We start from the raw sequence: 55394 nt of genomic DNA, 5'->3' as shown, positions 1-55394 counted from the left end.
GCGCGCGCGGCGGGCGTCGAGCCGGCGGGCCTCCCAGCGGGCGGCCTCCGCCGTCCGGTCCGGCAGGTCGGCGAGCGCGGGCCCGCGCCACAGGCCGAGCGCCTCGTCGAGCAGTTCCGCCGCCCGGGCCGGCTCGCCCGCGCCGAACGCCCGTACCCCCTCGCCCGCCAGCCGCTCGAAGCGGTGCGCGTCCACGTCCTCGGGCCCGGCAGCCAGCCGGTAGCCACCGGGGGACGACTCCACGGCCTCCCGCCCGAGCGCCCGCCGCAACCGCCCCACCAGCGCCTGGAGCGCCGCGGCGCCGTCGGCCGGCGGGGCGCCGTCCCACACCTCGTCGACGAGGACGCCGACCGGCACCGTCCGCCCGGCGCGCAGGGCCAGCACGGTCAGCAGCGCCCGCAGCCGGGCACCGCCGAGAGCGACGGCCGTGCCGTGGACGGTGTGGACCTGGGTGGGGCCGAGGACGGAATAGCGCACAGGCCCTATTCTCCGTGAGCCGGGGATCTTCGCAGGAACTCACCCCCGCCCCGGCACGTTTCCCGCACACACCCCGCCACGCCCCAGGGAGTCCCACCGATGACCACGGCCACCACCCGCAGCCACGAGCGCAGGATCAGCCCGGTCTTCCTGGCGATCCTCGCCGTCATGGCGGTCACCGGCTGGGCCGTGTGGACCGACTTCGCGGCCTCGACCGGTCTGGCGGTCTTCCTCTTCGTCACCTCCGCGTGGATCGTCTCGCTCTGCCTCCACGAGTACGCGCACGCCCGCACCGCGCTGCACGGCGGTGACATCACGGTCGGGGCGAAGGGGTACTTGACGCTCAACCCCCTCGCGTACACCCATGCGGTGCTGAGCATCATCCTGCCGGTGCTCTTCGTGATCATGGGCGGCATCGGTCTGCCGGGCGGCGCGGTCTTCATCGAGCAGGGCCGGATCCGGGGCCGCTGGAAGCACAGCCTGATCTCGGCGGCGGGCCCGCTGGCGAACGTCCTCTTCGCGATCGTCTGCACGGCGCCGTTCTGGCTGGACGCGCTGGACGGCGTCCCGCTCGCGTTCCAGTACGCGCTGGCCTTCCTGGCGTTCCTCCAGGTGACGGCCGCGCTGCTGAACTTCCTGCCGGTGCCGGGCCTCGACGGCTACGGGGTGGTCGAGCCCTGGCTGTCGTACCGGATCAAGCGGCAGATCGAGCCGTACGCGCCGTACGGCTTCTTCGTCGTGATCGCGCTGCTGTTCGTCCCGGCGATCAACGGCGCGTTCTTCGACGCGATCGACGCGCTGATGCGGGCGCTCGGCGTCCCGGAGATCTCCCGCTACTGCGGCTCGAACCTCTACCGCTTCTGGCAGGAGACGCCGGAACTCTGCGAGGTCTGAAAGGCGTCCTAGGACGCCTCGGTCCTGGCGCGGCGGATGTAGTACCAGGCCATGTTGGAGGAGAGGCCGGCCAGGAGCACCCACACGACGCCGAGCCAGCTGCCCGAGACGAAGGAGACGACGGCCGCGACGACGGCGAGGGCGCAGACGGCGAGGGCGTAGAGAGCGAGGCGGGGCATGGGGGTCGGCTCCTGTCCGGGTACGGCTGATGGTGCCCGTCCAGTGTCCCCCATGCCCCCGACCGCTCGGGCGCCGGTCAGACGTCGGTGACGCGCAGGCCCGCGTGGGCCTTGTAACGGCGGTTGACCGAGATCAGGTTGGCGACCAGCGACTCGACCTGGTGCGCGTTGCGCAGCCGGCCGGCGAAGACGCCGCGCATCCCGGGGATGCGGCCGGCGAGCGCCTGGACGATCTCGACGTCGGCCCGCTCCTCGCCGAGCACCATCACGTCCGTGTCGATCTCGTCGATCGAGGCGTCCTGGAGCAGGACGGCGGAGAGGTGGTGGAAGGCTGCGGCGACCCGGGACTCGGGCAGCAGGGCGGCGGCCTGCTCGGCCGCGGAGCCCTCCTCGGGCTTGAGCGCGTAGGCGCCCTTCTTGTCGAAGCCGAGCGGGTTGACGCAGTCGACGACGAGCTTGCCGGCGAGTTCCGCGCGCAGCGACTCCAGCGTCCTGGCGTGCCCGTCCCACGGAACGGCGACGATCACGATGTCGCTGCGGCGGGCGCACTCGGCGTTGTCGGCGCCCTCGACGCCGAGGCCCAGCTCGTCGGCGGCGGTCCGCGCGCGCTCGGCGGCGCGGGAGCCGATGATCACCTTCTGGCCGGCCTTCGCGAGCCGGTAGGCGAGACCGCGGCCCTGGTCGCCGGTGCCGCCGAGCACGCCGACGACGAGGCCGGAGACGTCGGGGAGGTCCCAGGGGTCCTTGGGAGCGAGGGCAGGAGTGGAGGAAGTCATGGCCTCGACATTACTGGCCGGTCGTGAGGCTGTGTCTCCCGTACGGGTGGTTCCTCGGCGACCGGCCGCCGCGCGGGCCACGGCTGCGGCAGGATGCGGCGCCATGGATGCCGTACGGGTCGCGTTGCTGCGGGAAGTGCTGGCCGGGACCGAGTGGCCGGCGGCGGCCCGGGGCTTCGCCGGTTCGCTCCGGTCCTCCGTCGTGCCCCGTGGGGGCGGGCTGCTCCTGGTGGGGACGGCGGACCACGAGCCCTGGCACCTGGCGGCGCACCTCGTGGACGAGGCGACCTGGTCGGGGCAGCCGGAGCTGGCGCCGACGCTGGTGCGCCACCGGGTACGGCCGGGTGACCCCGCGCACCTGGCGGTGGGTCTCGGCCGTCTGGAGGCGGCGCGGCGCGGGGCGACGCTGCTCGTGGTGGCGCCGGAGCGGCCGGACGCGGAGGTGTTGGAGCGGGTCCACGACGCCCGCAGGGCGGGGGCGACGGTGCTCTCCCTGGACGCCGGCGATCCGGAGGTCCGCGGCCTGGCGCACGAGACGCTGACGGTGGCCCCGGACGCGGAGGTCGATCTGGACACGGTGCAGCATCTGGTGAGCGCGGCGGCCGGCGAGAACAGCCTGCCGGCCCCTCGCGGTCGCCGCCGCTTCCGTGACCGGCTGTCCCGCCTGGCCGACCACTTGACGTCGCCTCCGCCACCGGGCTGGTAGCGGTCGCGCAGCCCCCGCCCGGCTCAGCCCCGAGGCTCCCCGTCCCGCCCGCCCCCGGGCCGCCGACGGCGGCGGAGATCCGGCGACCGCACGGCGCGGCGACGGCGCGGGCCGCCCGTGTGTCCCTCCGGGCCGCCCGATCCGCCACGGGCGGGCGTGTCGCGCACCGAGGTCCCGCACGATCCGCGCGCGGCCGCCCCGGCCGCCGTAATTCGGTTGCCGTGCGAAAGGCCGGCGACGGAGCATGGCGCCTCGTGACCTCGAAGCTCTCCGCCGTGCTGCCCGATCTGACGCCGTGGCGGTCCTCCCGCGACTTCCGGCTGCTCTGGGTCCAGGGGCTCGTCGCCTTCTTCTCCAGCGCCGTGGCGATGATCGCCCTGCCGCTGCAGATCAAGGACCTGACCGGGTCGCCGCTCGCCGTCGGCGCGATGGGAGCGGTCGAGCTCGTCCCGCTGGTCGTCTTCGGGCTCTACGGCGGCGCGCTCGCCGACGCCGTCGACCGGCGCAAGGTGCTCGTCGCCACGGAGGCCGGGCTCGGGCTGCTGGCCCTGCTCCTGCTGCTCAACTCGCTCCTGCCCGAGCCGATGCTCTGGCCGCTGTACGTCGTCGCCGCCGGCGTCTCCGCGCTCGCCGGGCTGCAGCGCCCCGCGCTGGACTCGCTGCTCGCCCGGATCGTGCCGCACGACCAGCAGACCGCCGCCGCCGCGCTCAACTCGCTGCGCTGGCAGATGGGCACCATCGCCGGTCCCGCCCTCGCGGGCCTCCTCGTGGCGTACGCCGGTCACGCCCCCGCGTACGGCGTGACGATCGTCGGCTTCCTCGTCTCCGTGCTCCTGTGCCTGCGGCTCTCCCCCGCGCCGCCCGCGCACGACGCGGACAGACCGTCGCTCCGCGGGATCGTCGAGGGCGCGCGGTACGCCTGGTCACGGCCGGTGCTGCTGGGCACGTACGTGATCGACCTCGCCGCGATGTTCTTCGCCTTCCCGAACACGATCTTCCCGTTCCTCGCGGACGAGCTGGACGCGCAGTGGTCGCTGGGCCTGATGTACGCGGCGGGCTCGGTCGGCTCGCTCGTCCTCGGCGTGACCAGCGGCTGGACCTCGCGGATCCGCAGGCACGGACTTCTGGTGGTGTGCGGGGCGACGGCGTGGGGGCTGGCGATCGCGGCGGCGGGCTGGTTCTCGAACATCTGGCTCGTGCTGCTGTGCCTGGCGTTCGCGGGCGCCGGCGACATGGCGAGCGGCCTGGGCCGCGCCACGATCTGGAACCAGACGATCCCGGAGGAGCTGCGCGGCCGGCTCGCCGGGATCGAGGTCCTCTCCTACAGCGTCGGCCCGCAGCTGGGCCAGGTCCGGGCGGGCGCCATGGCCGGCTGGACGGGGACGCGGACGGCGGTCTGGTCCGGCGGCGTGGCCTGCGTGGCGTCGGTGGGCCTGCTCTGCCTGACGCTGCCGAAGCTCCTCACGTACGACTCCGACACGGACGAGGACGCGCTGCGCCACAAGGCGGCGCAGGAGGAGCGGGAGGCCCGGGAGGCGGGCGACGCGCGGGGCGCGCGCGAGGCCGGGACCGGGGCCCCGGCCTGACGGGCCCGGGCCGGCGGGGGCGGCTCCGCGGCCGGGCCCCTGCCCCGGCCGCGCGCCCTGAAGCGCCCGGCCGGACGGACACGCCCTAGCCCGGCGGCTCCTCCTGCTTCGGGGCGTCGTGCCACTTCGGGTCCGTCTCCCACTGCTCGTTGCGCTCCCGCGCGGTCTCCATCGCGTGGGACGCCTCCTCACGCGTGCCGTACGGTCCGAAGCGGTTCTTCGACGGGCACTCCGGGCCCTCCTCGACCTTCTTGTGCTCCAGGCAGTAGTACCACTCGCCCGGTTTGCCCACCGTGCGCTTCTTGAACAGGGCCATCGTCGGCTCCTTCCTCTGAGGCCATGCTGCCCCACACGCGGTCGTTAGACTCGCTGACATGTCTGGCCAGTCGCTGCTCGTACCGGGGGAGATCTCCCCCCACCGCTCCGTTCCGGGAGCCATCCGTCGTCCCGAGTACGTCGGGAAGCCCGCACCCACCCCGTACACGGGGCCCGAGGTGCAGGACTCCGACACCGTCGAGCGGATGCGGATCGCCGGCCGCATCGCCGCACAGGCGATGGAGGAGGCCGCCAAGCACATCGCGCCGGGAGTCACCACGGACGAGCTGGACCGGGTCGCGCACGAGTTCATGTGCGACCACGGGGCGTACCCCTCCACCCTCGGCTACCGCGGCTTCCCGAAGTCGCTCTGTTCCTCGGTCAACGAGGTCATCTGCCACGGCATCCCCGACTCCACCGTCCTCAACGACGGCGACATCGTGAACCTGGACGTCACGGCGTACATCAACGGGGTCCACGGCGACAACAACGCCACCTACCTCTGCGGTGACGTGGACGAGGAGTCGCGGCTGCTCGTCGAGCGCACCCGCGAGTCGCTCGACCGGGCCATCAAGGCGGTCAAGCCGGGCCGCCAGATCAACATCATCGGCCGGGTCATCGAGTCGTACGCCAAGCGCTTCGGCTACGGCGTCGTCCGGGACTTCACCGGGCACGGCATCAACTCGTCCTTCCACTCCGGGCTGATCGTCCCGCACTACGACTCCCCGCACGCCACCACGGTCATCCAGCCCGGCATGACGTTCACGATCGAGCCGATGCTGACGCTGGGCACGCACGAGTACGACATGTGGGAGGACGGCTGGACGGTCGTGACCAAGGACCGCAAGCGGACGGCCCAGTTCGAGCACACGCTGGTCGTCACGGAGACCGGGGCCGAAATCCTTACGTTGCCCTGAGCCCGCAGCGGGGTAGCTTTTTACCGACAGGTCGTCGGGAACCAGTTGACTTAGGTAAGCCTAAGTAGCAGTATCGCATCAGGTTCCCGTCCCCATCGGTCCCGGAGGCACGCCTTGGACACGCCCTTCTCGACGCTCATCCGTACGGCCTCGCACGAGCAGCACACCGAGGCCGAGACGTCGACCTTCATGAGCGACCTCCTCGGGGGACGGCTCGCCGTGGACGCGTACACGCGGTACACGGAGCAGCTCTGGTTCGTGTACCGCGCGCTGGAGGACGGTGCCGAGGCGCTGAGGAGCGACCCGGTCGCCGGGCCCTTCATACAGCCGGAGCTGTTCCGCACCACCGCGCTGGAGCAGGACCTCGCCCATCTCCGGGGCCCGGAGTGGCGCGCCGGGGTGGCGCCCCTGCCCGCGACCGTCGCGTACGCCGCCCGTGTGGCGGAGTGCGCGCGGGAGTGGCCGGCGGGATATGTGGCGCACCACTACACGCGCTACCTGGGCGACCTCTCCGGCGGCCAGATCATCCGCGACAAGGCGGAGCGCACATGGGGCTTCGCGCGCAAGGGTGACGGCGTCCGCTTCTACGTCTTCGACGAGATCACGAACCCGGCGGCCTTCAAGCGGGGCTACCGGGAGCTGCTCGACGCGGTGAACGCCGACGATCTGGAGAAGCAGCGGATCATCGACGAGTGCAAGCGCGCGTTCGACTTCAACGGCGCGGTGTTCCGGGAGCTGGGAAGCGAGTTCCCGCTCAGCGCGTGAGGACCGGGCGCGGACGCACGCGCGCGTCGGCGCCAGGGCGTCGGCGGGCGCGCGTGAGCGTCAGAGCGGGAGGGTGAGGGTCCGCTCCAGGCGGACCCGTCCGCCCAGCTCGATCACGCCGTCGGGGCCGGGGGCCGTCAGGATCTGCGACCCTCGGCCCTGAGTGATGTTCAGGGCCCGGCCCAGCTCTGCCGTGAGGAGCAGGGCGGCCGCGCCGGTCGCCTCGTCCTCGTCGATGCCGTCGCCCCGGCCGGGGAACCCCCGGGCCCGGACGCGCCCGGCGGCCTCGTCCTCCCAGGCCCAGGCGTAGACCCAGTCTCCCGGCTCGGGCACGTCCAGCGCGTCGACCTCCTCGGCGGACGCGTACCGCCGCAGGGTGCGCGGCGGGGCCCATTCCGCACGGGCCTCGATCCAGGTGAACTCGCCGTCCCCGCGCACCCACACCTCACCCGCGGGCGGACGGACGACCTCCACGTCGAGCAGCCAGGCCGTCCCCACCAGCGGATGGCCGGCGAACGGCAGCCGTACCCCCGGTGTGTAGATGTCGACGTTCCCGCGCTCCGGGTCGTCCACGAACACGGTCTCGCTGAAGCCCAGCTCCTTGGCGAGCGCCTGCCTGGACGCCTCGTCGGGATGCGTGCGTCCGTCGCGGACGACACCCAGGGCGTTGCCGTACCGGCCGTCGCCCGCGCAGAAGACGCGCAGGACGTCGATGTCGGTGGCGCTACTCGTCACGGTCGTGTGCATGGCGGAATTGAAGCATCCAGGCGTCCCCCTCCGCCGCTCCACCCGGAATCGGTGCCTCTCCCGGCACGGACGCGTACCTCGTGCGCGGGCTGGTGACGCGGCAGGGCCGCACCGCCGTTTCCGGGGGGTGCGGCCCTGCCTGTGGGGGGGTGGCGGTCCTTCGGGGGTGGGGCTCAGGACTCCGTCGTACGGCGACGGACCGCGAAGACGACGGCGGCGCCCGCGAGGGCCGTGGCGCCTGCCGTGCCGAGCAGGGCACCGGTCGGGACGCCCGCGCCCGTGGCCGCGAGGGAGCCGGAGCCGCCGACCGAGCCGCCGACCGTGCCGCCGCCGGTGGTGGTGGACGAGCCGCCCGTGGTGGAGCCACCGCCCGAGGTGCCCCCGCTCGTGGTGCTCGGCAGGGCGGTGTCCTTGTCGACGGTGAGGGCGACGGTCACGGGGTCGATGGCGGTGCCGGGCTGGTAGAACGCCTGGCCGCCCGGGCCCGCGAACTGGGCCGCGCCGTCCTTCGTCAGCTTGGCCGGGATGTTCGCGAGGGTGACGACACCGTTCTTCGCCGTGTAGTCGGCCTTCGACAGGTCGAGGTCGGCGAAGACGACGTCGTTCTTCTTGCCGGTGGCGGTGGCGACGTCCGCGACGAGCGTGCCGTTCGAGCCCTTGGCCTTCACCTTCACGTCGCTGATGGCCCAGTCGATGGTGTGGGCCGCGCATGCGAAGCGGACGGTGCCGCCGAAGCCCGCGTCGGCCTTGCGGGCGTTCGCGTCCCACTGGGCCGAGCCGAAGGCGAAGTCGTAGACCGCGCCGTTCTTCTTCTCTTCTTCGCCCCGCCGCTCGCCGTGGCCGTGCCGCCGCAGGTGTCGACGACGTACTTCCGCCAGGACTCCTTCACACCCCAGGTGAGCTTGCCGTTCTGGACCGACGGCGTGCCCGTGGTCGGCTTGCCCGTGGGCGCGGGGGCGGTGGGGGCGGTGGTCGGGGGCGCCGTGGTCTTCGTGGCGGTCGGGGTCGGCTTCGGCGTGGTGGTCTTGGTCGGGGTGGGGCTCGGGCTCGGGGACGTCGTGGCGGCCTTCACCGTCAGCGTCGCCGCGTCGAGCGCGTCGCCCTCCTTGTAGAAGCCGGCGAACGCCTCCGCGCCGCCCTTGGTCAGCTTCGCCGGTATGTCCTTGAAGACCATCGCGCCGCCGGCGCTCTGGCCCGGCCGCACTCCGGTCATGTCGAGCGCCGCCACGGCGACGTCGTCGCGCGTGACGAACTGGCCGTCCTTGCCCTTGGTGACGACATCGGCGGTGATCTCGCCGGTCGGGGCGGCCGTGCCCTTGGTGGTCAGCTTCACGTCGGAGAGCGTGATGTCGAGGACGCCGCCGTGGGCCTCGAAGTGCACGCTGCCCTTGAAGGCGTTGGCGGTGGCGTGCGTCCCGGTGTCGTACGTACCGGTGCCGTCCACGAAGGTGAACACGCCGTTGTCCGCCGCCTGCTTCGCGCCGCCGCCGAGCGTGGTCTTCCCCTGTGCCATCGGCGAGGCGAGGTACTTGCGGAAGGACTCCTTGAAGCCCCAGTCCAGCGTGCCGTCCTTCAGCTGCAGCGCGGGAGCGGCGGCGGCCGCTGCGTCCGCGCCGTCGGCCGCGAGGGCGGGCAGGGCGAAGACGCTCGCGCCGAGGGCGGCCGCGGTGGCGGCGGCGAGGACGACGGGGCGTCGGGTGGCGGTGGGCATGGTGGATGGTCTCCCTACGGGGGTGGGAATCGGGGGTCGAGCCGGAGAGGGTGGTGCCGACGGAGGCTTCGCTCCCGGCACCGGGCTCATGTGGAGGAGCCTGCGGAGGAGTTCGAGTCGGTGTCGGTGGAGCCGGCCGCGGCGGTCCTGCGGCGGCGTGCGACGGCGCGGACGGCGAGGGCCGCCACCAGGAGCACGCCCGCCCCGAGGGCGAGATACGTGCCCACGCCGGTGGACTCGCCCGAAGCGGCCGTCTTCGCGGTGGAGTCCGAGGCGGAGGACGGAGCGGAGGAGGAAGCGGAGGCGGAGGGCTTCGCGTCGCTGCCGAGGTCGGGAAGTGCGGGCAGCTGCGCCTTCGCGTCGACCGCCACGGCCAGCGAGACGGGATCCATCGCGGTCCCGGCCCTGTACATCCCGCCGAACGCCTTGGCGCCGCCCTCCGTGAGGGTCGCGGGCGCCTCCGTCAGGACGGCGAGGCCGTTCTTCGGGGCGAAGTCGGCGGCCGCGAAGGTGACCAGGGGGACGGCCCTCTCGGTCTTCCCGCCGCTCGTGACATCGGCGGCGAGCGTGCCCGTACCACCGGTCACCTTGACCTCGACCGCGCCGAGGGTGAGGTCGAGATGGGTGCCGGTGAAGCGGACGGAGCCGGCGAAGGCGGCGTCGAGGGTCTTCGCGGCCGGGTCGTACGTGCCCTTGCCCTGCGGGAAGCGGAAGAGCGCGCCGCCGTCCTGGGCGCCGCCGGACAGGGCCCACCTGCCCTGGGCGATGGAGCCGGTGACGTACTCGCGGAAGGTGCGGCGCACACCCCAGTCGACGGCCGCGTCCCGGAACGATCCGGTGGCGGTGGAGGACGTGGCGGTCGGCTCGGGCGACGCGGAGGCGCTGGGCTCGGCGGCCGTCCTGACGTCGACGGTGAGGCTGATCGGGTCGAGCGGCGTCCCGGCCGTGTAGTACCCGGCGAAGGCGCGCGCGCCCTGCGAGGTCAGCGTCGTGGGGACGTTGGTCAGGGAGATCGGGCTGCCGCCGCCGCGCATGTCGATGCCGGACAGGTCGAGCGAGGCGAGCGGAACCTGCGAGGTGGTCGTGGTCCGCCCCGTGCCCTTGGCCTTGCTCGCCATGTCCGCGTAGAGCGTGCCGCGCCCGCCCTCGATGCGGACGCGGGGCCGGCTGATCCTGAGGTCCAACTCATGGGTGCCGTCGGCCTTGCGGTGGCCGAGGAAGTGCACGCCGCCGGTGAAGCCGGCTTCGAAGGAGCCGCTCGCCGGGTCGTAGGAACCCCGGGCGGAATGGAAGCGGAACTGGCTGCCGCCGACCGTGGCGGCCCCGCCGGTGAGGTTCCAACTGCCGTGCGCGATGGGGCCCGTGACATATCTCTGGAAGGAGGACTTGATTCCCCAGTCCAGTCTGCCGCCCTGCACGGCACGGCCGGCCGCATGGGCGGTGGCCGGGAGCAGCGACCCGAGGACGGCGACGAAGAGCGCGACGACGAGCGCCCGGGCGGGTCTGGACAGCAGCATGGAACCCCTCCGAGGGCTAGCAAGTGAGGTAAGGCTAACCTAAGGTATCCGGAGCCGAAACGACAGGCTGCTGCCCAGAACGAACAGGACGGTGCTTCTCCGTGCAGAGATCTCGCCTCGCGGGTGTGCTGGTATCGGCACTCGCCCTCGCCCTCACGGCGACCGGCTGCGGCGGTAGCGCCCCCGTGAAGGCCACGCCCTCGACGGGCACCACCCGGGCCGCCCCCGACCGGGTCGAACCCCTCGCGGGAACCGCCGAGTCGAAGCTGCCCGTCACCGTCGGTTCGGCGGACGGCCGCAGGGTGACCGTCGCCTCCACGGAGCGGATCGTCCCGCTCACCGGCTCGCTCAACGAGATCGTCTTCACCCTCGGTCTCGGCGGACGGGTCGTCGCGCGCGACATCACCGCCACCTTCGAACAGGCCGCGAAGCTGCCCGTGGTGACCCGTGCTCACGACGTCTCCGCCGAGAGCGTGCTCTCGCTGAAGCCGACCGTCGTCCTCGCGGACACCTCCACCGGGCCCGCCGAGGCGATCGAGCAGATCCGTGACGCGGGCATCCCGCTCGTCGTGGTGAAGCCCGCGAAGGAGCTGGCGGACATCTCCGTCCGGATCGACGCGGTCGCCGCGGCGCTCGGCGTACCGGACGCGGGGGCCGCGCTGAAGAAGCGCACCCAGGACCGGATCGACGCCGTCGGCAAGGACGTCCCGGCCCGGAAGAAGGACCGACCGCGGGTGGCCTTCCTCTACGTACGGGGCTCGGCGGCCGTCTATCTGCTGGGCGGGGCCGAGTCCGGGGCCGCGTCCCTCCTGGAGGCCGCGGGAGCCGTCGACGCGGGCAAGGAATCCGGCCTGAAGAAGGACTTCACGCCCATCACGAGCGAGGCGCTGGCCGCCGCCGCGCCCGACGCGATCCTCGTGATGAGCAAGGGACTCCAGTCCGTCGGCGGCGTCGACGGACTGGTGAAGATCCCCGGGGTGGCGGAGACACCGGCCGGGATGGACCGCAGGGTCGTCTCCATCGACGACGGCGTGCTCCTCAACTACGGCCCCCGCACCGACCAGGTGCTGCGCTCGCTGGTGACCCAGCTGTACGGGGCGGCCGAGTGACCGCCGTCGACGACTCGGTGACCCCGGGCGGGATGTCGCCGTCCCCCGCGAAGGAGCCGTCCCCGACCGGACCGGACCCCTCCCGCCCGCGCGGCAGGGACACGGGGGCGGCCGAGACACCGGAGCGGTCCCCGGGAGCCCCGCGCCGGGGCGCCGCCGCCACGCTGACGCTCGCCCTCCTCGCCGCGCTGGTCCTCCTCGCCCTGCTCTCCGCCGGCATCGGGGCGTACGAGATCCCGCTCGGCGACGTACTGGCCTCCGTCCAGCACCGTCTCGGACTCGGCGGCCACGCCCTGGAGCGCTCGGCGGAGAGCGTCCTGTGGAACATCCGGCTGCCCCGGGTCGTCCTCGCGATCCTCGTGGGCGCCTCGCTCGGCTGCGCGGGCGCCCTGATGCAGGGCGTGTTCGGCAACCCGCTCGCCGAGCCCGGGGTCATCGGCATCTCGGCCGGCGCGGCCGTGGGCGCGGTCGGGGCGATCGCGCTCGGCCTCACCTTCCTCGGGAACTGGACGGTCACCTTCTGCGCGTTCGTGGCCGGCCTCGTGACCGTCCTCCTCGTGTACGCGATGTCCCGATCGGGCGGTCGCACGGAGGTGGTGACGCTGATCCTCACCGGCATCGCGGTGAACGCCTTCGCGGGCGCCCTGATCGGTCTGTTCATCTTCTTCGCGGACAACGCGCAGATCACCCAGATCACGTTCTGGCAGCTCGGCTCGCTCGCCCAGGCCACCTGGCCGAAGGTCCTCGCCGTCCTGCCGTGCGCGCTGGCCGGGCTCGCCGTCGCCCCGCTCCACGCCCGCAAGCTGGACCTGCTCGCGCTCGGCGAGCGGCCCGCGCGGCACCTGGGCGTGGACGTGGAGCGGCTGCGGATCGTCCTGATCCTCGTCGTGGCGCTGCTGACCGCAGCGGCGGTCGCGGTGGCGGGCATCATCACGTTCGTCGGCCTGCTCGTCCCGCACCTGCTGCGGATGGCGTGCGGTCCTGGCCACCGCTTCCTGGTGCCGGGCAGCGCGCTCGGCGGAGCGGTGGTCCTCGCCGCCGGCGACCTGGCGGCCCGCACGGTCGCGGCCCCGGCCGAACTCCCCCTGGGCGTCCTGACCGCCCTCTTCGGCAGCCCGTTCTTCTTCTGGCTGCTGCGCAGGACCCGTCGCAGGCAAGGTGGTTGGGCATGATCCGCGGTCTTCTCCCCCGTCGTACGCGGGAACTGCCCGCTCCTCCCGTGCCCGGCGAGACCGTCGCCGAGGCGCGGACGCTCCGGGTCGGGCTCGGCGGGCGCGAGGTGCTGGGCGGGGTCGACGCCGTCGTACGGGCCGGTGAGGTGCTGGCGCTGGTCGGGCCCAACGGGGCCGGAAAGTCGACCCTGCTGGCCGCGCTCGCCGCCGACCTTCCGCCGTCGGGCGGGGAGGTGTCGATCTGCGGGCGGCCCGCCGCCGCGTGGTCGGCGCCCGAACTCGCCCTGCGCCGGGCCGTACTGCCGCAGGCGGCCGCGCTCGCGTTCCCCTTCCCGGTCGGGGAGGTGGTCCGGATGGGCCGCGCACCGTGGGCGGGGACGCGGCACGAGGAGGAGGACGAGGCCGCCGTCGCCGCGGCCATGGTGGCCACCGAGGTGGAGGACTTCGCCGACCGCCCCTTCTCGGCGCTCTCCGGCGGTGAGCGCACCCGGGTCGCCCTGGCCCGGGTCCTCGCCCAGCGCACCCCGCTGCTGCTGCTGGACGAGCCGACGGCCGCGCTCGACCTGCGCCACCAGGAACTGGTGCTGCGGGTCTGCCGCGAGCGCGCGGCCGCCGGGGTCGCCGTCGTGGTCGTGCTGCACGACCTCGGTCTCGCCGCCGCGCACGCGGACCGTGTCGGCGTGCTGCACGCCGGACGGATCGCCGCCGAGGGACCGCCCGCCGAGGTCTTCGAGGAGGAGTTGCTGAGCCGGGTGTACCGGCAGCCGGTGGAGGTGCTGCCGCACCCTCGGTCCGGCGTTCCGCTGGTCGTCCCGCGCCGCTCCCCGCTCACCGTCGAAGCGGACGGAGGGAGTTCTCCGGCCGACGGCTGACCCGTCCGGGGGGCTCCCGCCGGGGAACCGGTACGGAACGGCCCGCGAGGAAGCCGTCGGCCGCCCGCCCGGTCCGACGGTTCTTCAGGTCACGGTGTGGGCGCGCTATCCGGTCCCGGCACTCGCACGGCTCCCGACCCCGGTAGGGTCAGGTCCGTTCCGTGCCGGTGAAAAGCAGAAGGCGATCGATGAGAAGGCTGAGGCGACCGTCGAGGGCACTCGTGGCGACGACGGCGGCGACCGTGATGGCGCTGACGGCAAGCGGCTGCGTGACGGTGCACGGTGAGCGGGAACTGCTGCCGGCGGCGACGAAGAGCGAGGCCGAACAGGCCCTCAAGGACTTCACCGTCGCCTTCAACAAGGCGGACAAGGCGTACGATCCGGCGCTCGACGCCGGCCGCGTCACGGGACCGCTCGGCGCGATCAACCAGGCCGGTCTGAAGTCCCGTTCGATCACCAGTCCCCAGGGAAACCCCGACCACCGGCCGCTTGAGCTGACGGACGCGAAGTTCGTGCTGCCGAAGAAGGCCGGCTGGCCGCGCTGGTTCGTCGTGGACACCGACTCCAATCGGGACACCGACCAGGGCAGCGGCGACAACCGCTGGCTCCTCGTCTTCGTGCGCAACGGCTCCGAGCAGCTGTGGGAGGCCGCGTACCTGGCGATCCTGACCCCGGACGAGGTCCCGGCGTTCAAGACGGACGGCGGGTACGCGGTGCCGGTCGCCGCGGACTCCGCCGAGCTGGCGGTGGCGCCCGAGGACCTGGGCCGGAGCTATGTCTCGATGCTGGGCGGCGGGGAGCAGGGCCAGTTCGTGGCGGGGCCGCACACCACCGAGTGGCGGGACCAGCGGAAGAAGGCCGCGAAGCGGGCGGGCATGGCGACGCAGTACATCGACCAGGTCACCGACGCCGGGGACTTCGCGCCGCTGGGTCTCGCGACCGAGGACGGCGGGGCGTTGGTCTTCTTCGCGACGCGCTACTTCGAGCGGCAGACGGCTGCGCAGGGCTACCGGCCGAAGGTCACTCCCGACGTCAAGGCGCTGCTGACCGGCGAGGTGAAGAACACGGTCACCAAGGAGTGGGTGTCGAGCCAGGCCGTCCTGGTGAAGCCGACGGGCGCGACGCAGGACGGGGTCACGATCGCGGGCCGGCTGCAGGGTGTGACGGGGGCGAAGGGTTCGTAGCCGTCGCCGGGTCCCTCAGCGGCGGCCTAGGGGCCAGGCCACCTCGTGCCCGGTGTGCTGCTCGCCCTGCTCGGCGGCGTGCCGGGCGCAGGCGTCGGTGAGGGTCTCCAGCAGGTTCAGCGGGTCGGGCAGGGCGTGCTCGGGGCCGCGGACCCAGCCGAGGGCCGGCTGCTCGTCCTCGTCACCGATGAGCCGGGCCGGCGGGACGAGGACGTAGCTGCCGCGGCAGTGCCAGCGCAGCCCCGGATGCTCGTCCATGGTCTCGGGATGGCAGTCCAGCTCGCACGGCCACCACTCGTCCTCGTCCTCGGGGGTGCCGCGGGTGGCGGTGAAGAAGAGCATCCGGCCGCCGTCGCCCGCGCTCTCGGCGGATTCGGCGACCGGGCCGACCTCGACGCCCTGGGCCAGCAGCCGCTCCAGGGCGGCGCGGCCGGCCTGGAGGGGGACGTCGAGGACGTCGTGGACCATGCCGGTGGCGGTGATGAAGTTGGCCTCGGGCTCACCCAGCGCCCAGCGCTCGATCTGGGCGCGGTCGGTGGTCGACTGGGTCTGCCAGGCGAAGGAGACCGGGTGCCGGGCGGGGGTCGGGCAGCCGATGCGTTCGCAGGAACAGCGGTAGCCGACGGGGTACGCGGCGGGGGCGAGGGGCAGACCTGCGGCAGCGGCGTCCAGGAGCAGCTTCACTCGGTGGTTCTCGTCGTCCGCCGCCGTGCGCTTGGGACGCCTGCGCAGCCACTGCGCGAGTTTGCCCTCCGTGCCGCGGTAGCGGCCGATACCGTCGCCCATCTATCCCCTCACACCTGCGCTAGCCCTTGTGCTCGCCCGTTCGGCTTCGCCCATCGTCGCATCTTCCGCCGACTCAGGTGACCGGAGTCCCCAACCGGGGTACCTGACGGGGTTACGCCCTGGGCGCGAGCCCGCGCAGCGCGTAGTCGACGAGGGTGTCGGCGTAGGCGTGGGTGAGCGGCAGCGTGCGGTGCAGCCAGCGGTGGTTCAGAGGGCCGACGAGGAGTTCGAGGGCGATCCGGGGGTCGACGTCGGGGTCGATGTCCCCGGCGGCCTGGGCTGCCTGGATGCGGCGTACGTAGTACTGGAGCTGCGGTTCCAGGAGCCGTTCCACGAACTGCGCGCCGAGTTCGGCGTTGACGATGCCCTCCGCGGCGAGGGCGCGGGAGGGGGCGTCGTACGTCGGATCGTTCAGCTCGTCGACGGTGGCGCGCAGCACGTACTTCAGGTCGGCGGCGAGGTCTCCGGTGTCGGGGATCTCACTCTCCCCCTCCCCGCCGTGGGCGTCGTCGTGCCGAGCCGCCTCGTGGGCCTGCGCCGCGAGGTCGAGGAAGGCGTCGAGCAGGACGGCGGCCTTGGAGGGCCACCAGCGGTAGATGGTCTGCTTGCCGACGCCGGCGCGGGCGGCGATGCCCTCGATGGTGGTCTTGGTGTAGCCGGCCTCGGAGACGAGGGCGAGGGCGGCGTCGAAGATCGCTCGACGGGAGCGTTCGCTGCGGCGGGAGGCGTCGGGGGCCTTGGTGTCGGACATGGGTCCAATCTAGCAGCTGGCGAGACGTGTCGTCTCGTCACGCGATGTTCCCCCGAACCACCCGAACGGTCCACTGCGCACAGCCGGTGGAAGGCGGACCATGGGCTCCGTCCGACCATCTCACTTCTTCCGTGAGGAGCCCTCATTGCGCCTGACTCCGCGCGAGGCCTCGCCCCGCCGTTATCTGATGTGCCCACCCACGCACTTCAAGGTGACGTACTCCATCAACCCCTGGATGGACCCCACCAAACCGGTCGACCTGCCGCTCGCCCTCGCACAGTGGGAGGACCTGCAGGCCCGCTACGTCTCGCTCGGCCACACCGTCGAGCTGCTCGACCCGGACCCCGGGCTGCCGGACATGGTCTTCGCCGCGAACGGCGCGACCGTGGTGGACGGACGGGTGCTGGGCGCGAAGTTCGCCTATCCGGAACGTACGGACGAGGCGGCGGCGCACCGGGACTGGTTCAGCAGGAACGGTTACCCGGAGGTGTGGGTGCCGGAGCACGTGAACGAGGGCGAGGGCGACTTCGCGGTGACCTCGTCGTGGATCCTGGCGGGCCGGGGCTTCCGCTCCAGTCCGCTCGCACACCACGAGGCGCAGGAGTTCTTCGGGCGCCCGGTCATCGGCCTGGAGCTGGTCGACCCGCGCTACTACCACCTGGACACGGCGCTGAGCGTCCTGGACGCGGAGGGCGACGAGGTCATGTACTACCCCGGCGCCTTCTCCGCCGGCAGCAGGGCCGTGCTCGCCCGCCTCTTCCCCGACGCCCTGCTGGCGACGGAGGCGGACGCGGCGGCGCTGGGCCTGAACGCGGTGAGCGACGGCCGCAACGTGCTGCTGCCGCAGGCGGCGGTGGGACTCTTCGCCCCGCTCCGTGAGCGGGGCTTCGAGCCCCTGGGGATGGACCTGTCGGAGCTCCTCAAGGGCGGGGGCAGCGTGAAGTGCTGCACGCAGGAGCTGCGCTCCTGACACCACGGGGCGACGCCCCGTCCCCGTGCGGGCGGGGTGTCACCCCGTCCGCACGGCCCGGCGAACGGGCCGCACGCGGGCAGGCCCCGGCGGCGCGGGGTCGGTCCGTCGGGGCACTCGTCGGCGCTACTCCGGGGGCCAGGCGTCGCCCCACTCGGCGTCCCGCGCGGCCTTGTAGAGCGTCCCGTGGCGCTTGGTCACCGTCGCGCGGGTGAGGCCCGTCTCCTCGGCCCCGCAGAGCTCCAGCAGGACCTGGCCCTTGCGGATCTGGGGCTTCCGGGTCACCCGGGACACCACCGGCGTCACCGGGAACCTGGTCGCCACGACATAGCTGAACTTCTCGTCCTCGTACGGCAGCGATCCGCCCTTCACCCGCCTGTGCAGGGACGACCTGCTCACCCGTGCGGCGAAGTGGCACCAGTCCGCGCCCGGCTCGATGGGGCACGCGCCGCTATGCGGGCACGGCGCGGCCACGGTGAGACCGGCCCCGACGAGAAGGGAGCGGGCCGCGATGATCCGCTCGTAGCCGTCGGGGGTGCCGGGCTCGACGATCACGACGGCCCGCGCCACCCGGGCGGCCTCGGTCACGACGGCCTCGCGGTCGGCCTCGGTCAATTCCTTCAGGACGTACGAGACCGTGACGATGTCCGTCTCGTCGAGCGTCAGCTCCCCGCTGATCCGGGCCCGCCGCCACTCCGCGTCGAACACCCCGGCGGCGAGTTCCCTGCCGAGCGCGAGCGCGGGCTCCGCCCAGTCCAGGACCGTCGTGCGCGGGGGACTGTCCCACGCCTCCGCGACGGCCCAGCTCGCCGCGCCCGTGCCGCCGCCGATGTCGGTGTGCGTCGCGGGCTCCCACGCGGGGGCCGCGTCCCGCAGCGCGTCGAGCGCCGACCGCACCGCCTCGAAGGTCGCCGGCATCCGGTACGCGGCGTACGCGGCGACGTCGGAGCGGTCGCGGAGCACGGGGGCGTCGGTCGGGGTGGTCCCCCGGTAGTTGGCGATCAGCCGGTCGACGGCCTGAGCCGCCTGACGCGGCGGCAGCCCGTCGAGAAGCCCGGCGAGGGCGACGCGCAGCGTGTCACCGGAGGCGTGGGAGGGGGAGGCGTTCACCTCCACATGTTAGGCGGCCGGCCGAGCCCCCGAGACAGCGCGGCGAGGGGGCGGTCCCGGCGCGGTGCCTCAGTCCTCCTGCGGTCGCGGCTTCCGCCACGGGCGGCACAGCGCCAGGAAGCAGCAGAGCGCCGCGGTCGCGCAGACCAACTGCACCACCGCCATCGGGACGGCCGTCGTCTCCCCCGCGATGCCGACGAGCGGCGAGGCGATCGCGCCGATGAGGAAGGACGACGTGCCGAGCAGCGCGGACGCGGAGCCCGCCGCGTGCGGGGTCCGCATCAGCGCCTGCGCGTTCGTGTTCGGCATCGCCAGACCCATCGCCGACATCAGGACGAAGAGGCCCGCGGCGACCGGGACGAGACCCACCTTCCCGAACAGGCCGCTCGTCATGAGCACCAGCGCCACCGAGGCCAGCAGGATCACGCTCAGCCCCCAGCCCAGCGCCTTGTCCAGGCTGACGCGTCCGACGAGCAGCTTGCCGTTGATCTGGCCGACGACGACGAGACCGATGGAGTTGAGGCCGAAGAGGAGACTGAAGGTCTGCGGCGAGGCGCCGTAGATCTCCTGGACGACGAACGGGGACGCCGAGATGTAGGCGAAGAGCGCGGCGAACGCGAGACCGCCGGCCAGCATGTAGCCGGTGAAGACCCGGTCCGCGAGCAGCCCGCGCATGGTCCGCAGCGCCTCGCCGACCCCGCCCGCGTGCCGCCGCTCGGGCGGCAGGGTCTCGGCGAGGAACCGCCACACCACCACGGTGAGCAGGACGCCGATGACGGTGAGGACGTAGAAGACCCCTCGCCAGTCGGTGATCCTCAGGATCTGGCCGCCGATGAGCGGGGCGATGATCGGGGCGGCGCCGGAGATCAGCATCAGGGTGGAGAAGAACCGCGCCATCTCGACGCCGTCGTAGAGGTCGCGGACGACCGCCCGGGCGATCACGATTCCGGCCGCGCCCGCCAGGCCCTGGAGCAGCCGGAAGGCGATGAGGAGTTCCGCGGAGGGCGCGAGCGCGCAGACCGCGGTGGCGGCGACGTACACGATCATGCCGATGAGCAGGGGCCGCCGGCGTCCCCACTTGTCGCTCATGGGTCCGACGACGAGCTGCCCGAGCGCCATGCCGGCGAGGCAGGCGGTCAGCGTCAGCTGGACGGTCGCGGCGGGCGAGCGCAGCGACTCGGTGACCTCCGGCAGAGCCGGCAGATACATGTCCATCGAGAGCGGGGGGAGGGCCGTGAGTCCACCGAGGACCAGGGTGACGAGCAGCCCCGCGCGCCGGGCCGCGACGACCGGCCCCTCGACTATGTGATCTTTCGTGCTGGTCCGGCCGCTCTCCGGCATCGACTGCTCCATTTCGTTGAAACTTTCCCTATGCTCTCAGCTCGTCCGGGATGGTCGAGACCTTTTGGGGTGGGGTATGGCAATGTCCGGCAGGACCGTGCGATGGGGTGTACTGGCGACCGGCGGGATCGCGGAGCGGTTCGCCACCGATCTGGCCACGATGCCGGACGCGGAGGTCGTGGCCGTGGCCTCGCGTACGGAGGAGTCGGCGAAGGCTTTCGCCGACCGGTTCGGGATACCGCGGGCGTACGGGGAGTGGGCCGCGCTCACCGCCGACCCGGAGGTCGACGTCGTGTACGTGGCGACCCCGCACCACGCCCACCGCGCCGCCGCGGGTCTCGCCCTGGAGGCGGGCAAGGCGGTCCTCTGCGAGAAGGCGTTCACGCTCAACGCGGGCGAGGCGCGGGAGTTGGTCGCCCTCGCCCGGGACCGCGGCCTCTTCCTGATGGAGGCGATGTGGATGTACTGCAATCCGCTGATCCGGCGCCTCGGGGAGCTGGTCGCGGACGGGGCGATCGGTGAGGTCAGGACCGTCCAGGCGGACTTCGGTCTCGCGGGCCCGTTCGCCGCGGACCATCGACTGCGGGATCCGGCGGTGGGCGGCGGGGCGCTCCTGGACCTCGGAGTGTACCCCGTCTCCTTCGCGCAACTGCTGCTCGGCGAGCCGGACTCGGTGCAGGCGCACGCACTGCTGTCGCCCGAGGGCGTCGACCTGAACACGGGGATGCTGCTGGGCTGGGACTCCGGCGCCTCGGCGCTGCTCTCCTGCTCGCTCGTGGCGGACACCCCGCTGACCGCGTCGGTGACGGGGTCCGAGGGCCGGATCGACATTCCGCGCGGCTTCTTCTTCCTGGACCGGTTCACCCTGCACCGGGCGGGCCGGGAGCCGGAGGAGTTCGTGAACGAGGACGATCCGCACTCGCTGCGCCACGAGGCGGCGGAGGTCATGCGCTGCCTGCGGGCGGGCGAGAAGGAGTCCCCGCTCGTGCCGCTGGAGGGTTCGCTCGCGGTGATGCGGACGCTCGACGCGGTACGGGACCGCGTCGGCGTCCGCTATCCGTCGGAACGGGCCGTCACGCGGGCTTGAGGCCGGGGTCGCCCACCTCCGTGACGAAGGAGCCGGCCGTGGCGACCGGGGCGCCCGGGGTCGTCACGGCCGAGACCGTACGGAAGTCGGCGCGGGCGCCGTCCCGGCCGAGCGTGACCGTCACATAGCCGCGCCGCCCGTTGAAGAACCTCATGTGCGGGTTGGCCCGGGTCAGCGCGTCGTAGTTGGCGGGTCGGTCGGCTCCGTCCTTGCCGCTGGCGATGGAGGTGGCGACGATCTCGGTGCCGAGGGTCCGGGAGCCGGGGTCCCGGTGGTCCGCCTTGATGTCGAGTCCGTAACCGACGTGGACGTCGCCGGTGAGCACCATCAGGTTCTCCACCCCGGCCGCGGCCGCCCCGTCCAGGACGCGCTGCCGGGAGGCCGGATAGCCGTCCCAGGAGTCCATGGACAGCTTGAAGTCGGCGGTGGGCGCATTGCGGCGCTCGGCGAGGACGACCTGCTGCGGGAGGACGTTCCACAGGGCGCGCGAGTCGCGCCAGCCGTCGAGCAGCCAGCGCTCCTGCGTGGCACCGATCATGGTGCGGCGCGGGTCCTCGGACTCGGGGCCGGGTACCTGCCAGCCGTCGCCGTACGCCTGGTCGGAGCGGTACTGGCGGGTGTCGAGGACGTCGAACTGTGCCAGTCGGCCGAAGCGGAGGCGGCGGTAGAGCCGCATGTCGGCCCCTTCGGGCTGCTGGGGCCTGCGGAGCGGCTGGTTCTCCCAGTAGGCGCGGTAGGCGGCGGCGCGGCGGAGCAGGAACTCCTCCGGCGGCACGCCGTTCTCCGGGGTCCCACCCGCGTAGTTGTTCTCGGTCTCGTGGTCGTCCCAGGTGACGACGAAGGGGTGCGCGGCGTGCGCGGCCTGCAGATCGGGGTCGGACTTGTAGAGGGCGTACCGCAGCCGGTAGTCCTCCAGGGTGATCGTCTCCCGGTCGAAGACGGCGGGCAGGCGCCGGTCGGTGTAGGCGCGGGCGCCGCCGGTGGCGTTGACGGCGTACTCGTAGAGGTAGTCGCCGAGGTGGAAGACGACATCGACGTCTTCCCGGGCGAGATGCCCGTAGGCGGTGAAGTAGCCGTCGTGGTACGCCTGGCAGGAGACGGCGGCCAGGGTGAGCCCGGATATCCGGGCGCCGGGGGCGGGCGCGGTGCGGGTGCGGCCGACGGGGCTGATCCAGTCGCCCACCCGGAACCGGTAGAAATACACCCGATCATGGTCGAGGTGGTCGATCTCGACGTGCACGCTGTGCTGGAACTCGGGGTGAGCGGTGACCCTGCCGCGCCGGGCGGTGCGGGTGAAGCGCTCGTCGTGGGCGAGCTCCCAGTGGACGGTGACGCGGGAGCGGGGCAGCCCCCCGTCGGCCTCGTAGGGGCGGGGCGCGAGCCGGGTCCAGAGCAGGACGGAGCCGGGCAGGGGGTCGCCGGACGCCACCCCCAGGGTGAACGGGTTCTCGGTGACGCGGCCGGGGTTCAGCTCGGCGGCGCTCGCGGCACCGGCGGCCGGCAGACCGACCGCGAAGGCGAGCGCCGCGGCGGCCCCGGTGACCGTGAGGAAGCGACGGCGGCCGAAGTGGCGTGCCGCGGAACGCAGTTCGTCGTCATGCTGCTGAGCGTGTGTCATGTACCCCTCCCCAGGCGGATGTTGTCCGTCCGGTATTCGAGTGGGGCAGGACGACATCACGTTGTCGGGTACAGAACATCCACGTGTCGGACGGATGAGTTCATGGGGCACGCGTCTGCCGTACGCTGCGCGCCCATGAGTACTGAGTCGCGCATCGCAGTGGTGACGGGAGCGGGTTCGGGCATCGGCCGCGGCGTGGCCCGCGCCCTGGCCGAAGCGGGCTGGTCGGTGGCGCTGGCGGGCCGCCGGCGGGAGCCGCTGGAGGAGACGGCCGCGTCCCTGTCGTCGCCCGACGTCCTGTGCGTACCGACGGACGTGACCTCGCCGGAGGCGGTGACGGCCCTCTTCGACGCGGTACGGGAGCGGTTCGGCCGAGTCGACCTGCTCTTCAACAACGCGGGGTCCTTCGCGGGCGGTGGCGTCCCGGTGGAGGAGCTGGACCACGAGACGTGGCGCGCGGTCGTCGACGTGAACCTGACGGGCGCCTTCCTGTGCGCCCAGGCGGCCTACCGGGCGATGAAGGAGCAGTCGCCGCAGGGCGGCCGGATCATCAACAACGGCTCGATCTCGGCGCACGTGCCGCGCCCGAACTCGATCGCGTACACGGCGACGAAGCACGCGATGACGGGCCTGACGAAGTCGCTGTCGCTGGACGGTCGCCCGTACCGGATCGCATGCGGTCAGATCGACATCGGGAACGCGGCGACGGAGATGACGGCGCGGATGCAGACGGGGATCCTGCAGGCCAACGGGGAGCTGGCGGTGGAGCCGGTGATGGACGCGGCCGACGTGGCGGCGACGGTGGTGCACATGGCGGGGCTGCCGCTGGAGGCGAACGTGCAGTTCGCGACGGTGATGGCGACGGCGATGCCGTACATCGGCCGGGGGTAGGGGGCGGGATCCCCACCCCCTGCCCCGGGCCGTTCCGGGGCTCTACGCCTGGCCGGTCTCGAAGCGGGCGATCTTGCCGTCCGTGACGACGAACCGCCAGGAGGTCCGCATCTCGCCCCAGGTGTCGTTGCGGTAGCGGGCGACGAGGGACCGCCCGTCGTCCTTGGCGGACTCGATCTCCATATGGCCGCGCGAGGAGAAGATCTCCTTCTCGGTCCACTCCTGGAGATCGCGGTCGGACCCGTCGTCCGACATGGTGGCGCCGGGTGCGAGGGCGGCCTGGAATGCCTGGGGGTCATTGGCGTTGAGCGCGCTGACGAAGGCGCGTACGGCGGGATCGCCGATCTTGTCCACGGGGATGGTCATGGGCCTAGCGGTACACCGGACCGACCGCTTCCCGGCGGACCCGGGCCGCGGGAGTGGCGCACCTCAGCGCACGGACTCGGCCACCTGGACGAACCGGGCCGCGGCCTCGCGTCCCGCGCCCGGGCCCGGGCATGCCCCGCGACCGGTCGGCGTCCGCCGGGCCGTCGAGCCGGCAGGCTTCTCCCCCATGACCGACCCGTGGAACACCATCGACCGGCTCGCCTCCTGGATCGCCTCGCACCACACCCTCCCGCCCGAACAGGACGTCCTGCTGCGCGTTCTGAAGCTCTCCGAGGAGGTCGGCGAGGTGGCGGAGGCCGTCATCGGGGCCACCGGCCAGAATCCGCGCAAGGGGACCAGCCACACCTGGCAGGACGTCGAGGCCGAGCTCTGCGACGTGATCATCACGGCGATGGTGGCCCTGCGGACGCTCACCCCGGACGCCCCCGAGGTCTTCGCGGGGCACGTCCGGCGGGTCGCGGAGCGGTCGCTGCCCGAGTGAGGGCAGCGGCGTCGGGGGACGGAGGAGCCCTGCCGGGTGGTGCACCACCCGGCAGGGCTCTCGAAGTCGGCGGCAGACGAGCCGGGCTGTACGCCGGGTTCTGTACCCCGGGACCTCGCGGTCGTCGGGGTGACGGCCATCCATCTAGGACCGGCGTTGCCGCCGGTCTCGTGCGGTCTACCCGCGAACTCGGGCGGGCAGCCCTCAAGCGTTCGCGCAGGGTCTCCTGTCTCCAGGCGGCCCCTCTTGACCTTGCTCCGGGTGGGGTTTACCTAGCCGCCTGAGTCACCTCAGGCGCTGGTGGTCTCTTACACCACCGTTTCACCCTTACCGAGGACCGAGGTCCCCGGCGGTCTGTTTTCTGTGGCACTGTCCCGCGGGTCACCCCGGGTGGCCGTTAGCCACCACCCTGCCCTGTGGAGCCCGGACGTTCCTCGGGAGGATCCGAGGATCCCCACGCGGCCGTCCGCCCGGCTCGTCTGCCGTGCCGACCATGCTACCCGCCGTGTCGGCCGCGCTTGACCTTGTCGCAGCGTCAGGGTTTCTACTGAGCCCATGCGAATCGGCGAGATCGCCGCGCTCGTCGGGGTCACCCCGCGGGCCGTGCGCCACTACCACCATCTCGGGCTGCTGCCCGAGCCCGCGCGACGGGCCAACGGCTACCGCGAGTACAGCATCCGGGACGCCGTCCTGCTCGCCCGGATCAGGCGGCTGACCGAGCTCGGTCTCGGACTCGACGAGGTGCGGGACGTGCTCGCGGACGACGAAGGGCGGGAGCTGGTGGAGGTGCTGGAGGAACTGGACGCCGACCTCGGGCGGCAGGAGGCGGTGATCCGCGAGCGACGCACGCGCCTCGCCGAGCTGCTGGGCGAGGCCCGGGCCGGCCGGCTGACCGCCGAGGGCCCGGTGTCGAGGGAGCTGGCCGATCTGTTCGCGGATCTGGGCGAGGTCCCGACGTCCCCCATGGCCGCGATGGACCGGGAACTGCTCGCCCTGATCGACACCATGGCGCCGGAGGAGGAGCGGGCGAAGCTCATGAGCGCGATGCGCGCCATGGCCGAGGATCCGCGCGCCGTCGCGCGCGCCCACGACGTGTACGCCCGGCTCGACGCCCTCGTGGACGCCGCGCCCGACGACCCGCGGGTGGCGGAGGCGGCGCAGGCGCTCGCCGACTGTCTGCCCGACGAGGTGGTCGCGCGGCTCGGCGGGGAGGGCATGCCGCGCAACCAGCTCACCGAGACGTTCTTCGGCGACTTCTCCCCCGCCCAGAGCGCCGCGGTCCACCAGGCCCTGGTCCTCGTCCAGGAGCGGGCCCGATGACCGGCCACCGGACGGACGCCGTGGGCCCGGGCGCCGCCGGCACGGAGGCGGTGGGCCCGGAGGCCGTGAGCCCGGGCGCCCTGGGACCGGAGGCCCTGGGACCGGGCCCCGTGAGCGCGGAGGCCCAAGGACCGGACGCCGACAGCCCGGGCGCCGCCCCACGGGGCGTCGGGGGCCGTGACGTCACCACCCGGCTGCTGCGCGGCGTCGCCTATGCCTCGCTCCCCGCGGAGATCGCGATCCTGGTCTGTCTCGTCGCGGGTGTACGGATACCCCCGCCGGCGCTCGTCGCCGCCGAGACCGCCGCGCTTCTCGTGCTGGTCGTCGGCCTCGTGACGTACCGAAGGCTCCGCCGCCGGGGATCGACCGCGCGGGAGGCGCTCGGTGAGCTCGTGCCCGTGCCCGTGCTGCGGCTCATCGGACACGAACTGCGACTGATGGCGAGCCTCGCGCTGTGGGTGGCCCGGCGCCGCAGCGGCGTCCGCCCGGGCGCCCAGCCGTTCCCGCACGCGCGTGACCAGGCCGCCCTCATGTACGGCTTCGCCTTCGTCTGCCTCGTCGAGACCATCGGGATGTCGTACCTGCTGGCCGACTGGCCCGTCGTCCACGCGATCGTGCTGGTCCTGGACGTGTATTCGGGGATCCTGTTCGTGCTCGGACTGCACGCCGCCTCCGTGACCAGGCCGCATGTCCTCACCTCGGACGCGCTGCGACTGCGGCAGGCCGCCCACGTCGACCTCCGCATCCCGCTCGACCTGATCGCCTCCGTCCGGCACGAGCTGCGCTTCACCCACGAGAAGACGGAGGATGAGCTGAACCTCACCGTCGCCTCGCAGACCTCCCTCACCATCGAGCTGACCCAGCCGGTGAACGCGCCGCGGTTCCTCGGCGGCGCCCGGCCGGTGCGGATCGTGCGCTGTCACGCGGACGACGCACGCGCCCTGTACCGGGCACTGACGAAGGCCGTCGCGGCCGTGTGACTCACTCCGGCACGTGCTCGAAGAGGACCTTGTCGCGGCCGGGGTCCGCGGGGTCCGCCTTCATCAGCCTCACCCGCACCGGCTTCCCCTGCTCCAGCCTCCGCGCGCTCGTGACGGTGCCCACGACAGCCGGTTCCCTCAGGTGCACGACCCCCTTCCTCATGGCCGCGTCCCGCACGTCGATCACGAACCCGTCGAAGTCCCGGCCGATCCGGTCCTTCAGCAGCGCCGCCTCGACGACGTCCATGCTCTGCCGGTCGGCGTCCTTGCCACGGCCCCTCGCCATCTCCTCCGGCACCTTCGTCAGCGCGTCCTTCACCCACGCGGGTGGCGCCTGGCCCGCGACGGCCGACAGGCACAGCTCGCCCACGTAGCGGTCGACGAGCCGGCGCAGGGGCGCGGTGCAGCTCGTGTACTCGTCGGCGATGGCCGCATGGATCAGGGCGTCCGGAAGAACGCCGTCCGAGAAGGGGAGGTACGCCGACTTCTCGAACAGGCCGGTGGCGTCCAGGAGGAAGGCGGCATGCCGGGGGTTCGCCGCCGCGTCGAGCGAGCGGATGAGCTCCGCGTACGAGACGTGGTGGGGCCAGTCGACCCCCAGGGCCTCCGCGGACCGGCGCAGCTTCTCCACCCCGTCCGGAGCGGCGCCGAGGGTGCGCAGGATCCCCGTGCCCGCGGCGATCATCAGATCGGCGGCGGCCATGCCGGTGAGCAGGGAGATCTGTTCGTTCCAGCCGTCGACGGGGCGCGGAGCGCGATAGACGATCGTGTACGTCGTGCCGGTCTCGACGACCTCCTGTTCGGGGAGGTCGAGGGAGACCCCACCGCGTTCGACCTCCAGGGCCTCGCGGAGCGTGCCCACGGTCTTGAGCAGGGCGAGCGGCTCCTCGGCGGTGCCCGCGTCGATCAGCTGCTGGGCGCCGGCGTAGTCGAGTCTGCGGCGGCTGCGGACGCGCGCGCGGCGTACGTCGACGGCGACCTGACGGCCGTCGGCGTCCAGGTCGAAGCGCCAGAGCAGGGCGGGCACGGTCTGGTCGGGCAGCAGACTCGCGGCACCCTCGGAGAGGACCGGCGGATGCAGGGGGATCTTCTCGTCGGGGAAGTAGAGGGTCTCGACGCGCCGGTGGGCCTCCTCGTCGACGGCGCCGCCGGGGGTGACGAACGCGGCGACGTCGGCGATGGCGTAGTGGACGCGGTAGCCGCCGCCCGTCCGGCGGGCCAGGTGCATGGCCTGGTCGAGGTCGCGGGAGCCCGGCGGGTCGATGGTGAAGAGGGGGATGTCGGTGGCGTCGTGGTCCGGCAGTCGCGGGGACGCCGCGGCGGCCTCCGCCTCGGCGAGGACGGCCGGCGGGAAGCCCGCCGGCACCTGCATCCGGGTCCGCAGTGCGCGCAGCGCGGCCCGCAGGTCCTCGGCTGCGCCGGTCACGTGAATGTGGCGGCGTGGCATGGACCGAGCGTATGGCGCGGGGCCTGGCCCGGCACTTTGTAGGCTGAATGCCCTGGGGCCGCACCCCCAGCCCCGTACGTATGAAGGAGAACCACCGTGCTCGTGCTGTTGCCGCCGTCGGAGGGTAAGGCCGCTTCGGGGCGTGGGGCACCGCTCAAGCCGGAGTCCCTGTCGCTGCCGGGCCTGGCGGACGCGCGGGCGGCGGTCCTGAACGAGCTGGTCGAGCTGTGCGTCGCCGACGAGGAGAAGGCGCGCGAGGTGCTCGGGCTGAGCGAGGGGCTGCGCGGCGAGGTCGCGAAGAACACGGAGCTGCGGACGGCGGGTGCGCGTCCGGCCGGAGAGATCTACACCGGGGTGCTGTACGACGCGCTGGGCCTGGCCACGCTGGACGCGGCGGCGCGGAAGCGGGCGCGGGCCTCGATCCTGGTGTTCTCGGGGCTGTGGGGCGCGGTGCGGGTGGACGACCGGATTCCGTCGTACCGCTGCTCCATGGGCGTGAAGTTGCCGGGGCTCGGGGCGCTGGGCGCGCACTGGCGGGGCGCGATGGCGTCCGTACTGCCGGAGGCGGCGGGCGACGGGCTCGTGCTGGACCTGCGGTCCTCAGCGTACGCCTCGGCGTGGAGGCCGAAGGGCGAGGTGGCGGCGCGGACGGCGTCGGTGCGGGTGCTGCACGCGCCGACCCGGAAGGTGGTCAGCCACTTCAACAAGGCGACGAAGGGCCGGATCGTACGGAGCCTCCTCGAAGCGGGTGCGGTGCCGAAGGACCCGGTCGAGCTGGTGACGGCGCTGCGGGATCTGGGGTACGTGGTGGAGGAGGGGAAGGCGGGCGTCCTCGACGTCCTGGTGGACGAGATCCACTAGGACGGGCCCGTCCTGGCGGTGTCGGTACCGGGCGACACCCAGGGGTGTTGCAGCCTGCGCAACGCTCGTTGCGCACACTGTCGCAGCGGGGCAGGATGGGGCCATGACCTCCGCGCTGCCCTCCGTCCTCGACCTCGCCCCCGTCGTCCCGGTCGTCGTCATCGAGGACGCCGCCGACGCCGTGCCCCTCGCCCGTGCCCTCGTCGCGGGCGGACTGCCGGCGATCGAGGTGACGTTGCGGACCCCGGCGGCGCTCGACGCCATCCGCGCGATCGCCTCCGAGGTCCCCGGCGCGGTCGTCGGCGCCGGCACCGTGATCTCGGCGGCGGCCGTCGCGGACGCGGTCGCGGCGGGCTCGCGCTTCCTGGTGAGCCCGGGCTGGACGGAGAGCCTGCTGGAGGCCATGGGCTCCTCGGGCGTGCCGTTCCTGCCGGGCGTCTCGACGGCCTCGGAGGTCGTGGCGCTCGTGGAGCGCGGGGTGCGCGAGATGAAGTTCTTCCCCGCCGAGGCGGCGGGCGGTGTCCCCTATCTCAGGTCCCTCTCCGGACCGCTCCCCCAGGCCCGCTTCTGCCCGACCGGTGGGATCTCCCCGGCCTCCGCGCCCGCGTACCTCGCGCTGCCGAACGTCGGTTGCGTCGGCGGTACGTGGATGCTGCCCGCGGACGCCCTCGCGTCCCGCGACTGGGCCCGGGTCGAGTCGCTGGCCCGCGAGGCGGCGGACCTGCGGACTCGCTGACCGGGCGACGGCGCCTCCTGCGCCGACCGGCCGTCAGGAGAGCGGCGGGGTCGGTCGTCAGGTGAGTGCCAGGCCCACGTGGTCGATCACGGGGCGGTACCCGAGGCGCTGATACAACGCGTTGCTGGTGGGGTTGGCGAGGTCCGTGAAGAGCAGGACCTGCTCCGCGCCCGCCTCCAGGGCGGCTCGGCTGACCGCGCTGGTGACGGCTCCCGCGTAGCCCCGCCCCCGGAACTCGGCCGGGGTGAACACCGTGGAGACCCGGGCCTGGCCCGCGACGATCGGCGAGACGCTCGCCATCGACACCGGCCCGTCGCCGGTCTCCCAGAAGCGGAGCCGTCCTTCGGTGACGCGCGGCTCGATGTTCGGTGTGTAGTCCACGTCGGCGCTCTCCCCGATGTCCCGGGCGTAGTCGCGCATCCATGACGCGGCGAGGGGCACGCTCGCCGCGGCCGCCGTCCTCGGCCCGCCCGGCGGCGCGGGGTCCGGCGGGGTGAGCGTGCCGAGCCGGTAGAGCCGCATCCGACGGGTGGCCGTCCACGTCCGGTTCTCCCCGCACAGCTCCCGGGCGAACGCCTCGGCCGTCTCCTCCTCGCCGCGCACGCCGGTCACGACGGCCGCGTCCGGCAGGGCGTGGACGAGGGCGCGGGCCGCCCGGACGGGCATGGGGCCGAGCGCCGGCTCGTGGGGCAGCGTGAACAGGAACGCACCGGTCACCCGGCCGTCCGGCTCGGTCCACCAGCCGTACCGTGCCGAGTCGATCGGCCTCCGCAGGCCGCCCTCGCTGAGGGTCAGCAGCACGGTGTTCCGGGCCGGGTCGGCGGCGAAGTGCGCGCCGGCGGCGGCGCGGAAGGCAACGGCGTCCTCGGTGATGTGCCAGCTCATGGCGCCGATGGTGCTACGGAAAGGGCGGAGGGGCCACGGATTTCCGTGGCCCCTCCGCCCTGTCGCCGTCCCGGGTCACCTCAGGTGCGAGGTGTCGTTCAGGAGTCGTACGGAGGCGTTGCCGTCCGCGTAGTACGCCACGGCCGACAGCGAGGCCGCCGAGAGCTCCATCCGGAACAGCGACTCCGGCGGGGCGCCGAGCGCCAGCCGCACCAGGGTCTTGATGGGCGTGACGTGGGTGACGAGGAGGACGGTGCGGCCGGCGTACGCGGCGGTGAGCCGGTCCCGGGTCGCGGAGACCCGACGCGCGGTGGTCGCGAAGCTCTCGCCGCCGCCGGTCGGCGCGGCCTTGGGCGAGGCGAGCCAGGCGTCGAGGTCCTCGGCGTACCGCTCCCGCACCTCGGCGAAGGTCAGACCCTCCCAGGCGCCGAAGTCGGTCTCGCGCAGCCCCTCGTCGACGCGCACGTCGAGGCCGAGGCGCGCGGCGACGGTCTCCGCGGTCTGGCGGCAGCGCCTGAGCGGCGAGCTGACGATCTCCTGGATCGTCCCGCGCGCGGAGAGCGCGGCGGCGACCGCCTCGGCCTGCCGCGTCCCGGCGGCGGACAGTTCGGGGTCCGAGCCCCCGCTCCCCGAGAACCGCTTCTCCGGCGTGAGCGCGGTCTCCCCGTGCCGGAGCAGGACGAACGTGGCGGGCGCCCCCATGTCGGGTGCCCCCCAACCGGGCGCGGCGGCACCGCCGGTGCGCGCGGTGCTCCCGGCACCGGACACGGCGGCCTCGTGCTGGTGGCCGAGGACACCCGCCTCGGCCTCGAAGTCCCCGCTCCCCGCGGACTCCCGCTCGGCCGTGGCCGCCGCCAGCGAGGCCCGGGCCCGGGCCGCGACGGTCACGTCGGCGGAGAAGAGGCCGCCGTCGGCCGGTGCGCCCTCGTCGCCCCGCGCTCCGGTGCGCGTGCCGGAGGCCGCGCCGGTGAGCGCCGCCCTGGCACGGGCCGCGCCGGCCGCCGCGTCGCCGGGAGGTCCGGCGGGCGCCGCCGCCCCGCGCGCGGCGTTTCGCGCCGCGGAGACGTCCAGTGCCGCCGAGGAGGCCGAGGGCTCCCACTGCTTGCCGCGCTTGCCCGCGTCCATCGCCTCGTTGGCGAGGCGGTCCGCGTGCTTGTTCTTCTCGCGCGGGATCCACTCGTAGCGGACCTGGCGCGCGGGGAAGATCCGCGCCGCCTCGGCCGCCAGCGGCTTCATGTCCGGGTGCTTGATCTTCCAGCGGCCGGACATCTGCTCGACGACCAGCTTGGAGTCCATCCGGACGTGCACCTTGGCGTCCGGAAACAGCTCACGCGCCGCCGTCAGCCCGGCCACCAGGCCCTTGTACTCGGCGACGTTGTTGGTCGCGACGCCGATGTACTCGGCCCGCTCGGCGAGCGTCTCGCCGGTCACCGGGTCCAGGACCACCGCCCCGTACCCGGCCGGCCCCGGGTTGCCCCGGGAGCCTCCGTCGGCTTCGACGACGACTTCCGTGATGGCCGTCATTACAGGCCGGACTCCGACGTGCGGACCAGGATCCGACGGCAGTTCTCGCACCGCACCACGGTGTCCGCGGCGGCCGCCCGGACCTCGTTGAGCTCGGTGATGTTCAGCTCGATGTGGCAGCCCTCGCACTTGCGCTGGTACAGCCGCGCCGCGCCGACACCGCCCTGCTGCTCGCGCAGCTTCTCGTAGAGCTTCAGCAGGTCGGCCGGGACGGAGCCGGCCACCAGCTCGCGCTCCTTGCCGACGGACGCCGCCTCGCCGTCCAGCTCCGCCTGCGCCGCGTCACGGCGGGCGGTCGCGTCGTCGGCCTTGGCCTGGACGGCGGAGGCCCGCTCGGTCAGCTCGGCGACCCGCTCGGTGGCGGACTCACGGCGCTCCATGACCTCCAGGACGATGTCCTCCAGGTCGCCCTGGCGCTTGGCGAGCGAGGTGATCTCGCGCTGGAGGCTCTCCAGGTCCTTCGGGGAGGAGACGGCGCCGGAGTCCAGCCGCTGCTGGTCCCGGACGGCGCGCTGGCGCACCTGGTCGACGTCCTGCTCGGCCTTGGTCTGCTCGCGGGCGCAGTCGCTCTCCTCGGTCTGCGCGGCGACGAGCAGGTCGCGCAGCTGTGTGAGGTCCTTCGTCAGCGACTCGATCTCGGCGTGCTCGGGCAGGGACTTGCGCTTGTGGGCGAGCTGCTGGAGACGGACGTCCAGCGCCTGGACGTCGAGGAGTCGGATCTGGTCGGCGGGCGCGGCGTTCAGTTGGGGGCTCCAGGAGAGGTGTAGTCGGAAGGGGCGCGCGAGGCGCTCTCCGGAAGGGCGGCGGCGGGGACGAGATGGGCGGACCAGGGGTCGGTGACCGTCTTCGAGACGTGGACGCGCAGGCCCCAGCCGTGGCGGTCGGAGATCTCGTCGAGCTGGGCGGCGGCCTGCTCGCACCAGGGCCACTCGGTGGCCCAGTGGGCGGCGTCGATCAGGCCGATCGGCGCGTGCTGGGTGGCCTCGGAGACCGGGTGGTGGCGCAGGTCGGCGGTGAGGAAGGCGTCCACGCCGGCGGCCCGGACGGCGCCGAAGAGGCTGTCGCCGGAGCCGCCGCTGACCGCGACCCGGCGGACGGTCATGTTCGGGTCTCCGGCGACGCGGATCCCCTGCGCGGTGGCGGGCAGCCTCTTCGCGGCGCGGGCGGCGAACTCGGCCAGCGTCTCGGGGTGGTCCAGCTCGCAGATCCGGCCGAGGTTGTTCTCGGGCACCAGGGGTCCGGTGATCCGCAGGTCCAGGGCGCCGGCGAGGGCGTCGGACACCCCGGGGTCGGCGGTGTCGGCGTTGGTGTGCGCGACGTGCAGGGCGATGTCGTGCTTGATCAGGGTGTGCACGACGCGGCCCTTGAAGTGGGAGGCGGCCACCGTCGTCGTACCGCGCAGATAGAGCGGGTGGTGGGTGACGATCAGGTCGGCGCCCAGCGCGATCGCCTCGTCGGCGATCTCCTGCACGGGGTCCACGGCGAACAGGACACGGGTCACCTCGGCGTCGGGGTCGCCGCAGACCGTGCCGACGGCGTCCCACTCCTCGGCCCGCTCGGGCGGCCAGAGAGCGTCGAGCGCGGCGATGACTTCAGACAGACGGGGCACGGAGGAAAGGCTACCTGGCTCCTCTTTCGGCCTGAACCGGCGTCGCTCGCGCGGGGGCGGCGGGCGGCCCCCTCCGTGCCGCTCGATCCCGTCGGGGACGTCCTCGGCCCGGACGGCCGTCGGGTGGCGGTGCCGGCGGGAGTCCGGGACGCCCTCGGTCCGGACGCGCCGGGCGGCGCTGCCGGCGCGGTTCGCCGGATACGTGGGGATGCCATCGGCTCCCTCGGCGGGGGCGTGGGGGAGGGGTCGGATCGGAGCGGACGAGGGTGCCGTGGCCGCCGGCGTCGAGGACGGCGACCCGCTCGGGGGCGGCCGTGATCCCGGTCCCGCCGAGGGCGCGGGTGAGAGGGGACGGACGCCGGGCCGGGCCCGGCGTCCGTCCCGTGCCCGCGGTCCGGGGCGTCGCGGCGCCGACGCCCTTCCCGGGCCGCGCCTTCCTTCTTTTCCGAGGTGGCGCCGGATGCGCCGGTGCCGCTTCCGCATGCGGCGAGGCAGAGCGCGGCGGCGAAGGGAGCCGAGGGCGCGTCCTCCGGGGGTGAGGGGACGGCCGCTCGGGAGCGGTACGGAACGGCCCCCCGCCCGGCCGCGCACCGGAGTCCCGGGCTCCGCTCGGGGTGGTCCTGCCTCGCGCCCCACGCTTCCCTCCAGCACAACCATCCCGCTCACCTCAGCAAAATCGATTCACGGCCACCCTTATGTGTGAAGTGACCTGGCTCGTGTTGTTCGGCAGGAAGTGCGAAAACTAGCTTCGATGGCCGGAGGTGACGAGACGATGACAGCGTGTGCCATCGAGAAGGCGGCGGGGGACGGCGGCGCGGTGTGGCCGTCACGGTTCACGATCACGGCGAACGGGGCGTACGCCGCGCGGCTCGCCGGCACCGGGGACGCCCTGTACGCGGAGCGTTGGACCCTGGACGGGCCGGAGCCGTACGCGGTACCCCTTCCGCTCGACCAGCCCGAGGAACGCCACACGCAGTTGCTGCCGCTGGCGGACGGGCGCGTGCTGGTCGGCCGGCGGGTGGACGGCGACCGCCACACGTTCTCGCTGCTGTACCCGACGGGCCCGGGGACGGGGGAACTGCCCCTGGGTGCCGTGGAGTCCGCGGAGCTCACCCTGCTGCCGCCCTCCCCGGACGGCATCTGCGCGTACGCCCTGTGCGTCGGAGCGGACACCACGGCGATCTGGCTGGTGGCGGGCGGGGCGTTCGGGCCCGAGCAGGTCGCCGAGGTCAAGGGCCGCTGCTCCGGCGGGGTCTGGCTGGACCGTACGGGGCGGATGCTCGCCCTCGACCGGCGGCTGGAGGGCGGTCCGGTCAAGGCGGTGGCGGTCGACCTGGAGCGGGGCGGGGAGGTGACTCCGCTGCTCCAGATCACCGAGGAGAGCCACGACCGGCTGCTGATGGCCGACCCGGACAGCGGGCTGCTGCTGATCCGTTCGGACGCTCCGTCGCCGGGGCACGAGCGGCTCGGCTGGGGTGTCCTCGGCAGTCTGCTGCCGATTCGTTTCCCCGACTGTCTGCGGCTGGACGACGCGGCGGTGACCCCGTTCGCGGCGCAGCCGGGCCGGGTGCTGCTGCCGGAGACCTGCTCGGTCGCGCTGCGGATCGACGCGGCGGCGGGGAGCTGGGTCGGGATGTGGCGGCCGGCGGGTCGCCGGATGCACCAACTGGCGGCCCCCGCGGGGTGGCTGGCCGGGGCGGGGCTCTGGACGGCGGAGGGCGTGCTGCGGCTCCCGTACGGGACGGAGGAGACGCCCTGCGGACTCGCCGGCCTCGAAGTCCCGCCGGACCCGGAACCGGCCCGGGTCGAGGTCACGGTGGAGCCCCGGGTGTGCCGTCCGGTCCCGCTCCAGCAGGCACCGCTCGCCGACCGCAAGGCCGCTGACTAGACTCTCGGCCGCACGACAACAGCGATCAGTACGGGGTGAGTTCCACCATGTCGGAAGCACGTACGGACGGGACGGAGCAGAGCGGCTCCGGGAAGCACCGCGGCGAGGCGGCGCCTTCGGAGGAGTCCACCTCCTCCCCCCACGGGCGCCACCGCCGCGACGCGGACCAGTAGCGACGCGGTGCGGGCCCGGGACTGGGGACGATCTTCCCGCCCGGCTCGGCCGCCGCCACGGCAGGACGAACGGCCCCGGGGATCTCCCCGGGGCCGTTCCCGTGCAGCCGCCCGGCCCTTCGGAGCGGGACGCGGCGCCCCGCTCCGGCACCTCGGCTTCGGGGTGGGGCGCGGCACCCGCCCCGCCGCGGTGGGGCGCGGCACCCGCCCCACCCGTCTCAGCCCTTCTTCAGGCCCAGGACCTCCGCCGCCGCGAACGTCTCGCCCGCCGGGCGGGACGCGTAGTGCGGGGACAGCAGGCCGTCCAGCTCCTCGTACGTGAACGCGTCCTTCGAGGTGTCGAACTTCGCCGACACCCTCGGGCGGTCCACGACAGCGACCATCCCGCCGTGCACCACCAGCAGCTGGCCGTTGACCGACGCCGCCGCGGGCGAGGCCAGATAGCCGACCAGCGGCGCCACGTGCTCCGGCGCCAGCGCGTCCAGCTCCCCGGCCTCCGGCTCCGCGAAGCCCGCGAAGACGTCCTCCGTCATCCGGGTCCGCGCCCGCGGGCAGATCGCGTTCGCCGTGACGCCGTACTTCGCCAGCGCCAGCGCCGTCGACGTCGTGAGCCCGACGATCCCGCCCTTGGCCGCCGCGTAGTTCGGCTGCCCGGCGGAGCCCGCGAGGAACGCCTCCGACGAGGTGTTCACGATCCGGCCGTAGACGCCGGACTCCCCCGCCTTCGCCCGCCCCCGCCAGTGCACCGCGGCGAAGTGCGTGGTGTTGAAGTGCCCCTTGAGGTGGACCCGGATCACCGAGTCCCACTCCTCCTCGCTCATCGAGAAGACCATCCGGTCCCGCAGGATGCCCGCGTTGTTGACCAGGATGTCCAGCTTGCCGAACTCGTCGACCGCCAGGCCGACGAGGCCCCGCGCGGTCTCGAAGTCGGCGACGTCGCCCAGGTGCGCCACCGCCCGGCCGCCCGCCGCGCGGATCTCCGCCGCGACCTCCTCGGCCGGCGCGGCCGAGGCCTCGCCGGAGCCGTCCCGCCCGGCCTGCCCGTAGTCGTTGACGACGACGGACGCGCCCAGACGGGCGAGTTCCAGCGCCTCGGCCCGGCCGAGGCCCCGCCCGGCGCCCGTGACGATCGCGGACAGACCCTCAAGGGGGAGTGACATGTGTCGTGGTCCTCTCAGATCTCGATGCAGGTACGCAGCGCGACACCCGTACGCATCTGCTCGATCGCCTCGTTGATCCCGGAGAGCGGCACCCGGTGGGTGATCAGGGACTCCAGGTCGATCCGGCCCGCCCGCCAGAGCGCGATGGCCCGTTCGTACGAGCGCAGCACGTCACCGCCGCCGTACATCGACGGCAGGATCTTCTTCTCGTCGAAGAACAGCTCGAACATGTTGAGCTGCAGGAAGTCGTCGAGCGCGCCCGCGCCGACCACGCAGAGCGTGCCGCCGCGCCGGGTCGTCTCGTACGCGGTGCGGGCGGTGGCGGACTTGCCGACGACCTCGAAGACGTAGTCGAACCCCTCCCCCGCGGTGATCCGCTGCTTGGCGTCGGCGAGCGCGTCGGGCGCGATGGCCTCCGTCGCGCCGAAGCGCAGGGCCGCCTCCCGCCGGGACTCGACGGGGTCGACGGCGACGATCTGGGCGGCCCCCTGGAGCTTGGCGCCCTGGATGGCCGAGATGCCGACGCCCCCGCAGCCGATGACGGCGACCGAGGAACCGGCGCGCACCTGAGCCGTGTTGATGGCGGCGCCGAGCCCGGTGGTGACGCCGCAGCCGATGAGGGCGGCGATGTCGAAGGGCACGTCGTCGGGGATCGGCACCGCGCAGCCGGCGTCGACGACCACCTCCTCGGTGAACGTGCCGGTCCCCGCGAAACCGAAGACCTCCCCTCCGGGCCTGCGGAAGTTGGGGGTGCCGGCGTTCATGAACCCGGCCAGGCACAGCTGTGTCTGGCCGCGCTTGCAGGCGGGACAGGCCCCGCAGGCGGGCAGCCAGCAGAGCAGGACCCGCTGTCCCTCGCTCAGCCCGGTGACACCCTCGCCGACGTCGAGGATCTCGCCCGCGCCCTCGTGGCCGGGGATGAACGGCGCGGGCTGCGGGAGCACTCCGCTCATGGCGGAGACGTCGGAGTGGCACAGTCCGGTCGCCCTGACCCGGATCCTCACCTTGCCGGGGCCGAAGCCCACCGCCTCGACGTCGTCGAGGACCTCCAGTTTGTCCTGGCCGATCTCGTGCAGTACGGCTGCGCGCATGGTGCGGGCTCCAATCACGAATACTCGACGAGGGTGTCGGCGAGCACCGGAGCGTCGTCGCGCTCGACCGCCGTGACCGACACCTGGACGCGGCCGGGCTCGGGAGAGTCCTGCCAGATCCGGATACGCAGGGTCTCGCCGGGGAAGACGATCCCCGCGAAACGGGTGCGGTAGGATCGGACGCGGGCGACGTCTCCGCCGAGCACCGTGTCCACCACCGCCTTGAGGGTCATGCCGTACGTGCAGAGTCCGTGGAGGATCGGCCGGTCGAAGCCGGCGAGCTCGGCGAACTCGGGATCGGCGTGGAGCGGGTTCCAGTCCCCGGAGAGCCGGTAGAGCAGGGCCTGGTCCGGGCGGATGGCCCGCTCGACGGTCTTGTCGGGCTCGCGGCCGGGGAGTTCGAGGCGCTCGGAGGGGCCTCGGTCGCCGCCCCAGCCGCCCTCTCCCCGGACGAAGATCTGGGCGTCGCTGGTCCACAGCGGGCCGTCGTCGTCGGCGACCTCGGAGCGCAGGACGAGGACGGCGGCCTTGCCCTTGTCGTGGACGGCGGCGACGCGGGAGGTGGTGACGGCCCTGCCCGCGACGGGGATGGGCCGGTGGAGCGTGATCGCCTGGCCGCCGTGCAGGACGGCGGCGAGGTCGATGTCGATGCCGGGCGCGGAGAGCCCGCCGACGACCCCCATCCCGGCGCCGGCGACGGTGGCGAAGCTGGGCAGGACGTGCAGCCGGGATTCGAGGGTGTAGCGCAGCTCGTCGGGGTCGGTCGCGGGGATGCCGGCGCCGAGTCCGAGGTGGTAGAGCTGGATGTCCTTGTGGTCCCAGGCGATCTCGGCGCTGCGGGGCTCGGCGGCCACGGCCATGGCGGCGTCAATGGGCATCGGGATGCTGCTCCTTGGAGATCCCGGAGGATCCTTGAAGAGGGAAGACCTCGGTGCGACCGTCCGCACCGTCGGCCGCACCGAGGCCGTGCGGGACCGTCCCGTACGCGCCCGTTCTAGAACGCGTTCTAGGTCGGTAGATCCTCATGTATAGCCGAGCGGGGATGAGTTGGAAACCCCCCGGACCCCGATGTCTGACGGTACGTCAGCTGCCTGGTCCGGCGCGAGACGGTGACGCCGCCCCACCGGGCGGTGCCTGCGCGAGCGGCCCGGGGCCGCAGGCGGCACCCTGGAGTCAGGACCCGTCCCGCGCGGAGGGTTCCGGGTCACCGCGGGTCCTCCGTGGAGATCCAGGCGCCGCAGGAGTGGGAGACCACCGGATGATCAGAGTGCTGCTCGCCGAGGGCCGGGGCACGACGCGGGGCGCACTGGCGCTGCTGCTCGGGATGGAGCCCGACATCGAGGTCGTCGCGCAGGTGGCGCGGGGTGACGAGATCGTCGGCTCGGCTCTGACGAGCCGGCCCGAGGTCGCTCTCCTCGACGTCGAGCTGCCCGGCCGCTCGGGCCTGGACGTCGCCGCGGAGCTGCGGGACGAGGTGCCCGACTGCCGGGTCCTGATCCTCGCGACCTACGGGCGTCCGGGCTGTCTGCGCGGGGCGATGGAGGCCGGGGCGGCCGGCTTTCTGCTGAAGGACGGGCCGGTGGGCGAGCTGGCCGTGGCGATCCGCCGGGTCCTGCGGGGCGAGACGGTCATCGACCCGGCGCTTGCCGCCGCCGCTCCGAGCGCCGACCCGGAGCCGCCGACCGGCCCGGTGTCCGACGCGGCCCGGCGGCGGGGCCGGCTCTGACCCGTCTCCCGCGAGCCGTCGGCCCCGGGCCTCAGCCCCTCGGTTCCGGCCTCGGGAGCCAGAGCAGCATGAGGATCGCGGCGGCGACCAGTACGCCCGTCGCCGTACGGAAGGCCAGGGCGTAGCCCTCGGTCAGCGCCTCGGGCCCGGTCGCGCCGCCGGTCCGCGCGACCGCGACGGTGGAGAGGACGGCCAGGCCCAGCGCACCGCCCATCGTGCGGGAGGTGTTGACGAGACCGGAGACGAGGCCCGCCTCACCGGGCGCGGCGCTCGACGTGGCGAGCGTCGCGAGGGGTGTGGTGAGCAGGCCGATGCCGAGCATCATCAGGATGCCCGGACCCAGGATGACGGTGAGGAACGTGCCGTCGGCGGTCATCGTCGACTGCCAGCCGAAGCCCGCCGCGGCGACCAGGGCGCCGACGACCGCCAGGTTGCGCGCGCCCGCCGTCGGCATCAGCCGGGGGGCCAGTTTGGAGCCGACGATGACGCTGACCGAGCTGGGCACCAGGGCGAGACCGGCCTGGACCGGGGTGTAGCCGAGGACGTTCTGCGCGTACACCGTCATGAAGAACCACATGGCGAAGGAGGTCGAACCGCACACCAGTATCGCCACGTTGGCGGCCGAGACGGCCCGCGAACGGAACACCCTCAGCGGCATCAGCGGGGCCGCCGCGCGCGCCTCGACGGCGACGAAGACGGCGAGCAGGGCCAGTCCGCCGAGCAGGGGGAGCAAGGTGGCCCGATCGCCCCAGCCGGCCTCCTCCGTCTGCACGATGCCGTACGCGACGGCGGCCAGGCCGCCGGTGACGAGAACGGCGCCCGGAAGGTCGAGCCGGCGGCCGCCCCCGGTGCGGCTCTCGCTCAGCCACAGCACGGCTCCCGCGAGGACGAGCACTCCGACGGGCACGTTGATCAGGAGCACCCAGCGCCAGGAGAGCAGCTCCACCAGGACACCGCCGACGAACCCGCCCGCCGCGCCCCCGGCCGCCCCGACGGCCGTCCAGGTGCCGATGGCCCGGGTGCGCGCGGGCCCGACCGGGACGGCCGCGGTCACGATGGTGAGGGTCGCCGGCGCGAGCACCGCGGCGCCGAGGCCCTGGGCCGCGCGGGCCGCGATCAGCTGCCAGCCCTCCTGCGCGAGTCCGCCGGCGACGGAGGCGGCGGTGAAGAGCCCGAGACCGAGCAGGAACATGCGCTTGCGGCCGAAGAGATCGGCCGCCCGGCCGCCGAGCAGCATGAATCCGGCGAAGGCGATGGAGTACGCGCTGAGGACCCACTGCAGTCCGGTGGCCGAGAGGCCGAGGTCGGCCCGCATCGACGGCAGCGCGACGTTCACCACCGAGACGTCGAGCACCACCAGGAACTGCCCCGCGCACGCGGCGAAGACCACGAGCCAGGTGCGCGCGGCGGGACGCGGGGAGGTGGACTGCTCGGCGACTGACTCGGTGCGGACCATGCCTGTGATGGTCGCAGACGGCCGGTGCACCGTACATCGGGATTCCGTCCTACGACCTCCGGAGCAGGGTGACGACCGCCGCGCCGCCGAGTCCGATGTTGTGGGCGAGGCCGACGCGGGCGCCGTCCACCTGGCGGGGGCCGGCCTCTCCCCGCAGCTGCCAGACCAGTTCCGCGGCCTGGGCCAGACCGGTGGCGCCCAGCGGGTGGCCCTTGGAGATCAGCCCGCCCGAGGGGTTGACCACCCACCGCCCGCCGTACGTCGTCGCGCCCGACTCGACGAGCTTTCCCGACGCGCCCTCCTCGCACATGCCGAGGGCCTCGTAGGTCAGGAGTTCGTTGATGGAGAAGCAGTCGTGCAACTCCACCACGTCCACGTCCTCGATGCCGAGGCCGGACCGTTCGTACACCTGCCGGGCCGCGGCCCGCGACATCGGCCGGCCCACGGCGTCGATGCACGAACCCGAGTCGAAGGACTCGCCGGTGTCGGTCGTCATGGCCTGCGCCGCGATCTCGACGGCCCTGTCGTGCAGCCCGTGCTCGACGACGAAGCGCTCGGACACGACGACCGCCGCCGCGGACCCGTCGGAGGTGGGCGAGCACTGCAGCTTGGTCAGCGGCCGGTGGATGGTCTTCGCCGCGAGGATCTCCTCGACCGAGTACACGTCCTGGAACTGGGCGTTGGGGTTGTTCGCCGAGTGCCGGTGGTTCTTGGCTCCCACGGCGGCGAGCTGGGCCTCCGTCGTCCCGTGGCGCTCCATGTGCTCACGGGCCGCGTTCCCGAAGATCTGCGCGGTCGGCGGCGACATCTCGAAGCCGTGGGCGGCCGCCATGATCCCGTAGTGCCGGGCGACCGGCGAGGTCTTGAAGTCTCCGCCGTCGGAGCCGCCGCCCAGCGCGCCCCGGGACATCTTCTCGAAGCCGAGGGCGAGGACGCAGTCGGAGATCCCGCCCTCCACGAACTGCCGGGCCATCATCAGCGCCGTGGACGCCGTCGCGCAGTTGTTGTTGACGTTGTAGACGGGGACGCCGGTCAGACCGAGTTCGTACGCCGCGCGCTGCCCGGCGGTCGACGCCTGGAAGCAGTAGCCGACGGGCACCTGTTCCACCTGCGCGTACGTGATCCCCGCGTCGGCGAGCGCGGCCGTCCCCGCCTCGCGGGCCATGTCCCAGTACTGCCAGTCGCGCGTCTCGGGCTTCTCGAACTTCGTCATCCCGACGCCGACGATGTACGCCTTCCCCATCTCCGGTTCCCCTCAGTCCCTCGGCAGGCCGAGCAGGCGCTCGGCGACGACATTGAGCTGGACCTGCGTGGTGCCGCCCGCGATGGTCAGGCAGCGGGACATCAGCAGGCCGTGGACGGCCCGCTCCCCCGCGCCTTCCCGCACCGCCCCCTCGGGGCCGAGCAGTTCGAGCGTGAGCTCGGCGACCTTCTGCTGGTGGACGGTCTGGACGAGCTTGCGGACGGAGGCGCCCGCGCCCGGTTCCAGGCCGGAGACCTGGAGCATCGTGGTCCGCAGTCCGATGCAGGCGAGGGCGTGCGCCTCGGCGGCGAGAGCCCCGATCCGCACCCGGACGGCGCTGTCGGTGCCGGCCGCCCGGTCGATGAGCGCCTCCAGGCCGGAGTCGAAGGCCACCTGGTCGGCCATGTGGACGCGTTCGTTGCCGAGCGTGTTGCGGGCGACCCGCCAGCCGTCGTCCACCTCGCCGACGACGGCGTCGGCCGGCAGCAGGACGTCGTCGAAGTACACCTCGTTGAAGAGCGAGTCGCCGGTGATCTCCTTGAGCGGCCGGATGTCGATCCCCGGGGTGTTCTTCATGTCGACGAGGAAGTACGTGAGCCCCCGGTGCTTGGGGGCCTCGGGGTCGGTCCGGGCGAGCAGGATGCCGTGGTCGGCCCACTGGGCGGCGCTCGTCCACACCTTCTGTCCGTTGATCCGCCAGCCGCCGTCCTCGGTGCGTTCCGCCCGGGTGCGCAGGGAGGCGAGATCGGACCCGGCGCCGGGCTCGGAGAACAGCTGGCACCACAGCAGCTCGCCCCGCAGGGTGGGGCCGAGGTAGCGCTCCCGCTGCTCCGGCGTTCCGTAGGAGAGGAGGGAGGGCACGACCCAGGTCGCGATCCCGAGGCCGCTGGGCCTGACGCCGGCCGCCTCCAGTTCCCGCTGCACGGCGAGCTGTTGGAGTGGTCCCGCGCCGAGTCCGTAGGGCGGTGGCAGGTGCGGCGCCACATGGCCGGTGTCGGCCAGGGCCCGGCGGGCGGCGCCCGGGTCGAGCCCCACGGCGGGGGCGATCGCCGCGCGCGCCTCGGCGCGGAACGCGTCCGCCTCGGGGGGCAGTTCGAGACGGAGCTCGCGCCGCGCGCCCTGGGCGGCGAGGCGGACGGCCTGCGCGCGGTGGGTGTCGCCGGGGCCCAGGAGCTGGCGGGCGACGAGGGCCCGGCGCAGCGAGAGATGGGCGTCGTGCTCCCAGGTGAAGCCGATGCCGCCGAGGATCTGGATGCAGTCCTTGGCACAGTCGTAGGCGGCGTCGAGGGCGGTGGCGGCGGCGAGCGCGGCGGTGAGGGAGCGGGAGGGGTCCCGGGTGGACCGGGCCGCGTCCCAGGTGAGGGCGCGGGCCTGCTCGACCCGTACGAGCATGGCGGCGCAGAGGTGCTTGATCCCCTGGAACCGTCCGATCGGCCGCCCGAACTGTTCGCGCACCTTGGCGTACTCCGCGGCCGTCTCCAGCGCCCGGGCGGCGTTCCCGCAGGCGTCGGCGGCGAGGAGCACGGCCGCGAGATCCGTGACGAGGGCCGGGTCGACGTCCAGGATCCGGTGCGCGGGCACGAGCACACCGGCCGCGGCGACCTCGGCGGTGGGCCGGGTGGGGTCGGCGCTCCGGTGCGGCCGTACGGCGAGGGCTTCGGCGTCCACGGCGGCCCAGACGGCGCCGTGCGCGGTGTCGGCGGCGAGGATCAGCACATCGGCCTGGGAGCCGCCGAGGACGGGCGGCGCGAGCCCGTCGAGCAGCAGCCCGTCCTCGGTCCGGACCGCGGTCAGCCCACCCGGCGCGAGGGCGACGGCCCCGATGCGCTCCCCCGCGGCGAGAGCGGCGGCCTGCTCCCGCCGCCCGGCCCGGGCCAGGACCTCGGCGGCGAGGACGGAGGGCAGGTACGGCCCGGGGAGCAGCGCTCTCGCGGCCTCTTCGAGGACGACGGCGAGGTCGACGAGGTCGCCGCCCCCTCCCCCGTACTCCTCGGGCAGGTGGATGCCGAGAAGCCCCTGGGCGGCGAGCCCGTCCCAGTGGGCGGGGCGTCCGGTGGCGCTGTCGGGCGGCGCGTCGAGGAGCTTGCGTACGTCCTCGGGCGGCACCGCCCGGCCGAGCCAGCCGCGCACGGACCGGGCCAACTCCCGCTGCTCTTGCGTGATTCCGATGCCCATGCGCGGCAGACTAGAACACGTTCCATTCTGACGGAAGGTCAGATACCGAAGTGGTGGGGCGGCGCGGCACACCGCACGCGCCGCCCGGAGGGTCCTACAGGGTGCCGGTGAGCGCCTCGGGGCGGACCGGCGTCTTGTTGAGCTCCAGGCCCGTCGCGTTCCGGATCGCCGCGAGGACGGCCGGGGTCGCGGAGAGGGTCGGGGCCTCACCGATGCCGCGCACTCCGTACGGCGCGTTCGGGTCCCCGAGCTCCAGGTAGTCGACCGGGATGGCCGGGGTGTCGAGGATCGTCGGGATCAGGTAGTCCGTGAAGGAGGGGTTGCGCACCTTCGCGGTCTGCGGGTCCACGATGATCTCCTCCATCACCGCGACGCCCAGGCCCTGGGTCGTCCCGCCCTGGATCTGGCCGACCACGGAGAGCGGATTGAGCGCCTTGCCGACGTCCTGCGCGCAGGCCAGCTCGACGACCTTGACCAGCCCGAGTTCGGTGTCCACCTCGACGACCGCGCGGTGCGCGGCGAACGAGTACTGGACGTGTCCGTCACCCTGGCCGGTGCGCAGGTCGAAGGGCTCGGTGGGGCGGTGGCGCCATTCCTCCTCGATCTCCACGGCCTCGTCCTCCAGGACGTCCACCAGGGTGGAGAGGGCCTCGCCGCCGTCGGTGACGACCTTGCCGCCCTCCAGGAGCAGTTCGGCCGTGGCCCAGGCGGGGTGGTACGAGCCGAACTTGCGGCGGCCGATCTCCAGGACCTTCTCCCGGACCAGCTCACAGGTGTTCTTGATGGCCCCGCCGGTCATGTACGTCTGGCGGCCGGCCGAGGTCGAACCGGCCGAACCGACCTGGGTGTCGGCCGGGTGGATCGTCACCTGGGTGACGCCGAGCTCGGTACGGACGATCTGCGCGTGGATGGTGACACCGCCCTGGCCGACCTCCGCCATGGCCGTGTGGACCATCGCGACCGGCTCGCCGTTGACCACCTCGATGCGCACCTTGGCCGTCGAGTAGTCGTCGAAGCCCTCGGAGAAGCCGACGTTCTTGACGCCGACCGCGTAGCCGACGCCACGGACGATGCCCTCGCCGTGTGTCGTGTTCGACAGGCCGCCGGGCAGCGCGCGGACGTCCGCGCCCTCACCGGCGACCTCCCACTGGCGCTCCGGCGGCATCGGGCGGGCCTTGACCCGGCGCAGCAGCTCGGCGACCGGGGCCGGCGAGTCCACGACCTGGCCGGTCGGCATGATCGTGCCCTGCTCCATGGCGTTCAGCCGGCGGAACTCCACCGGGTCCATGCCCAGCTTCGCCGCGAGCTTGTCCATCTGCGCCTCGTAGGCGAAGCACGCCTGGACCGCGCCGAAACCGCGCATCGCGCCACACGGCGGGTTGTTGGTGTAGAGGCCGATCGCCTCGATCTCGACGTCGTCGATGACGTACGGGCCGACCGAGAGCGACGCCGCGTTGCCGACGACCGAGGCCGTGGACGACGCGTAGGCACCGCCGTCCAGCACGATCCGGCACTTCATGTGCGTGATCTTGCCGTCCTTCGTGGCCCCGTGCTCGTACCAGAGCTTCGCCGGGTGGCGGTGGACGTGGCCGAAGAAGGACTCGAAGCGGTTGTAGACGATCTTGACGGGCTTCCCGGTGCGCAGCGCCAGCAGGCAGGCGTGGATCTGCATCGAGATGTCCTCGCGACCGCCGAAGGCACCGCCCACACCGGCCATCGTCATCCGCACCTTCTCCTCGGGCAGGCCGAGGACGGGCGCGATCTGGTAGAGGTCCGAGTGCAGCCACTGGGTGGCGCAGTACAGGTCGACACCGCCGTCCTCGGCGGGCACGGCGAGGCCGGACTCCGGGCCGAGGAACGCCTGGTCCTGCATGCCGAAGGAGTACTCGCCCGTGACGATGACGTCGGCCCGCTCGGCGGCCTCGTCCGCGTCGCCGCGGAAGATCGGCTGGCGGTGCACGATGTTCGGGTGCGGGACGTGCCCGGCGTGGTGGTCGTCGCGGTTCTCGTGCACGAGAACCGCGTCGGGAGCGAGCGCGGACGCCTCGTCGGTGACCAGGGGCAGGTCCCGGTACTCGACCCTGATCTTCGCGGCGGCGCGGCGCGCGGTCTCCGGGTGGTCGGCGGCGACGAGGGCGACCGGTTCACCGTGGTGGCGGACCTTGCCGTGCGCCAGGACGGGAGTGTCCTTGAACTCCATGCCGTAGTTCTTCATCTCGGCCGGCAGGTCGTCGTACGTCATCACCGCGTGGACGCCGGACATGGCCAGGGCCTCGGCGGTGTCGATGGAGACGATCTCGGCATGGGCGACGGTGGAGCGCAGGATCTGGCCCCACAGCATGTCCTCGTGCCACATGTCCGAGGAGTACGCGAACTCGCCGGTGACCTTGAGGGTGCCGTCGGGGCGGAGCGTGGACTCGCCGATGCCGCCCTTGCTCCGGGAGCCCTGCGTGACGTCGGTGGGGATACCCGTGGTGGTTCCGGCCATGGTCAGACCGCCTCTTCCTGACGTTCCTGACGGACCGCGGCCAGGGGGACCGCGTCCGGGATCTTCTCGTCACCCGTGCACCGGCAGAGGTTGCCGGAGAGTGCCAGGCGTTCGCGCAGAAGGTGGAGGAGGGACTCGCCCTCCCAGACGTCGTCCGCCTCCTGCGGACGACCGTCGACCGTGACATCGCCTCGCAGGGTCATGCGGCTCCCTCGGGCGAGCGGCCGGTGCCGCGGTACTGCTCCCCGGTCCGGCCGAGCCGACGGCGGGCCTGGAGTGCGGTGACGCGGTCGAGGTCGAGGAGGTACGCGGGACGCCGGTGGTCGAAGTCGATCTCGACCATCACATCGGTGCCACCCGCGTCCGGTACGGCGGTGGGGTGCTCTGCCTTGGCGGCGAGCGCCTCCTCCCAGCCGGCGGGGCGAAGGAAGTCCATGGACGGCTCTTCTTCTCGTGTCGGGTTGTTCACGGGACGGGGTTCGTCACGAGGCGTTCGTGTCGAACCGCTCGTGGTGGTCGTCGGCCCGGGGACAGGCGGCCGGTTGCCCGCGGCGATCGGTCGACTCGTCCACCGCGCTGTCGTCCGGGCCCTGAGAAGTAGACCGAGCGACCCCATGGGCGCGGCAGTCACCGATCCCCCAGAACCGGCTTCTCCCTCGACTGTGGACCACCGTGCTTTCCCACCGCGTCACGGCTGTGACCTGCGGTGCGTCACGCGAGGGAGCACCGAGTCGCCCGGTGCGGGCGTGAGAGGGTGGCGATCATGCGGATACGCGAACTCCTGGACGACATGGGGCTGTTCCTGGTCGCGGACGAGGGCGCCGAGGACGACGCTCTCGATCGAGAGGTAGGCGCCGTCCTGACCACCGACCTGGCCGACCCGGGTCGCTTCCTGGCCGGCGGCGAACTCGTCCTCACCGGGCTCGCCTGGTGGCGGGAGGACGGCGACGCCGAGTCGTTCGTGCGTGTCCTCGACCGGGCCGGCGTCACGGTCCTCGCCGCCGGCGAGGCCGAACACGGGCTCGTCCCGGACGACCTGGTGCGCGCCTGCCGCCGCCACGGGCTGCCGCTGATCGCCGTGGACCCGGACATCTCCTTCGCCTCGATCACCGAACACGTGCTGCGGCGCCTGCGCCCCCGGCGGGTCGGCAGCCTCGCCGCCGTGGTCGAGCGCCATCGAAGACTCCTGACCGGACGGAGCGGCCCGGAAGCCGTCCTGGAACTCCTGCAGCACAGCCTCGGCCTCGACGCGCACGTGCTGTCCGCGACCGGGCGCCGGATCGCCGGGGCCCGGCCGCCGCTCCCGGCCCGGACGGCGACGGCGCTCGCCGGGCGCTACCTCGCCGCACGCGACGCGCGCGAGGCGGCTCCGCACCCGGTCACGATGGGAGAACGGCACTACGCGCTCGTGCCGGTCCCCGGCACCACGGACCCGTCGGCCGAGCGGGAGGAGTCGGCGGAGCTGGGCGACTGGCTGCTGGTCGTACCGGCCGACACGTCGAACCGGCCCGCGGCCGACGGGGAACTCCTCGACCGGATCGTCGAACTCGCCGTGGACGCGCGCTCCGCGCACGAGCGGACGAAGGTGGCCCTGAACGACCTGGCCCGCCAGCTCCTCGACCTGCTGGACAGCAGCGTCCCGCCCGCCGAGATCCCCGTCCGGCTGAGCAGCACCGCCCAGGCCGTCGTCAGCCGGAAGGACACCTGGCAGCGCTGCCAGTTCGTGGTCGCCGAGGGAGAGCGGCCGGGCACCGGCCCCATCCCCGCCCCGGCGCTGCGCGTCCTGCTGGAGGAGGCCCTGGTCCAGGACGGCCCGGTGCCCGTCTCGTCGCAGGACATCGCCGCCACCGTAGACGGCGACCGGGCCGTCCTCTTCGTGCTGGTGCCCGAGCCCGTGGACGGGCTGCCCGAACCGGCTCTCGACTCCGTCGCCCTGCAGCGGAGGCTCGCCGCGGTGCTTCCCCGCTGGCTCGGCCCCACGGGCAGCGTCTCCGTCGGGGTCAGCTCTCCGGTGGGGGCGGCCGACCAGGCACGCCCGGCGCTCGACACGGCCCGTACCGCGCTGCGGATCGCCCGTGACCACCCGGACCGTGTGACCGTGCGCGGCCCCGACGACCTCACCTCGCACATCCTGACGCTGCTGCCGCTCATCCCGGCCGGGACCCGGCGGGCGTTCGCCGCCCGCCTGCTCGGTCCGCTGCGCGACCACGACAGCCGCCACCGCACCGACCTGCTGTCCACTCTGGAGACGTTCCTGGAGTGCGACGCGTCCTGGACCGCCTGCGCCGCCCGACTCCACCTGCACGTGAACTCGTTGCGCCACCGCATCGCCCGCATCGAGCAGATCACCGGCCGGGACCTGGCCCGACTGGAGACCCGGCTGGACTTCCTCGCGGCCCTCAAGGCCGGCTGACCCCGTCGACCGGCTCGTCGCCGAGTCCTGCCGCACCCCTTCGGGCCGGACGCCCGGGCCACTACGGTGGCCGCATGCCGAACGCCTCCGCGCTCCTCGTCATCGACATGCAGAACGCCCTGATGGCCATCGCCCACCGCCCCGCCGAGACCGTCGCCGTCATCGCGGAACTCCGGGCCCGCGCCAAGGCGGCCGGGGCGCCGATCGTGACCGTCCAGCACCAGGACGACACCGACCTGCCCGCCGGCAGCGAGGGATGGCGGATCGTGGCCGATCTCGCCCCCGGCCCCGGCGAGACCGTCGTCCCGAAGAACAGCGCCGACAGCTTCCTGGACACCGGCCTCGACGCCACCCTGCGGGGGCTGGGCGTCACCGAGGTCGTCGTCACCGGCTTCGCGACCGAGATGTGCGTCGACACCACCGCCCGCCAGGCGCTGAGCCACCGCTACGACCTGGTGCTCGTCGAGGACGGCCACACCACGTCGCTGCGCCCCGAGGCCGGCGGGCCCTACGTCCCCGCCGACCGGTCGATCGCCCACCACAACGAGATCTTCCGGAACATCCGCTTCGCCGGTCGCCGCACCCGCGTCCTGCGCGCGGCCGAGGTGGACTTCTCCTCCTGACGGGAAGCGGGTGTGGTCCGTCCGCGGGGCGTAGGGCACGATGGCTGCCCGTACGTGCGTACCGACCAGTAGGAGCACCCATGCCCGCGCCCGAGATCCTCGCCGCCTTCGAGGCCGCCAAGGGCTTCATGCCCCTCGACGAGGGGCTCGCGCTGCACGCGGCGGCCACCGAGGCCGCGAAGCTCGGGCTGCCGCTCCTGGAGGTCGGCACCTACTGCGGGCGCTCCACGATCCTGCTCGCGGACGTGGCCCGGGAGGCCGGGACGGTCGCGGTGACCGTGGACCACCACCGGGGCAGCGAGGAGCAGCAGCCGGGGTGGGAGTACCACGACCCGACCGTCGTGGACCCCGAGGTCGGGCTGATGGACACCCTGCCGACCTTCCGCCGGACGCTGCGCAGGGCCGGCCTCGAGGAGCACGTCATCGCGGTGGTCGGGCGGTCCCCCCAGGTGGCGAAGGTGTGGGCGGGCGAGCTGGGGTTCGTCTTCATCGACGGGGGTCACACGGACGAGCACGCGACGGCGGACTACGAGGGGTGGGCGCCGAGGGTCGCCGAGGGCGGCCTCCTCGTCATCCACGACGTCTTCCCCGACCCGGAGGACGGCGGCCAGGCGCCGTACCGCGTCTATCTCCGGGCCCTGGAGTCCGGCGACTTCGAGGAGGTCTCGGTGACCGACTCCCTCCGCGTGCTCAGGCGCCGTCAGGTGTCCGCGAGGTAGCGCCGTCCGCCCGCGGGCCCGCACGTCGGGCGGACGGCGCTCCTGTCGCCTTCCGCGCCCTAGAAGCCGTATCCCGACGTGACGTACAGGCAGTTCGTGTAGCTGTACCCCGACTGGATCCTGGCCGTGCTCGCCTTGTCCGCCGCGGACAGCGAGCTCGTCGCCCCCGACCGCTTCTGGAGGAAGTGGTAGTCGCCGGCGGGCAGCAGGAGCGTCGCCTTCGGGTACGTGGAGGACGGTCCCGAACATGCCTTGACCTTGGGCGGGTTGAGGGCGAGGCTGCCGGGATACGCCCTGCAGGTGCCGCATGCCTTGAGGGTGACGCGGCCCGTGACCGGCCCGGTGTAGAGCAGTTCGACCTCTCCCGGGCCGTCGTTGCTGACGACCATCACCATCCGGGCGCCGCCGGGAGCCGTGGCCGGCGGCAGCCGCTTCCCGGCCGCCGGGGCCTCCGCGGCGATCTCGGCGGCGATCGCGATGCTCCGCGCGTGCCCGGCCTGCGGGCTGCTCGGGTGGTCCTTGGCGTACTGCGTCATCGTCTCGACCGCCTGCCGGTACTCCTTGTCCTCGAACTGGTCGACCCCGCAGGCGAAGTCGCCGTCCCGCACGGCCACGCCGTGCTGCCGCGAGACTCCGGCGAAGCCCGCCTTCGGCAGCAGGTCGACCGTGGTGCCGTACCGCCTCAGTTCGGCGACGCCGGCGCACGGGTCGGTGGAGCCGTCCGCGATGGCGGCGGAGCGGGTCCTGATGCCCTCCGCGACCTTGGGCTCGACCTGCCGCGCGTACGACGACTCCGGGAAGGTCGACAGGAGCGCGTTCAGATGCTCCCCGGCCGTCGTCTCCACGCCCGCCACGCCGAGCCCGGCGATCCCGCACTCGTACCAGGAGTGGGCGAGCGGATCATCGGCCTTGCCGATCAGACCGTCCAGCAGGCCGCGGTCCACCGTCTCCGGCAGCGCGCGCAGGTGCGCGAGGCCCGGGACGGCCTCGCAGTACTTCTTCTGCTCGTACGGCGCGGAGACCGCCCGGTAGTAGTCGCCGAGCCGGTCCGGGACGAGCCGGCCCGCCCGGGAGTCGGCGTGTTCGGTACCGAGCTCCTGATAGACGGCGAGCGCCTTGCGGTAGGTGTGCTCCGCCCCGCCGAAGCTCTGGCCCGCCCCGGACCTCACCTGGGTGTCGGCCGCGGCGAGGCGGTCCAGGAGCGACTGCTCCACGGCCTCGTCACGGGCCACGCCATAGGCGAGGGAACCGCCCACCGGGACGACGAGCAGGACCAGCGCCAGGGCCACCGGGAGCGCGAGGCGCCGGGGCGCGGCGGCCGGTCCGGCGCCGAGCGCGAGCGGGGCGCGCAGCCCGCGTCGCGCGCCGTCGGCGGCCGCGGCCAGCAGGAACACGCCGTATCCGGCGAGGAGGCCGACGGGGACGCCGTCCGCGTCGGCCGGCAGCGCGACGAGGAGCAGGGCGGCCGTGGCGGCCCAGCAGATCGCGGCGAGGACCCACTGCTTGAGCAGGACGTAGCCGAGCCCCAGGCAGGACAGGTTGAGGACCCCGACCAGGACGGCCTGCGCCGGGTTCGACGCGGGCGGTGGTCCCTGGTCGACGGGCGTCGGTCCCTGGTCGACGGGCGGGCTCCCGTAGGGCTGTACGGGCGGTGTCCCGGGCGGCTGCGAGGGCGGCGGCGGTAACGCCGCCGCCGGCCACGGCCCCTGTCCCGCCCCGCCGGGCGTGCCCGGACCGCCCGGAGTGCCCGGATCACCCGGACCGCCCGGAGTCCCCGGCGCGCCGTACGCCCACGGCGTCTCCGCCACCCCGGAGGGCATCGTGTCCCCGGGGCCCGTGTTCCGGCCCCGACCCGCGGGCCCTGCCGTCGGTCCCGGCTCCGCCGGCTCCCCCCACGGTCGTGTGTCGTTCGGTTCGTCCGACGGACGCGCGTCGTTCGGCTCTTCCCCCACCACAGTGCCCCCCGTGGTCCGTGCGCGGTGCCCCTCACCGGCGCACTCACCTTCCTCATACCCGCCACAGACCCTTCACAGTCGCCCCGCGTCGGCGGACCGTTCGGCGGCGCCTCCCATTAGAGTCGCAAGGTGCCGTACGACCTCCGGAAGATCCCCGCCCGAGCGAGCGCCCTCACCGGCGCCCTCGCCGCCTGCGCCGTACTCGCCGGCTGCGGCGGGGCGTCGCAGCCCCGCGAGGCCGCCGACCCGAAGGCGACGACCTCCCCCGCGCCCACGCCCACCTCCGGGCCGGAGCGGGACGAGCCCCGGGCAGCCCTTCCGCTCGCCGGACGCACGGTCGTCGTCGACCCCGGCCACAATCCCAGCAACTTCTTGCATTCCCGGGAAATCAACCAAAAGGTCGACATCGGCACAACACGCAAGGAATGCGACACCACCGGCACCTCCACGAAGGCCGGCTACACGGAAGCCGCGTTCACCCTCGATGTTTCACATCGACTGCGCGATCTCCTCACGGCCCAGGGCGCGAAGGTGGTCCTCACCCAGGACGCCGAGCGCCCCTACGGCCCCTGCATCGACGAGCGGGCCCGGATCGGCAACGCGGCCCGCGCCGACGCCGTGGTCTCGGTGCACGCCGACGGCTCCGGCACCGGAAACCGCGGGTTCCATGTGATCCTGCCCGCACGCGTGAGCTCCGGCGCCGCGAACACCTCGAAGATCGTCGCCCCCTCCCGTACGCTCGGCGAGGCGATCGCCCGCCACTTCACCCGCTCGACCGGCACCGCGCCCGCCAACTACCTCGGTTCCGGCAGCGGGTTGGACGTGCGCGAGGATCTCGGGGGACTCAATCTCTCAACCGTTCCCAAGGTCTTCGTCGAATGCGGCAATATGCGTGACCCGAAGGATGCCGCACTCCTCACCGATGCGGCATGGCGACAGAAAGCGGCGCAGGGGATCGCGGACGGCATCGGGACCTACCTCAAGGGGTAGAACCCGCGGGCGATAGATTCGCTCCGTACGATGGGGCCGCCCCCGTGCTCCGCGCCACCCCGACGAGACGACCCGACGAAGGACTCTTACGTGAATATCCGCTCCCTCACTCGAGGCGATGGCGTGCTGATCGGTGCAGCGGTGGTGCTGTTCATCGCCTCGTTCCTCGGCACCAGCAGCTGCGAGGGCAGCTTCTGCGGCAACGTCGACTCCCCGAACTCCTGGGAGTTCTCCCCGCTCGGCTGGGGCGCCTTCCTTCTCGGCATCGCCGGCGCCGCCCTGGTCGTCCTCTCCCGCGCGCTGCCGCAGCCGCGCAAGGTCGTCGGCCTCGACCTGGGCCAGGTCGGTGTCGCGTTCACCGTGGCCGCGGCCTGGAACATCCTGATGTGGATGTTCGAGTCGGAGAACGCCGGCGCCGGCCTCATCCTCGGCCTGATCGCCTCGCTGATCCTCGCCGCCGCCGCTGTCGCCGCGCCGCTGGTCCCGGCCCTCAAGGCCCCGCTGATGCCCGCCCCGAGCCCGCAGGCCCCGCAGCCGTACGGCGTCCAGCCGGGTCAGCCCGGCCAGCCGGGTGTCCCCGGTGGCTACGGCTACCCGGGTGCCCAGCAGCAGCCGTTCGGCGCGCAGCCGCAGCCGTACCCCGGCCAGCAGCAGCCCGAGCCGCAGGCCGCCGCGGCCCCGGCCGCCCCGCAGCCGACGCAGGCGCAGCAGCCCGCGGGCGACTTCGCTCCGTTCTGGTTCGCGGTCCCGGTGGCCCGCCCGCTGTACGCGGAGGACGGCTCGCCGACCCCGATCGCCGAACTGGCGCCCGGCACCTGGTACCTGGCCGTCGAGCAGCGCGGCCCGGGCCTGATCGCCCAGACCCAGGACGGTCGCCGCGGCGTCCTCCAGGACACCACCGGCATCCAGCGCGGCTGAGCGTTCCACCGCAGCGGCCCCTCGCCCTTCCGGGCGGGGGGCCGTTGTCGTACAGTCCCGGGAAGCGATCTGACGGAACGTCAGGAAGGTGGCGCGCCATGCGTCTCGGACTCGCCCTCGGCTACTGGGGCCGTGGCCCCTCGCCCGCGCATCTCGACCTCGCCCGGGAGGCCGAGCGGCTCGGATACGACTCCGTGTGGACCGCCGAGGCGTGGGGGTCCGACGCGTTCACCGCCTTGACCTGGATCGCCGCGCACACCTCACGGATCGGGCTCGGGACCGCGGTCGCGCAGATGGCCGCCCGGACGCCCACCGCCACCGCCATGCACGCGCTCACGCTCGACCATCTCTCCGGCGGCCGGATGATGCTCGGGCTGGGGCTCTCCGGCCCGCAGGTCGTCGAGGGGTGGTACGGGCGGCCGTTCCCGCGCAGTCCGCTGACCGCGACCCGCGAGTACGTGGACGTGATCCGGCAGGTGCTGCGGCGCGAGGGGCCCGTCGCGCTCGACGGGCGGTTCCACTCCCATCCGTACACCGGAGCGGACGGAACCGGGCTCGGGAAGGCCCTCAAGCCGATCACCCACCCGCTCCGGGCGGATCTGCCCGTGCTGCTCGGCGCCGAGGGGCCCAAGAACATCGCCCAGACGCTCCGGATCGCCGACGGC

Annotated in this window: 51 protein-coding genes, 1 other RNA gene and 4 pseudogenes (2 of these 56 only partly in view); 26 read left to right on the top strand and 30 right to left on the bottom strand. The window is 73.3% G+C overall.

Annotated elements, in window-relative coordinates:
- Positions 1–477: the 5' portion of a BTAD domain-containing putative transcriptional regulator gene (locus AB0D99_RS23215; protein ID WP_362365261.1), read on the bottom strand. It extends 3147 nt beyond the left edge of the window; only the first 477 of its 3624 coding nucleotides appear in the window; it begins with the start codon at positions 475–477; its stop codon lies beyond the left edge, outside the window.
- Positions 478–576: 99 nt separating this feature from the next.
- Between AB0D99_RS23215 and AB0D99_RS23210 the strand changes: the two genes are divergently transcribed.
- Positions 577–1371, top strand: coding sequence for a site-2 protease family protein (locus tag AB0D99_RS23210; RefSeq protein ID WP_362365258.1), 795 nt, complete (start codon positions 577–579; stop codon positions 1369–1371).
- An 8-nt stretch (positions 1372–1379) separates the two neighbouring features.
- On the opposite strand, the gene AB0D99_RS23205 is transcribed toward AB0D99_RS23210, so the two are convergent.
- Positions 1380–1604 (bottom strand): hypothetical protein, encoded by a 225-nt coding sequence (locus tag AB0D99_RS23205; protein WP_362365255.1) that lies wholly within the window; start codon positions 1602–1604, stop codon positions 1380–1382.
- 23 nt (positions 1605–1627) lie between these two features.
- Entirely contained in the window at positions 1628–2326 is a 699-nt protein-coding gene (npdG, locus tag AB0D99_RS23200; RefSeq protein ID WP_362365252.1) for an NADPH-dependent F420 reductase, read from the bottom strand.
- A gap of 103 nt (positions 2327–2429) precedes the next feature.
- Here npdG and AB0D99_RS23195 point away from each other — a divergent pair, with 103 nt between their 5' ends.
- Both AB0D99_RS23195 and AB0D99_RS23190 read left to right on the top strand, forming a co-directional pair.
- A complete protein-coding gene (locus AB0D99_RS23195; protein WP_362365249.1) occupies positions 2430–3032 on the top strand; it encodes a hypothetical protein in 603 nt (200 codons plus the stop codon).
- A 254-nt stretch (positions 3033–3286) separates the two neighbouring features.
- Positions 3287–4618: an MFS transporter gene (locus tag AB0D99_RS23190; protein WP_362365246.1), complete on the top strand. Its 1332-nt coding sequence runs from the start codon at positions 3287–3289 to the stop codon at positions 4616–4618.
- Positions 4619–4703: 85 nt separating this feature from the next.
- Here the strand turns inward: AB0D99_RS23190 and AB0D99_RS23185 are convergent, their stop codons facing one another.
- Complete coding sequence (locus tag AB0D99_RS23185; RefSeq protein WP_362365244.1) at positions 4704–4934, bottom strand: hypothetical protein; 231 nt, start codon at positions 4932–4934, stop codon at positions 4704–4706.
- 58 nt (positions 4935–4992) lie between these two features.
- On the opposite strand from AB0D99_RS23185, the gene map reads away from it, so the two are divergent.
- Together map and AB0D99_RS23175 are read left to right on the top strand one after the other, a co-directional pair.
- Entirely contained in the window at positions 4993–5850 is an 858-nt protein-coding gene (gene map, locus AB0D99_RS23180; protein WP_362365242.1) for a type I methionyl aminopeptidase, read from the top strand.
- A 114-nt stretch (positions 5851–5964) separates the two neighbouring features.
- The gene (locus AB0D99_RS23175) at positions 5965–6615 is read left to right on the top strand and encodes a biliverdin-producing heme oxygenase (protein WP_362365240.1); all 651 of its coding nucleotides are present in this window, start codon (positions 5965–5967) and stop codon (positions 6613–6615) included.
- Positions 6616–6675: 60 nt separating this feature from the next.
- Here the strand turns inward: AB0D99_RS23175 and AB0D99_RS23170 are convergent, their stop codons facing one another.
- The 4 genes and pseudogenes from AB0D99_RS23170 to AB0D99_RS23155 all read right to left on the bottom strand — a co-directional run bounded on the left by AB0D99_RS23170 (position 6676) and on the right by AB0D99_RS23155 (position 10590).
- Positions 6676–7362 (bottom strand): PhzF family phenazine biosynthesis protein, encoded by a 687-nt coding sequence (locus AB0D99_RS23170; protein WP_362365238.1) that lies wholly within the window; start codon positions 7360–7362, stop codon positions 6676–6678.
- A gap of 173 nt (positions 7363–7535) precedes the next feature.
- Positions 7536–8216, bottom strand: coding sequence for an HtaA domain-containing protein (locus tag AB0D99_RS23165; protein WP_362365289.1), 681 nt, complete (start codon positions 8214–8216; stop codon positions 7536–7538).
- Positions 8217–8230: 14 nt separating this feature from the next.
- Positions 8231–8875: pseudogene (locus tag AB0D99_RS23160) on the bottom strand (HtaA domain-containing protein); the annotation flags it as partial.
- A 284-nt stretch (positions 8876–9159) separates the two neighbouring features.
- Positions 9160–10590, bottom strand: a complete 1431-nt coding sequence (locus AB0D99_RS23155; protein WP_362365236.1) for an HtaA domain-containing protein — start codon at positions 10588–10590, stop codon at positions 9160–9162.
- A gap of 101 nt (positions 10591–10691) precedes the next feature.
- Between AB0D99_RS23155 and AB0D99_RS23150 the strand changes: the two genes are divergently transcribed.
- The 4 genes from AB0D99_RS23150 (at position 10692) to AB0D99_RS23135 (ending at position 14927) form a co-directional block, all read left to right on the top strand.
- A complete protein-coding gene (locus tag AB0D99_RS23150) occupies positions 10692–11699 on the top strand; it encodes an ABC transporter substrate-binding protein (protein ID WP_362365233.1) in 1008 nt (335 codons plus the stop codon).
- Complete coding sequence (locus AB0D99_RS23145; protein ID WP_362365230.1) at positions 11696–12871, top strand: iron ABC transporter permease; 1176 nt, start codon at positions 11696–11698, stop codon at positions 12869–12871. Before AB0D99_RS23150 ends, AB0D99_RS23145 begins: the two co-directional genes overlap by 4 nt.
- Positions 12868–13743: a heme ABC transporter ATP-binding protein gene (locus AB0D99_RS23140; protein ID WP_362365227.1), complete on the top strand. Its 876-nt coding sequence runs from the start codon at positions 12868–12870 to the stop codon at positions 13741–13743. Before AB0D99_RS23145 ends, AB0D99_RS23140 begins: the two co-directional genes overlap by 4 nt.
- Before the next feature lie 188 nt (positions 13744–13931).
- Positions 13932–14927: a hypothetical protein gene (locus AB0D99_RS23135; protein WP_362365224.1), complete on the top strand. Its 996-nt coding sequence runs from the start codon at positions 13932–13934 to the stop codon at positions 14925–14927.
- A 15-nt stretch (positions 14928–14942) separates the two neighbouring features.
- On the opposite strand, the gene AB0D99_RS23130 is transcribed toward AB0D99_RS23135, so the two are convergent.
- Entirely contained in the window at positions 14943–15713 is a 771-nt protein-coding gene (locus AB0D99_RS23130; protein WP_362365221.1) for a bifunctional DNA primase/polymerase, read from the bottom strand.
- 112 nt (positions 15714–15825) lie between these two features.
- Entirely contained in the window at positions 15826–16464 is a 639-nt protein-coding gene (locus AB0D99_RS23125) for a TetR/AcrR family transcriptional regulator (RefSeq protein WP_362365218.1), read from the bottom strand.
- Between the two features lie 187 nt (positions 16465–16651).
- On the opposite strand from AB0D99_RS23125, the gene ddaH reads away from it, so the two are divergent.
- A complete protein-coding gene (gene ddaH / locus AB0D99_RS23120) occupies positions 16652–17434 on the top strand; it encodes a dimethylargininase (RefSeq protein ID WP_362365286.1) in 783 nt (260 codons plus the stop codon).
- Positions 17435–17560: 126 nt separating this feature from the next.
- Here the strand turns inward: ddaH and AB0D99_RS23115 are convergent, their stop codons facing one another.
- Both AB0D99_RS23115 and AB0D99_RS23110 read right to left on the bottom strand, forming a co-directional pair.
- On the bottom strand, positions 17561–18544 hold the full coding sequence (locus tag AB0D99_RS23115) for a small ribosomal subunit Rsm22 family protein (RefSeq protein WP_362365215.1): 984 nt from the start codon (positions 18542–18544) through the stop codon (positions 17561–17563).
- Positions 18545–18613: 69 nt separating this feature from the next.
- Positions 18614–19885: a Bcr/CflA family multidrug efflux MFS transporter gene (locus AB0D99_RS23110; protein ID WP_362365283.1), complete on the bottom strand. Its 1272-nt coding sequence runs from the start codon at positions 19883–19885 to the stop codon at positions 18614–18616.
- Between the two features lie 82 nt (positions 19886–19967).
- Between AB0D99_RS23110 and AB0D99_RS23105 the strand changes: the two genes are divergently transcribed.
- On the top strand, positions 19968–20972 hold the full coding sequence (locus AB0D99_RS23105) for a Gfo/Idh/MocA family oxidoreductase (RefSeq protein ID WP_362365212.1): 1005 nt from the start codon (positions 19968–19970) through the stop codon (positions 20970–20972).
- Here the strand turns inward: AB0D99_RS23105 and AB0D99_RS23100 are convergent.
- Positions 20959–22590, bottom strand: a complete 1632-nt coding sequence (locus AB0D99_RS23100; RefSeq protein WP_362365209.1) for an alkaline phosphatase D family protein — start codon at positions 22588–22590, stop codon at positions 20959–20961. The genes AB0D99_RS23105 and AB0D99_RS23100 overlap by 14 nt on opposite strands.
- A 135-nt stretch (positions 22591–22725) precedes the next feature.
- Between AB0D99_RS23100 and AB0D99_RS23095 the strand changes: the two genes are divergently transcribed.
- The gene (locus tag AB0D99_RS23095) at positions 22726–23481 is read left to right on the top strand and encodes an SDR family oxidoreductase (protein ID WP_362365206.1); all 756 of its coding nucleotides are present in this window, start codon (positions 22726–22728) and stop codon (positions 23479–23481) included.
- Between the two features lie 42 nt (positions 23482–23523).
- Here the strand turns inward: AB0D99_RS23095 and AB0D99_RS23090 are convergent, their stop codons facing one another.
- Positions 23524–23847 (bottom strand): nuclear transport factor 2 family protein, encoded by a 324-nt coding sequence (locus AB0D99_RS23090; protein WP_362365203.1) that lies wholly within the window; start codon positions 23845–23847, stop codon positions 23524–23526.
- Between the two features lie 187 nt (positions 23848–24034).
- Between AB0D99_RS23090 and AB0D99_RS23085 the strand changes: the two genes are divergently transcribed.
- Entirely contained in the window at positions 24035–24349 is a 315-nt protein-coding gene (locus tag AB0D99_RS23085) for a MazG-like family protein (RefSeq protein ID WP_362365200.1), read from the top strand.
- Positions 24350–24422: 73 nt separating this feature from the next.
- On the opposite strand, the gene rnpB is transcribed toward AB0D99_RS23085, so the two are convergent.
- An RNA gene (gene rnpB / locus AB0D99_RS23080) (RNase P RNA component class A) lies at positions 24423–24827 on the bottom strand.
- Positions 24828–24904: 77 nt separating this feature from the next.
- Here rnpB and AB0D99_RS23075 point away from each other — a divergent pair.
- Together AB0D99_RS23075 and AB0D99_RS23070 are read left to right on the top strand one after the other, a co-directional pair.
- Positions 24905–25669 (top strand): MerR family transcriptional regulator, encoded by a 765-nt coding sequence (locus tag AB0D99_RS23075; protein ID WP_362365197.1) that lies wholly within the window; start codon positions 24905–24907, stop codon positions 25667–25669.
- Positions 25666–26649, top strand: coding sequence for a hypothetical protein (locus AB0D99_RS23070; RefSeq protein ID WP_362365194.1), 984 nt, complete (start codon positions 25666–25668; stop codon positions 26647–26649). The genes AB0D99_RS23075 and AB0D99_RS23070 overlap by 4 nt, the downstream gene beginning before the upstream one ends.
- Position 26650: 1 nt before the next feature.
- Here the strand turns inward: AB0D99_RS23070 and AB0D99_RS23065 are convergent, their stop codons facing one another.
- Entirely contained in the window at positions 26651–28096 is a 1446-nt protein-coding gene (locus AB0D99_RS23065) for an RNB domain-containing ribonuclease (RefSeq protein ID WP_362365191.1), read from the bottom strand.
- A gap of 96 nt (positions 28097–28192) precedes the next feature.
- Here AB0D99_RS23065 and yaaA point away from each other — a divergent pair, with 96 nt between their 5' ends.
- Together yaaA and eda are read left to right on the top strand one after the other, a co-directional pair.
- Positions 28193–28957 carry a peroxide stress protein YaaA gene (gene yaaA / locus AB0D99_RS23060; protein ID WP_362365188.1) on the top strand — a complete coding sequence of 255 codons (765 nt, stop codon included), beginning with the start codon at positions 28193–28195 and terminating at the stop codon, positions 28955–28957.
- Between the two features lie 103 nt (positions 28958–29060).
- Positions 29061–29693 (top strand): bifunctional 4-hydroxy-2-oxoglutarate aldolase/2-dehydro-3-deoxy-phosphogluconate aldolase, encoded by a 633-nt coding sequence (gene eda, locus AB0D99_RS23055; RefSeq protein WP_362365185.1) that lies wholly within the window; start codon positions 29061–29063, stop codon positions 29691–29693.
- A gap of 57 nt (positions 29694–29750) precedes the next feature.
- On the opposite strand, the gene AB0D99_RS23050 is transcribed toward eda, so the two are convergent.
- The 4 genes from AB0D99_RS23050 to AB0D99_RS23035 form a co-directional block, all read right to left on the bottom strand.
- Positions 29751–30578: a GNAT family N-acetyltransferase gene (locus AB0D99_RS23050; RefSeq protein ID WP_362365182.1), complete on the bottom strand. Its 828-nt coding sequence runs from the start codon at positions 30576–30578 to the stop codon at positions 29751–29753.
- Between the two features lie 75 nt (positions 30579–30653).
- Positions 30654–32102 carry a bifunctional RNase H/acid phosphatase gene (locus tag AB0D99_RS23045; RefSeq protein WP_362365179.1) on the bottom strand — a complete coding sequence of 483 codons (1449 nt, stop codon included), beginning with the start codon at positions 32100–32102 and terminating at the stop codon, positions 30654–30656.
- On the bottom strand, positions 32102–32845 hold the full coding sequence (locus AB0D99_RS23040) for a C4-type zinc ribbon domain-containing protein (protein ID WP_362365280.1): 744 nt from the start codon (positions 32843–32845) through the stop codon (positions 32102–32104). Before AB0D99_RS23040 ends, AB0D99_RS23045 begins: the two co-directional genes overlap by 1 nt.
- Complete coding sequence (locus tag AB0D99_RS23035) at positions 32842–33711, bottom strand: Nif3-like dinuclear metal center hexameric protein (protein ID WP_362365176.1); 870 nt, start codon at positions 33709–33711, stop codon at positions 32842–32844. Before AB0D99_RS23035 ends, AB0D99_RS23040 begins: the two co-directional genes overlap by 4 nt.
- Positions 33712–34483: 772 nt before the next feature.
- On the opposite strand from AB0D99_RS23035, the gene AB0D99_RS23030 reads away from it, so the two are divergent.
- Positions 34484–35599, top strand: a complete 1116-nt coding sequence (locus tag AB0D99_RS23030; protein ID WP_362365173.1) for a hypothetical protein — start codon at positions 34484–34486, stop codon at positions 35597–35599.
- A gap of 47 nt (positions 35600–35646) precedes the next feature.
- The gene (locus AB0D99_RS23025; RefSeq protein ID WP_362365170.1) at positions 35647–35772 is read left to right on the top strand and encodes a hypothetical protein; all 126 of its coding nucleotides are present in this window, start codon (positions 35647–35649) and stop codon (positions 35770–35772) included.
- A gap of 218 nt (positions 35773–35990) precedes the next feature.
- Here AB0D99_RS23025 and AB0D99_RS23020 read toward each other — a convergent pair whose 3' ends face one another.
- From AB0D99_RS23020 to AB0D99_RS23010, 3 genes are read right to left on the bottom strand one after another with little or no spacing between them, the layout of a single operon-like run.
- Positions 35991–36932 (bottom strand): 3-oxoacyl-ACP reductase, encoded by a 942-nt coding sequence (locus AB0D99_RS23020; RefSeq protein ID WP_362365168.1) that lies wholly within the window; start codon positions 36930–36932, stop codon positions 35991–35993.
- A 14-nt stretch (positions 36933–36946) separates the two neighbouring features.
- On the bottom strand, positions 36947–38023 hold the full coding sequence (locus tag AB0D99_RS23015) for a Zn-dependent alcohol dehydrogenase (RefSeq protein ID WP_362365166.1): 1077 nt from the start codon (positions 38021–38023) through the stop codon (positions 36947–36949).
- Between the two features lie 14 nt (positions 38024–38037).
- The gene (locus AB0D99_RS23010) at positions 38038–38901 is read right to left on the bottom strand and encodes a MaoC/PaaZ C-terminal domain-containing protein (RefSeq protein WP_362365163.1); all 864 of its coding nucleotides are present in this window, start codon (positions 38899–38901) and stop codon (positions 38038–38040) included.
- Between the two features lie 380 nt (positions 38902–39281).
- Here AB0D99_RS23010 and AB0D99_RS23005 point away from each other — a divergent pair.
- Positions 39282–39707 (top strand): annotated as a pseudogene (locus AB0D99_RS23005) (response regulator); the annotation flags it as partial.
- Between the two features lie 73 nt (positions 39708–39780).
- Here the strand turns inward: AB0D99_RS23005 and AB0D99_RS23000 are convergent.
- The 6 genes and pseudogenes from AB0D99_RS23000 to AB0D99_RS22975 form a co-directional block, all read right to left on the bottom strand.
- The gene (locus AB0D99_RS23000; protein ID WP_362365160.1) at positions 39781–41205 is read right to left on the bottom strand and encodes an MFS transporter; all 1425 of its coding nucleotides are present in this window, start codon (positions 41203–41205) and stop codon (positions 39781–39783) included.
- A gap of 49 nt (positions 41206–41254) precedes the next feature.
- Positions 41255–42448 carry a lipid-transfer protein gene (locus AB0D99_RS22995; protein ID WP_362365157.1) on the bottom strand — a complete coding sequence of 398 codons (1194 nt, stop codon included), beginning with the start codon at positions 42446–42448 and terminating at the stop codon, positions 41255–41257.
- Positions 42449–42460: 12 nt separating this feature from the next.
- Positions 42461–44623: an acyl-CoA dehydrogenase gene (locus AB0D99_RS22990; protein ID WP_362365154.1), complete on the bottom strand. Its 2163-nt coding sequence runs from the start codon at positions 44621–44623 to the stop codon at positions 42461–42463.
- Between the two features lie 94 nt (positions 44624–44717).
- A complete protein-coding gene (locus AB0D99_RS22985; RefSeq protein ID WP_362365151.1) occupies positions 44718–47111 on the bottom strand; it encodes a molybdopterin cofactor-binding domain-containing protein in 2394 nt (797 codons plus the stop codon).
- A gap of 92 nt (positions 47112–47203) precedes the next feature.
- Positions 47204–47308, bottom strand: a pseudogene (locus AB0D99_RS22980) ((2Fe-2S)-binding protein); the annotation flags it as partial.
- Between the two features lie 86 nt (positions 47309–47394).
- Positions 47395–47547 (bottom strand): annotated as a pseudogene (locus AB0D99_RS22975) (FAD binding domain-containing protein); the annotation flags it as partial.
- Between the two features lie 327 nt (positions 47548–47874).
- On the opposite strand from AB0D99_RS22975, the gene AB0D99_RS22970 reads away from it, so the two are divergent.
- The 3 genes from AB0D99_RS22970 (at position 47875) to AB0D99_RS22960 (ending at position 50866) form a co-directional block, all read left to right on the top strand.
- On the top strand, positions 47875–49524 hold the full coding sequence (locus AB0D99_RS22970) for a PucR family transcriptional regulator (protein ID WP_362365148.1): 1650 nt from the start codon (positions 47875–47877) through the stop codon (positions 49522–49524).
- A gap of 74 nt (positions 49525–49598) precedes the next feature.
- Complete coding sequence (locus AB0D99_RS22965; RefSeq protein WP_362365145.1) at positions 49599–50147, top strand: cysteine hydrolase family protein; 549 nt, start codon at positions 49599–49601, stop codon at positions 50145–50147.
- Between the two features lie 80 nt (positions 50148–50227).
- Complete coding sequence (locus AB0D99_RS22960) at positions 50228–50866, top strand: class I SAM-dependent methyltransferase (RefSeq protein WP_362365143.1); 639 nt, start codon at positions 50228–50230, stop codon at positions 50864–50866.
- Between the two features lie 59 nt (positions 50867–50925).
- Here AB0D99_RS22960 and AB0D99_RS22955 read toward each other — a convergent pair whose 3' ends face one another.
- Positions 50926–52674 carry a hypothetical protein gene (locus AB0D99_RS22955; RefSeq protein ID WP_362365140.1) on the bottom strand — a complete coding sequence of 583 codons (1749 nt, stop codon included), beginning with the start codon at positions 52672–52674 and terminating at the stop codon, positions 50926–50928.
- A 276-nt stretch (positions 52675–52950) separates the two neighbouring features.
- Between AB0D99_RS22955 and AB0D99_RS22950 the strand changes: the two genes are divergently transcribed.
- From AB0D99_RS22950 to AB0D99_RS22940, 3 genes are all read left to right on the top strand, one after another.
- Positions 52951–53811: an N-acetylmuramoyl-L-alanine amidase gene (locus tag AB0D99_RS22950; protein ID WP_362365137.1), complete on the top strand. Its 861-nt coding sequence runs from the start codon at positions 52951–52953 to the stop codon at positions 53809–53811.
- 90 nt (positions 53812–53901) lie between these two features.
- On the top strand, positions 53902–54729 hold the full coding sequence (locus tag AB0D99_RS22945; RefSeq protein ID WP_362365134.1) for a DUF5336 domain-containing protein: 828 nt from the start codon (positions 53902–53904) through the stop codon (positions 54727–54729).
- A gap of 98 nt (positions 54730–54827) precedes the next feature.
- Positions 54828–55394, top strand: the 5' portion of a protein-coding gene (locus tag AB0D99_RS22940; RefSeq protein WP_362365131.1) for an LLM class F420-dependent oxidoreductase. 444 nt of this gene lie beyond the right edge of the window; the window shows 567 of its 1011 coding nt (coding positions 1–567); the start codon lies at positions 54828–54830; the stop codon falls past the right edge of the window.

Origin of the sequence: Streptomyces sp. NPDC047971 (assembly GCF_040653355.1) — a bacterium.
Classification (GTDB): Bacteria; Actinomycetota; Actinomycetes; order Streptomycetales; family Streptomycetaceae; genus Streptomyces.
The sequence above is the reverse complement of the archived record's forward strand: the minus strand, read 5'-3'. Positions and strand labels throughout refer to the sequence as shown.

Bases quoted from the DNA above. Each gene is read 5' to 3' on its own strand.
- AB0D99_RS23110 (WP_362365283.1), bottom strand. From the start codon at position 19,885: ATGCCGGAGAGCGGCCGGACCAGCACGAAAGATCACATAGTCGAGGGG.
- AB0D99_RS23015 (WP_362365166.1), bottom strand. From the start codon at position 38,023: ATGCGCGCAGCCGTACTGCACGAGATCGGCCAGGACAAACTGGAGGTC.
- AB0D99_RS23020 (WP_362365168.1), bottom strand. From the start codon at position 36,932: ATGTCACTCCCCCTTGAGGGTCTGTCCGCGATCGTCACGGGCGCCGGG.
- AB0D99_RS23155 (WP_362365236.1), bottom strand. From the start codon at position 10,590: ATGCTGCTGTCCAGACCCGCCCGGGCGCTCGTCGTCGCGCTCTTCGTC.
- AB0D99_RS23135 (WP_362365224.1), top strand. From the start codon at position 13,932: ATGAGAAGGCTGAGGCGACCGTCGAGGGCACTCGTGGCGACGACGGCG.
- eda (WP_362365185.1), top strand. From the start codon at position 29,061: ATGACCTCCGCGCTGCCCTCCGTCCTCGACCTCGCCCCCGTCGTCCCG.
- AB0D99_RS23075 (WP_362365197.1), top strand. From the start codon at position 24,905: ATGCGAATCGGCGAGATCGCCGCGCTCGTCGGGGTCACCCCGCGGGCC.
- AB0D99_RS23205 (WP_362365255.1), bottom strand. From the start codon at position 1,604: ATGGGGGACACTGGACGGGCACCATCAGCCGTACCCGGACAGGAGCCG.
- AB0D99_RS22995 (WP_362365157.1), bottom strand. From the start codon at position 42,448: ATGGGGAAGGCGTACATCGTCGGCGTCGGGATGACGAAGTTCGAGAAG.
- AB0D99_RS23045 (WP_362365179.1), bottom strand. From the start codon at position 32,102: ATGACGGCCATCACGGAAGTCGTCGTCGAAGCCGACGGAGGCTCCCGG.
- AB0D99_RS23210 (WP_362365258.1), top strand. From the start codon at position 577: ATGACCACGGCCACCACCCGCAGCCACGAGCGCAGGATCAGCCCGGTC.
- AB0D99_RS23100 (WP_362365209.1), bottom strand. From the start codon at position 22,590: ATGACACACGCTCAGCAGCATGACGACGAACTGCGTTCCGCGGCACGC.
- AB0D99_RS23065 (WP_362365191.1), bottom strand. From the start codon at position 28,096: ATGCCACGCCGCCACATTCACGTGACCGGCGCAGCCGAGGACCTGCGG.
- AB0D99_RS23125 (WP_362365218.1), bottom strand. From the start codon at position 16,464: ATGTCCGACACCAAGGCCCCCGACGCCTCCCGCCGCAGCGAACGCTCC.
- AB0D99_RS23050 (WP_362365182.1), bottom strand. From the start codon at position 30,578: ATGAGCTGGCACATCACCGAGGACGCCGTTGCCTTCCGCGCCGCCGCC.
- AB0D99_RS22990 (WP_362365154.1), bottom strand. From the start codon at position 44,623: ATGGGCATCGGAATCACGCAAGAGCAGCGGGAGTTGGCCCGGTCCGTG.
- AB0D99_RS23195 (WP_362365249.1), top strand. From the start codon at position 2,430: ATGGATGCCGTACGGGTCGCGTTGCTGCGGGAAGTGCTGGCCGGGACC.
- AB0D99_RS22985 (WP_362365151.1), bottom strand. From the start codon at position 47,111: ATGGCCGGAACCACCACGGGTATCCCCACCGACGTCACGCAGGGCTCC.
- AB0D99_RS23070 (WP_362365194.1), top strand. From the start codon at position 25,666: ATGACCGGCCACCGGACGGACGCCGTGGGCCCGGGCGCCGCCGGCACG.
- ddaH (WP_362365286.1), top strand. From the start codon at position 16,652: ATGTGCCCACCCACGCACTTCAAGGTGACGTACTCCATCAACCCCTGG.
- AB0D99_RS23170 (WP_362365238.1), bottom strand. From the start codon at position 7,362: ATGCACACGACCGTGACGAGTAGCGCCACCGACATCGACGTCCTGCGC.
- AB0D99_RS23090 (WP_362365203.1), bottom strand. From the start codon at position 23,847: ATGACCATCCCCGTGGACAAGATCGGCGATCCCGCCGTACGCGCCTTC.
- map (WP_362365242.1), top strand. From the start codon at position 4,993: ATGTCTGGCCAGTCGCTGCTCGTACCGGGGGAGATCTCCCCCCACCGC.
- AB0D99_RS22960 (WP_362365143.1), top strand. From the start codon at position 50,228: ATGCCCGCGCCCGAGATCCTCGCCGCCTTCGAGGCCGCCAAGGGCTTC.
- AB0D99_RS23000 (WP_362365160.1), bottom strand. From the start codon at position 41,205: ATGGTCCGCACCGAGTCAGTCGCCGAGCAGTCCACCTCCCCGCGTCCC.
- AB0D99_RS23010 (WP_362365163.1), bottom strand. From the start codon at position 38,901: ATGCCCATTGACGCCGCCATGGCCGTGGCCGCCGAGCCCCGCAGCGCC.
- AB0D99_RS23130 (WP_362365221.1), bottom strand. From the start codon at position 15,713: ATGGGCGACGGTATCGGCCGCTACCGCGGCACGGAGGGCAAACTCGCG.
- AB0D99_RS23030 (WP_362365173.1), top strand. From the start codon at position 34,484: ATGACAGCGTGTGCCATCGAGAAGGCGGCGGGGGACGGCGGCGCGGTG.
- npdG (WP_362365252.1), bottom strand. From the start codon at position 2,326: ATGACTTCCTCCACTCCTGCCCTCGCTCCCAAGGACCCCTGGGACCTC.
- AB0D99_RS23140 (WP_362365227.1), top strand. From the start codon at position 12,868: ATGATCCGCGGTCTTCTCCCCCGTCGTACGCGGGAACTGCCCGCTCCT.
- AB0D99_RS23105 (WP_362365212.1), top strand. From the start codon at position 19,968: ATGTCCGGCAGGACCGTGCGATGGGGTGTACTGGCGACCGGCGGGATC.
- AB0D99_RS23025 (WP_362365170.1), top strand. From the start codon at position 35,647: ATGTCGGAAGCACGTACGGACGGGACGGAGCAGAGCGGCTCCGGGAAG.
- AB0D99_RS23185 (WP_362365244.1), bottom strand. From the start codon at position 4,934: ATGGCCCTGTTCAAGAAGCGCACGGTGGGCAAACCGGGCGAGTGGTAC.
- AB0D99_RS22965 (WP_362365145.1), top strand. From the start codon at position 49,599: ATGCCGAACGCCTCCGCGCTCCTCGTCATCGACATGCAGAACGCCCTG.
- AB0D99_RS23095 (WP_362365206.1), top strand. From the start codon at position 22,726: ATGAGTACTGAGTCGCGCATCGCAGTGGTGACGGGAGCGGGTTCGGGC.
- AB0D99_RS22970 (WP_362365148.1), top strand. From the start codon at position 47,875: ATGCGGATACGCGAACTCCTGGACGACATGGGGCTGTTCCTGGTCGCG.
- AB0D99_RS23085 (WP_362365200.1), top strand. From the start codon at position 24,035: ATGACCGACCCGTGGAACACCATCGACCGGCTCGCCTCCTGGATCGCC.